At 39.0% G+C, this 57,671-nt stretch carries 50 protein-coding genes, 9 tRNA genes and 1 pseudogene (1 of these 60 running past the window's edge); 33 read left to right on the top strand and 27 right to left on the bottom strand.

Going from position 1 to position 57,671, the window contains the following annotated elements:
* Together I2F31_RS09920 and rimI are read left to right on the top strand one after the other, a co-directional pair.
* Positions 1-198 (top strand): EF-Tu C-terminal domain-related protein (locus tag I2F31_RS09920; protein ID WP_456050362.1); only part of this gene is annotated, 198 nt, incomplete at its 5' end.
* A gap of 82 nt (positions 199-280) precedes the next feature.
* The gene (gene rimI, locus I2F31_RS09925; RefSeq protein ID WP_195769190.1) at positions 281-739 is read left to right on the top strand and encodes a ribosomal protein S18-alanine N-acetyltransferase; all 459 of its coding nucleotides are present in this window, start codon (positions 281-283) and stop codon (positions 737-739) included.
* Here rimI and I2F31_RS09930 read toward each other — a convergent pair.
* From I2F31_RS09930 to trxB, 3 genes are all read right to left on the bottom strand, one after another.
* Positions 736-1,554 carry an arginyltransferase gene (locus I2F31_RS09930; RefSeq protein ID WP_195769191.1) on the bottom strand — a complete coding sequence of 273 codons (819 nt, stop codon included), beginning with the start codon at positions 1,552-1,554 and terminating at the stop codon, positions 736-738. The two genes, rimI and I2F31_RS09930, sit on opposite strands and share 4 nt — an antisense overlap.
* Positions 1,555-1,574: 20 nt before the next feature.
* On the bottom strand, positions 1,575-2,312 hold the full coding sequence (aat, locus tag I2F31_RS09935) for a leucyl/phenylalanyl-tRNA--protein transferase (RefSeq protein WP_195769192.1): 738 nt from the start codon (positions 2,310-2,312) through the stop codon (positions 1,575-1,577).
* Between the two features lie 74 nt (positions 2,313-2,386).
* Positions 2,387-3,334: a thioredoxin-disulfide reductase gene (trxB, locus tag I2F31_RS09940; RefSeq protein ID WP_195769193.1), complete on the bottom strand. Its 948-nt coding sequence runs from the start codon at positions 3,332-3,334 to the stop codon at positions 2,387-2,389.
* 407 nt (positions 3,335-3,741) lie between these two features.
* On the opposite strand from trxB, the gene I2F31_RS09945 reads away from it, so the two are divergent.
* The 3 genes from I2F31_RS09945 to I2F31_RS09955 all read left to right on the top strand — a co-directional run bounded on the left by I2F31_RS09945 (position 3,742) and on the right by I2F31_RS09955 (position 8,887).
* Positions 3,742-4,632, top strand: coding sequence for an amino acid ABC transporter substrate-binding protein (locus I2F31_RS09945; RefSeq protein WP_195769194.1), 891 nt, complete (start codon positions 3,742-3,744; stop codon positions 4,630-4,632).
* A 658-nt stretch (positions 4,633-5,290) separates the two neighbouring features.
* Positions 5,291-8,218, top strand: a complete 2,928-nt coding sequence (locus tag I2F31_RS09950) for a DNA translocase FtsK (RefSeq protein ID WP_195769195.1) — start codon at positions 5,291-5,293, stop codon at positions 8,216-8,218.
* A gap of 42 nt (positions 8,219-8,260) precedes the next feature.
* Positions 8,261-8,887 (top strand): LysE family transporter, encoded by a 627-nt coding sequence (locus tag I2F31_RS09955; protein ID WP_195769196.1) that lies wholly within the window; start codon positions 8,261-8,263, stop codon positions 8,885-8,887.
* Between the two features lie 36 nt (positions 8,888-8,923).
* Here the strand turns inward: I2F31_RS09955 and I2F31_RS09960 are convergent, their stop codons facing one another.
* From I2F31_RS09960 to I2F31_RS09985, 6 genes are all read right to left on the bottom strand, one after another.
* Entirely contained in the window at positions 8,924-9,211 is a 288-nt protein-coding gene (locus tag I2F31_RS09960) for a PA4642 family protein (protein ID WP_195769197.1), read from the bottom strand.
* Positions 9,212-9,297: 86 nt separating this feature from the next.
* Positions 9,298-9,570 (bottom strand): cell division topological specificity factor MinE, encoded by a 273-nt coding sequence (gene minE, locus I2F31_RS09965; RefSeq protein WP_195769198.1) that lies wholly within the window; start codon positions 9,568-9,570, stop codon positions 9,298-9,300.
* 2 nt (positions 9,571-9,572) lie between these two features.
* The gene (minD, locus tag I2F31_RS09970) at positions 9,573-10,385 is read right to left on the bottom strand and encodes a septum site-determining protein MinD (RefSeq protein ID WP_195769199.1); all 813 of its coding nucleotides are present in this window, start codon (positions 10,383-10,385) and stop codon (positions 9,573-9,575) included.
* A 64-nt stretch (positions 10,386-10,449) separates the two neighbouring features.
* Positions 10,450-11,163, bottom strand: a complete 714-nt coding sequence (gene minC, locus I2F31_RS09975) for a septum site-determining protein MinC (protein ID WP_195769200.1) — start codon at positions 11,161-11,163, stop codon at positions 10,450-10,452.
* An 89-nt stretch (positions 11,164-11,252) separates the two neighbouring features.
* On the bottom strand, positions 11,253-12,293 hold the full coding sequence (locus I2F31_RS09980; protein WP_195769201.1) for an ion transporter: 1,041 nt from the start codon (positions 12,291-12,293) through the stop codon (positions 11,253-11,255).
* Between the two features lie 13 nt (positions 12,294-12,306).
* Positions 12,307-13,236, bottom strand: coding sequence for an acyltransferase (locus tag I2F31_RS09985; protein ID WP_195773846.1), 930 nt, complete (start codon positions 13,234-13,236; stop codon positions 12,307-12,309).
* A gap of 236 nt (positions 13,237-13,472) precedes the next feature.
* Here I2F31_RS09985 and I2F31_RS09990 point away from each other — a divergent pair, with 236 nt between their 5' ends.
* The 4 genes from I2F31_RS09990 to I2F31_RS10005 all read left to right on the top strand — a co-directional run bounded on the left by I2F31_RS09990 (position 13,473) and on the right by I2F31_RS10005 (position 17,759).
* Entirely contained in the window at positions 13,473-14,132 is a 660-nt protein-coding gene (locus I2F31_RS09990) for an OmpA family protein (protein WP_195769203.1), read from the top strand.
* A gap of 296 nt (positions 14,133-14,428) precedes the next feature.
* Positions 14,429-16,651, top strand: a complete 2,223-nt coding sequence (locus tag I2F31_RS09995; RefSeq protein WP_195769204.1) for a TonB-dependent hemoglobin/transferrin/lactoferrin family receptor — start codon at positions 14,429-14,431, stop codon at positions 16,649-16,651.
* Positions 16,652-16,716: 65 nt separating this feature from the next.
* Positions 16,717-17,580, top strand: a complete 864-nt coding sequence (locus I2F31_RS10000) for a hypothetical protein (protein ID WP_195769205.1) — start codon at positions 16,717-16,719, stop codon at positions 17,578-17,580.
* 102 nt (positions 17,581-17,682) lie between these two features.
* A tRNA-Met gene (locus I2F31_RS10005) sits at positions 17,683-17,759 on the top strand.
* Between the two features lie 425 nt (positions 17,760-18,184).
* Here the strand turns inward: I2F31_RS10005 and I2F31_RS10010 are convergent.
* Together I2F31_RS10010 and I2F31_RS10015 are read right to left on the bottom strand one after the other, a co-directional pair.
* A complete protein-coding gene (locus tag I2F31_RS10010; protein WP_195769206.1) occupies positions 18,185-18,325 on the bottom strand; it encodes an entericidin A/B family lipoprotein in 141 nt (46 codons plus the stop codon).
* Positions 18,326-18,418: 93 nt separating this feature from the next.
* Positions 18,419-19,294, bottom strand: coding sequence for a DUF1853 family protein (locus I2F31_RS10015; RefSeq protein ID WP_195769207.1), 876 nt, complete (start codon positions 19,292-19,294; stop codon positions 18,419-18,421).
* Between the two features lie 75 nt (positions 19,295-19,369).
* Here I2F31_RS10015 and I2F31_RS13340 point away from each other — a divergent pair.
* The 13 genes and pseudogenes from I2F31_RS13340 to I2F31_RS10075 form a co-directional block, all read left to right on the top strand.
* Positions 19,370-19,726, top strand: a pseudogene (locus I2F31_RS13340) (YbaN family protein); the annotation flags it as partial.
* Positions 19,727-19,768: 42 nt separating this feature from the next.
* Complete coding sequence (locus I2F31_RS10020) at positions 19,769-20,257, top strand: L,D-transpeptidase family protein (protein WP_407647880.1); 489 nt, start codon at positions 19,769-19,771, stop codon at positions 20,255-20,257.
* 125 nt (positions 20,258-20,382) lie between these two features.
* A tRNA-Val gene (locus I2F31_RS10025) sits at positions 20,383-20,458 on the top strand.
* A 26-nt stretch (positions 20,459-20,484) separates the two neighbouring features.
* Positions 20,485-20,561 (top strand) — tRNA-Asp (locus I2F31_RS10030).
* Positions 20,562-20,595: 34 nt separating this feature from the next.
* Positions 20,596-20,672, top strand: a tRNA-Asp gene (locus tag I2F31_RS10035).
* A 36-nt stretch (positions 20,673-20,708) separates the two neighbouring features.
* Positions 20,709-20,784: transfer RNA gene (locus I2F31_RS10040), tRNA-Val, on the top strand.
* A gap of 39 nt (positions 20,785-20,823) precedes the next feature.
* Positions 20,824-20,900: transfer RNA gene (locus tag I2F31_RS10045), tRNA-Asp, on the top strand.
* A 36-nt stretch (positions 20,901-20,936) separates the two neighbouring features.
* A tRNA-Val gene (locus I2F31_RS10050) sits at positions 20,937-21,012 on the top strand.
* A 39-nt stretch (positions 21,013-21,051) separates the two neighbouring features.
* A tRNA-Asp gene (locus I2F31_RS10055) sits at positions 21,052-21,128 on the top strand.
* A 36-nt stretch (positions 21,129-21,164) separates the two neighbouring features.
* Positions 21,165-21,240, top strand: a tRNA-Val gene (locus I2F31_RS10060).
* Between the two features lie 320 nt (positions 21,241-21,560).
* On the top strand, positions 21,561-22,106 hold the full coding sequence (locus tag I2F31_RS10065) for an RNA polymerase sigma factor (protein ID WP_195773847.1): 546 nt from the start codon (positions 21,561-21,563) through the stop codon (positions 22,104-22,106).
* Positions 22,099-23,094 carry a FecR family protein gene (locus tag I2F31_RS10070; protein WP_195769209.1) on the top strand — a complete coding sequence of 332 codons (996 nt, stop codon included), beginning with the start codon at positions 22,099-22,101 and terminating at the stop codon, positions 23,092-23,094. Before I2F31_RS10065 ends, I2F31_RS10070 begins: the two co-directional genes overlap by 8 nt.
* Before the next feature lie 107 nt (positions 23,095-23,201).
* Entirely contained in the window at positions 23,202-25,802 is a 2,601-nt protein-coding gene (locus I2F31_RS10075) for a TonB-dependent receptor (protein WP_195769210.1), read from the top strand.
* 93 nt (positions 25,803-25,895) lie between these two features.
* Here I2F31_RS10075 and I2F31_RS10080 read toward each other — a convergent pair whose 3' ends face one another.
* From I2F31_RS10080 to I2F31_RS10120, 9 genes are all read right to left on the bottom strand, one after another.
* Positions 25,896-27,044 carry an MFS transporter gene (locus I2F31_RS10080; protein ID WP_195769211.1) on the bottom strand — a complete coding sequence of 383 codons (1,149 nt, stop codon included), beginning with the start codon at positions 27,042-27,044 and terminating at the stop codon, positions 25,896-25,898.
* A gap of 58 nt (positions 27,045-27,102) precedes the next feature.
* Positions 27,103-27,528 carry a MarR family winged helix-turn-helix transcriptional regulator gene (locus I2F31_RS10085; protein WP_195769212.1) on the bottom strand — a complete coding sequence of 142 codons (426 nt, stop codon included), beginning with the start codon at positions 27,526-27,528 and terminating at the stop codon, positions 27,103-27,105.
* A gap of 402 nt (positions 27,529-27,930) precedes the next feature.
* A complete protein-coding gene (locus I2F31_RS10090; protein ID WP_195773848.1) occupies positions 27,931-29,256 on the bottom strand; it encodes an LLM class flavin-dependent oxidoreductase in 1,326 nt (441 codons plus the stop codon).
* A 53-nt stretch (positions 29,257-29,309) separates the two neighbouring features.
* The gene (locus I2F31_RS10095; protein WP_213014863.1) at positions 29,310-29,813 is read right to left on the bottom strand and encodes a flavin reductase; all 504 of its coding nucleotides are present in this window, start codon (positions 29,811-29,813) and stop codon (positions 29,310-29,312) included.
* Positions 29,814-29,887: 74 nt separating this feature from the next.
* A complete protein-coding gene (locus I2F31_RS10100) occupies positions 29,888-31,210 on the bottom strand; it encodes an MFS transporter (protein ID WP_195769215.1) in 1,323 nt (440 codons plus the stop codon).
* 153 nt (positions 31,211-31,363) lie between these two features.
* Positions 31,364-31,996: an N-carbamoylsarcosine amidohydrolase gene (locus I2F31_RS10105; RefSeq protein WP_228285926.1), complete on the bottom strand. Its 633-nt coding sequence runs from the start codon at positions 31,994-31,996 to the stop codon at positions 31,364-31,366.
* Between the two features lie 35 nt (positions 31,997-32,031).
* The gene (locus tag I2F31_RS10110; protein WP_323127576.1) at positions 32,032-32,790 is read right to left on the bottom strand and encodes a maleate cis-trans isomerase family protein; all 759 of its coding nucleotides are present in this window, start codon (positions 32,788-32,790) and stop codon (positions 32,032-32,034) included.
* A gap of 8 nt (positions 32,791-32,798) precedes the next feature.
* Positions 32,799-33,605, bottom strand: a complete 807-nt coding sequence (locus tag I2F31_RS10115; protein WP_195769217.1) for an alpha/beta fold hydrolase — start codon at positions 33,603-33,605, stop codon at positions 32,799-32,801.
* On the bottom strand, positions 33,602-34,768 hold the full coding sequence (locus tag I2F31_RS10120; protein WP_195769218.1) for an FAD-dependent oxidoreductase: 1,167 nt from the start codon (positions 34,766-34,768) through the stop codon (positions 33,602-33,604). Before I2F31_RS10120 ends, I2F31_RS10115 begins: the two co-directional genes overlap by 4 nt.
* A gap of 276 nt (positions 34,769-35,044) precedes the next feature.
* Between I2F31_RS10120 and I2F31_RS10125 the strand changes: the two genes are divergently transcribed.
* The 3 genes from I2F31_RS10125 to I2F31_RS10135 all read left to right on the top strand — a co-directional run bounded on the left by I2F31_RS10125 (position 35,045) and on the right by I2F31_RS10135 (position 39,611).
* Entirely contained in the window at positions 35,045-36,079 is a 1,035-nt protein-coding gene (locus I2F31_RS10125) for a 2,5-dihydroxypyridine 5,6-dioxygenase (RefSeq protein WP_195769219.1), read from the top strand.
* Positions 36,080-36,813: 734 nt separating this feature from the next.
* Positions 36,814-38,184: a PTS transporter subunit EIIC gene (locus tag I2F31_RS10130; RefSeq protein ID WP_195769220.1), complete on the top strand. Its 1,371-nt coding sequence runs from the start codon at positions 36,814-36,816 to the stop codon at positions 38,182-38,184.
* 2 nt (positions 38,185-38,186) lie between these two features.
* Positions 38,187-39,611: a glycoside hydrolase family 32 protein gene (locus I2F31_RS10135; RefSeq protein WP_195769221.1), complete on the top strand. Its 1,425-nt coding sequence runs from the start codon at positions 38,187-38,189 to the stop codon at positions 39,609-39,611.
* 225 nt (positions 39,612-39,836) lie between these two features.
* On the opposite strand, the gene I2F31_RS10140 is transcribed toward I2F31_RS10135, so the two are convergent.
* The 5 genes from I2F31_RS10140 to I2F31_RS10160 all read right to left on the bottom strand — a co-directional run bounded on the left by I2F31_RS10140 (position 39,837) and on the right by I2F31_RS10160 (position 47,719).
* Complete coding sequence (locus I2F31_RS10140) at positions 39,837-40,982, bottom strand: TDT family transporter (RefSeq protein WP_195769222.1); 1,146 nt, start codon at positions 40,980-40,982, stop codon at positions 39,837-39,839.
* A 243-nt stretch (positions 40,983-41,225) separates the two neighbouring features.
* A complete protein-coding gene (locus tag I2F31_RS10145) occupies positions 41,226-43,967 on the bottom strand; it encodes a PepSY domain-containing protein (protein ID WP_195773849.1) in 2,742 nt (913 codons plus the stop codon).
* 151 nt (positions 43,968-44,118) lie between these two features.
* Positions 44,119-44,679 carry a YcxB family protein gene (locus tag I2F31_RS10150; protein WP_195769224.1) on the bottom strand — a complete coding sequence of 187 codons (561 nt, stop codon included), beginning with the start codon at positions 44,677-44,679 and terminating at the stop codon, positions 44,119-44,121.
* A gap of 86 nt (positions 44,680-44,765) precedes the next feature.
* Entirely contained in the window at positions 44,766-46,937 is a 2,172-nt protein-coding gene (gene yccS / locus I2F31_RS10155; protein ID WP_195769225.1) for a YccS family putative transporter, read from the bottom strand.
* Positions 46,938-46,987: 50 nt separating this feature from the next.
* A complete protein-coding gene (locus tag I2F31_RS10160; RefSeq protein ID WP_195769226.1) occupies positions 46,988-47,719 on the bottom strand; it encodes a nitroreductase in 732 nt (243 codons plus the stop codon).
* A 393-nt stretch (positions 47,720-48,112) separates the two neighbouring features.
* Between I2F31_RS10160 and I2F31_RS10165 the strand changes: the two genes are divergently transcribed.
* The 3 genes from I2F31_RS10165 to I2F31_RS10175 all read left to right on the top strand — a co-directional run bounded on the left by I2F31_RS10165 (position 48,113) and on the right by I2F31_RS10175 (position 51,188).
* Positions 48,113-49,579 carry an alanine/glycine:cation symporter family protein gene (locus I2F31_RS10165; protein ID WP_195769227.1) on the top strand — a complete coding sequence of 489 codons (1,467 nt, stop codon included), beginning with the start codon at positions 48,113-48,115 and terminating at the stop codon, positions 49,577-49,579.
* A 101-nt stretch (positions 49,580-49,680) separates the two neighbouring features.
* Positions 49,681-50,292, top strand: a complete 612-nt coding sequence (locus I2F31_RS10170; RefSeq protein ID WP_195773850.1) for a nucleotidyltransferase family protein — start codon at positions 49,681-49,683, stop codon at positions 50,290-50,292.
* 203 nt (positions 50,293-50,495) lie between these two features.
* Positions 50,496-51,188, top strand: a complete 693-nt coding sequence (locus I2F31_RS10175) for a DJ-1/PfpI family protein (RefSeq protein WP_213014864.1) — start codon at positions 50,496-50,498, stop codon at positions 51,186-51,188.
* 85 nt (positions 51,189-51,273) lie between these two features.
* Here I2F31_RS10175 and I2F31_RS10180 read toward each other — a convergent pair whose 3' ends face one another.
* Both I2F31_RS10180 and I2F31_RS10185 read right to left on the bottom strand, forming a co-directional pair.
* Positions 51,274-52,059, bottom strand: a complete 786-nt coding sequence (locus I2F31_RS10180; protein WP_195769230.1) for an SDR family oxidoreductase — start codon at positions 52,057-52,059, stop codon at positions 51,274-51,276.
* A 69-nt stretch (positions 52,060-52,128) separates the two neighbouring features.
* Positions 52,129-53,010 carry a GntR family transcriptional regulator gene (locus I2F31_RS10185; RefSeq protein WP_195773852.1) on the bottom strand — a complete coding sequence of 294 codons (882 nt, stop codon included), beginning with the start codon at positions 53,008-53,010 and terminating at the stop codon, positions 52,129-52,131.
* Between the two features lie 187 nt (positions 53,011-53,197).
* Here I2F31_RS10185 and I2F31_RS10190 point away from each other — a divergent pair, with 187 nt between their 5' ends.
* The 5 genes in view from I2F31_RS10190 to I2F31_RS13440 are tightly spaced (at most 20 nt apart) and all read left to right on the top strand, a layout consistent with a single transcriptional unit that may run on beyond the window.
* A complete protein-coding gene (locus I2F31_RS10190) occupies positions 53,198-54,013 on the top strand; it encodes an ABC transporter substrate-binding protein (protein ID WP_195769232.1) in 816 nt (271 codons plus the stop codon).
* A 20-nt stretch (positions 54,014-54,033) separates the two neighbouring features.
* Positions 54,034-54,756, top strand: a complete 723-nt coding sequence (locus I2F31_RS10195; RefSeq protein ID WP_195769233.1) for an amino acid ABC transporter permease — start codon at positions 54,034-54,036, stop codon at positions 54,754-54,756.
* 8 nt (positions 54,757-54,764) lie between these two features.
* Complete coding sequence (locus I2F31_RS10200; RefSeq protein ID WP_195769234.1) at positions 54,765-55,511, top strand: amino acid ABC transporter ATP-binding protein; 747 nt, start codon at positions 54,765-54,767, stop codon at positions 55,509-55,511.
* Positions 55,512-55,524: 13 nt separating this feature from the next.
* Positions 55,525-56,700 (top strand): M20 family metallopeptidase, encoded by a 1,176-nt coding sequence (locus tag I2F31_RS10205; protein WP_195773853.1) that lies wholly within the window; start codon positions 55,525-55,527, stop codon positions 56,698-56,700.
* Positions 56,697-57,671 carry the 5' portion of a mandelate racemase/muconate lactonizing enzyme family protein gene (locus tag I2F31_RS13440; RefSeq protein WP_195769237.1) on the top strand. 102 nt of this gene lie beyond the right edge of the window, so only the first 975 of its 1,077 coding nucleotides appear in the window; the start codon lies at positions 56,697-56,699; its stop codon lies off the right edge, out of view. The genes I2F31_RS10205 and I2F31_RS13440 overlap by 4 nt, the downstream gene beginning before the upstream one ends.

Consider the following 57,671-nt stretch of genomic DNA (forward strand, 5'->3'; position numbering starts at 1 on the left):
CAGTTCTATTTCCGTACAACTGACGTAACTGGTGCGATCCAGTTGAAAGAAGGCGTTGAAATGGTAATGCCAGGTGACAACGTTGAAATGTCAGTAGAATTGATCCACCCGATTGCGATGGATGCAGGTCTACGTTTTGCGATCCGTGAAGGCGGTCGTACTGTAGGTGCTGGTGTTGTTGCGAAAGTAACTGCATAATCACTGAAAAGTAAAAAAACGCTCCTTAACAGGGGCGTTTTTTTATGCCAATGGTTATTTATATGTATTGTGAGGTGGTTAAATGATTCGAAAAATGAGAAAAGAAGATGTCAATGCGGTATATGAAATTGAGTCAAAAGTACAGTCACACCCATGGTCTAAGCAACAATTCTTAGAAGCGACAGAAAGTTATGCTTCTACGGTCATTGAAATAAATCAAAAGGTTTGTGGCTTTTGCATTTTACAGCCTGTATTAGATGAAGCGAATTTATTGCTTATGGCGATTGATTTAAAAATGCAAGGCCAAGGTCTAGGTTATCAACTACTTGAGGCATCTATGAATCAGTTGGCTAATTCACCTGTGCAAATATTCTTAGAAGTACGCCAGAGTAATACACATGCGATTGCACTGTATGAAAAGTCAGGTTTTCATCAGATTGATATCAGAAAGAACTATTATCCACTTGAGAATGGTGGGAGAGAGCATGCTGTTATTATGGTAAAGTCATGTATAGATGATTTTAAGGCCTTATTTTCTTAGGCTTGTTCAATAATTTCTTGCCAGTTTGCAGGAAACTTATTCATGAGTGATTCACCAAGCTTTGCAATCTCTTCATGTGTGAGTGCTCGATTAAACGTTTGCCATTCACCATCAATCAAGAGATCAAAGGGTAAATACTGAGATTTATAATTCATTTTTTTTGAATGAGGAACCCAATAGCCTAAGTAAACAAAATCTAGGTTGAGTGAATGCACATATTCAATTTGCTTGAGTATGGTAAATACACCTAAAGATCTTTTACTTTCATCTGGGTCAAAGAAGGTATATACCGCAGATAGACCATCATCAAGTACATCACAAGTTGCAACGCTGAGTAATTGTTGTTCTTTCCAAAGTTCTAAGAAGAAACTTTCCGTACAACTATTGACTAAGAAGCTTTTAAATTGTTCAGGGCTTGGGGGGTACATGTCACCATCTTGGTGGCGTGCATTAATATATTTTTCATACAGTTGGTAGTGTTTCGCTGTTGCCTCAGAAACAGGGCGTATCTTCATTTCTAAGTCTTTATTTTTCTTTAAAGTTTTCTTTTGTTGGCTATTCATTTGAAAGGCGTCAACAACAATACGGCAAGACAAACATTGCCTGCATGAGTGGCATTCTGGTTTGTAAACGTAGTCACCACTACGGCGAAAGCCTGTTCTAGATAAATCAGATAACGTGAGTACATCAATTTTTTGTGTTGGATCTAAAAACACCATACGAGATGGTTTGTAGCTTAAATAGCTACAGTCGTGAGATGGGCTGAGAAAGTATTGAAGTTCAGCTAAGGAGAACTTTGAATTATATGTATTCACTTATTGGTCCTCTTAGTTATTTACTCAATGAGTAATTGTTGGTTTTTTGCAATGCTACCTGTTGAAAATACACTGTCTTGATATTTTTGCCAATCTATTTGCAGTTGTTTTGTTACATATTTTAACGATTTTAGATATTGCTCACGAGGGATAGTCGTTGCACCTAGGCTTATAAGGTGGTCATTTTCGAGTTGGCAATCAATCCATGAGAGTTTTTCTTGTTGCCCAATGAGCATGAGCGTGTAAAAAGCCATTTTCGAAACATCGGTTTTAGTACTGAACATTGACTCACCAAAGCAACCTTTGCCAATACTTACACCGTATAAGCCACCAATCAGTTCTTGCTCTTGCCAGACCTCTATACTGTAGCCAAAGCCTGCACGAAATAGGTCAGTGTATCCTTGAATAATATCTTCACTAATCCACGTATCTTCACTATAGCTTCTAGGCATCGCACATTGGCGTATGACCTGTTCAAATGCATGGTTCACCGTAATATGGTAGTTGTATTTTTTCATATTACGCAGTAATGATTTACTGGGTTTGTAATGTGTGGGTTCAATAATACAACGTGGTTCGGGACACCACCAACAGATGGGGTCATCTTCATTAAACCACGGAAATAACCCATTTTTGTATGCTTCAAAAAGCGTAGAAATGCTCAGATCAGCACCAATACAAATCAACCCTTGCCCATCTGGGTCTGTTGTGATTGGGTCGGGAAAACCATATTGTGATGGTGCGATAGTATTTTGCATAATAGATGCGAACGTCAGATGGTGTGGGAGGGAAGCGGTCGTATCAATATATATACAACCGCTTAAGTTGACTGTTATAGGTTGTCTAGATATTTTTCTGCATCTAAGGCAGCCATACAGCCTGATGCTGAAGATGTAATGGCTTGACGATATACACTGTCTGCAACGTCACCTGCTGCAAATACACCAGCTACAGAGGTCGCAGTTGCATTGCCAGATGTACCACTTGCAATTTGGATATAGCCATCACGAAGTTCAAGTTGATCTTTAAACATTTCTGTGTTTGCCTTATGTCCGATGGCAACAAATAGACCCTGTACATCTACTGTTTGAGCTGAGTCATCTTGAGTCGATTTTAAACGTACAGAGGTTACACCTGTTTGGTCACCAAGTACTTCATCCACTTGATGGTTCCAAATAATAGAAATTTTACCTTCTTTTTCTTTTTCAAAAAGATGGTCTTGTAAAATTTTCTCTGAACGTAAAGTATCACGACGGTGCACTAAAGTGACATGTGCGGTGATATTGGATAAATAAAGTGCTTCTTCTACAGCAGTATTACCACCACCAACAACCATCACATTTTGGTTTTTGTAAAAAAATCCATCACAAGTTGCACACGCACTGACACCTTGACCCATGAATTTTTGTTCTGATTCAAGACCTAAATATTGTGCAGTTGCACCTGTTGCAATAATTAAAGCATCACAGGTGTATTCACCCATATCGCCTTTAAGGGTAAATGGACGATTTTTGGTATCTACTTCATTGATATGGTCATATACCAATTCTGTACCAAAGCGTTCAGCATGTGCCTGCATACGCTCCATTAAGGCAGGACCAGTGAGGCCTTCAGGATCCCCAGGCCAGTTGTCTACTTCCGTTGTTGTGGTCAATTGACCACCAAGTTGTAAGCCTGCAATAAGTGTTGGTTTGAGGTTTGCACGTGCGGCATAAACTGCTGCGGTATAGCCTGCTGGGCCTGAACCTAAAATGATTAAGCGCGAGTGACGAGAGCTCATGATCTATTCCTTTATTGATATGTCAATATTTTTATAAATTATACGTGAAAGTTGCTTGAGTTTGTGTAGATGATTGTATGTATGCTTTATGGATTAAATCGTTTTGTATGATTTAGTCTATAAATCATACATTAGTGGGTCAGGTTGAAATAATGTAGGTGTTGTATCGATAGGACTTTGTAAATTGGATTGATTCTTGCAGTATGATTGCGAGGACTTATTCTCGGCATTTACATGGTGGGACGTGCCATGTTGTGGTTGGTTAAGTCATTGTTTATATGATTTGTAATATGTCTATATACATTAAAGGATTTTAATACATGGCTTATTATAAATGAGGTAGCCTTAGGTTCATCGTGTTACGTTATTAAATATTTAAACACACTTCAATCAGTAGGGGTTTTTTAATGGGTTTTTTATCTAAATTTACATTGGTTTCAACCTGTTTTTGTACCATTTTTATTGGTACGACACACGCAACAGATACCTTAGAAAAAATAAAAACAACAGGTACACTCGTTGTGGGGCATAGAGATTCATCTGATCCAATTTCATATACTGCTGACGGTAAAGTGATGGGCTATGCAATCGATATTTGTAAGAATGTTGCAGATGAGATCAAAAAAGAGCTCAATATGCCTAATTTAAATGTGGAATATAAGTCTGTCACTTCGGCAAATCGTATTCCTGAGCTATTGCAAGGAAATATTGATATTGAATGTGGTACTACAACGAATACCAAACAGCGTCAGCAACAAGTTGCTTTTTCAACGAATTACTATGTTACTGAAGTACGTATGGCAGTAAAAGCAAATTCAGGTGTGAAGAATATTGCAGATTTAGATGGAAGAACTGTTGTGACGACACAAGGAACAACTTCAGATAAATACATCAAGCTGAATGAACGAGGGCAACAGGTCAATGTTAGAAATGTTTATGGGAAAGACCATGCAGACTCATTTGCTATGCTAGCTTCGGGCAAAGCAGAGGCATTTGTCATGGACGATAATACACTTGCAGGTTTAATTGCTAAATCAGCAAATCCAAAAGAGTTTGCAATTGTCGGCCCAGTTTTATCTTATGAACCATACGGTATTATGTTGGCAAAAGGAGATACCAAGCTAAAAGCATTAGCAGACCGCGTTGTGACAGGTATGTGGAAATCAGGTCAAATGGATAAACTGTATAAAAAATGGTTCCAGTCTCCAATTCCACCTAAAAATATGAATCTAAATATGCCTCAAAGTGATTCATTTAAGCGTTTAAAAGAGCGTCCAACAGATGCAGGCATTGTGTAAGTATTATTATTTTTAATCGGGTAGAGGCGTTTTTATATGCCTCGTTGCCTGATTTTATAATATATTTATTGAATGAATCCTTCTCTTTAAAAGCTTCACATTATATTAACCCCTAGTTCATTTAAAGCGTATTTTTAGGGTCTATACTGTTTCTAACAAGAGCAATAATTATATCCAATAACGTCACTTCATTTATGCTTGTTAAATCGAATACCGTAAAATAACTTTAGAGTAGAGCTTGATTGACTACACCGTGTTTTATTATTTAGCCTGCTTAGCGTTTTAATAAAAAAGATTAAAAAAAGAAGAATAAGACCTATTGTAATTTTTATCATTATCACTCTTTTTACAAGTAAAGCGACTTTTCATCTGCTGAATTGACTGTAGCTTTATAGAATTTTAAAACATTTGATCTTTGAATATTTTGGGTATTGGTAAGTGATTAAGAGTCTGCTTAAGAAATATTTTTAGGTATTTATCGTACCAGACTTATTAATCAGAAAATGCACCACAGTATTACATAATAAGTACTGATCAGCCGTTTTTTTGAGATATATTTATGTGTTATTGACTTTCGAGTTTAGCTATACTGAGTCAACCTATAAAAAGTAATTTACTTTTACTCCATTTTATCAATTTATTAATAACAGGAAAGTGTATGACTGCGGTGTCGAGTGTATATGCACAGCGTTTTATTACTACATTATTCTTGGTTTCTTTTGGCATATATTTATTTTTAGCAACAGTAACGTATACGCCATTTGACCCAGGTTGGATGCATATTTCGAGTGACACGCAGCAAGTTTCAAATGCCAGCGGGGTTGCAGGTGCTTGGATTGCAGACTTACTATTTGGGTTTTTAGGGTGGGCGAGTTTACTCATTCCATTATTCTTTTTTATAGAAGCCATTCAATTGTGGTGGCCTCATAGTTTTTTAAGTAGACCGTTTCGCTATGCGGCACAGTTTTTTATTCTATTGGCTACATCAAGCCTGCTGTATTTATTTTGGCATATTCCAAATGATGCATTAGATAATGCATCAGGTGGTATTATTGGTTATGAAATTGGTGCGAATTTAGTTCAACTATTGACCATTTATGGTGCGGGTGTATTTTTGATTGTGTTGTGGAGCATGCTTTTTACACTGGCTTTTGGCATACAGTGGCATAAAACATGGGCAACATTGAAAGCGACACCAAGTTATTTACAAGAGTTGTTTTATCGTAATGTGCCTGATAGCGAAGCAGACTATGATCTGACGCTGAAGACAGTGAAAAAGAAACGCAGCGAACCTAAAGTTGACACAGAAGAAAAGCAAGAAACATCATCGGAGCATGTAGAAAATATTCCAAATACGGTATCTACGGTTGAAGTCAATGACCCAACTGCTGAAAAACTATTTGCCAATTTAGTGAAGCAAGAACAGCTTCAAAGCAACAAAGCCACATCGAAGACAGAAAGAATAGAGCCTGTACTTACAGCAATGCCTGCCTCTGAAAAAGTGGTAGAGTCGGGTGAGATTTGGCGTGCTTTAGATCCACAGCAGGATGAACAGCATCAACAAGATATAGATGCTTTATTAAAACTTGCAGAAGATCAAAAAGAAGCAGTCACGCATGAGCAAACTGCAGAAACGAAAAAGCCTGCTCTCGACTGGAATGATGAAAAGATTTTTAATGAGTTATTAGAGGCTGTACCACAACATCAGCAAGAAACTACGATTACTTATGCAGAATCTACACCTGAACATCAGCAAACGCATATAAATACACCGCTAAGTCTAGAGGTCAAAACAGACGATCAGCATTTACAAGACATTGAAAAGTTACTTGCTACAGATACAGTTGTACCTACACAGTCTGTAGAACAGCAAAGCATAACCAAAACGATGACGAGTTATGCACAATCTTCAGCATTTGTACAAGCAAATATTAATACTGATTTGAATCAGCCTTTATCGAAACAAGAGTTTGTTGAGGCATGGCAAGAAACTGCAGGTGTTCCTGAAACAGAAGAAGATGACCTTGATGCACCACTGACAGATGCATATGGTCGACCAATGTCGCGTGCCATGCAAGTGGTGAAAAAACGCAGTGGTTTGTCACCAATCCCAGAAAAAACGTTACTTGATAAAGTTGACCCAAACAAGAAAATCAATTTTACCGAAGAGCAGTTGGCTCGATTGTCTGAATTGTTAGAAATTAAATTACAAGAATTTAATGTCAAAGCAAAAGTAGTTGAAGCCCAACCAGGCCCTGTCGTAACGCGTTTTGAGTTAGACTTAGCACCCGGGGTAAAAGCCTCTAAAGTGACTAACATTTCGAGAGATTTAGCGCGTTCAATGTCTATGGCTTCTGTGCGTGTGGTAGAAGTCATTCCAGGTAAGCCATATATTGGTATTGAAGTACCAAACAGTAGTCGTGAAATGGTACGTTTAACAGAACTACTAGATACAGAAGACTACTTGAACCCCAATAACTTAATTAGCGTGGCCATGGGTAAAGACATTTCAGGTCGTCCTGTCTTGGCAGATTTGGCAAAAGCACCACACATGTTAGTAGCAGGTACGACAGGTTCGGGTAAATCTGTGGCAGTCAATGCCATGATTTTATCTATGTTATTAAAATATACCCCGAATGATTTACGTTTGATTTTAATTGACCCTAAACAGCTTGAACTTGCTAACTATAGTGATATTCCACATTTACTTACGCCTGTGGTCACAGACATGAAAGATGCTGTGAGTGCATTGAATTGGTGTGTAAATGAAATGGAACGCCGTTATAAACTGATGTCATTTTTAAAAGTACGTAAAATTGTAGACTATAACCGTAAGGTTAAAGAGGCGATCATGTCGGGTGAAGATCTGATCGATCCTACTTGGAAGCCAAGTGATTCTGCAACCCAAGAGCGTGCACCACGCTTACAAACGTTACCAATGATTGTCATTGTGGCAGATGAATTTGCAGACATGATTATGCAAGTGGGTAAAAAAGCCGAAGAGATGATTACGCGTTTGGCACAAAAGTCACGTGCGGCAGGTATTCACTTGCTCCTTGCTACGCAAAGACCTTCTGTAGATGTGATTACAGGTCTGATTAAAGCCAACATTCCAACGCGTGTGGCATTGCGTGTCAATAGTAAAATTGACTCTCGTACCATTTTAGATGCCGGTGGAGCAGAGGATTTACTTGGTCATGGTGATATGCTGTTTTTAGGGCCGGGTAAGATTGAACCTGAACGTGTGCATGGTGCATTTATTAGTGATGATGAAGTAAACCGTATTTGTGATGCATGGCGAGAGCGTGGTGACCCAGATTATGTAGATGAAATCTTAACGCCGTATGATGAAGAACCAACATCTAGAGGTAGTGGTGGCGAAGATGGTGAGTCTAACCCTGATACAGATGTACTATATGACCAAGCAGTCGCTTTTGTACTAGAGACACGTAAGGCAACAGCATCATCCATACAGCGTAAATTTAGTTTGGGCTACAATCGGGCTGCTCGTTTAATTGACAGTATGGAAGAAAATGGCATTGTGAGTGCAATGGGTGCAAATGGTAAACGTGATATTTTGGTATAATCACATTTTTATTGTTCTGATTTAAATAAGGTAAAATATTCGATGTTTGCTGCACTATTCACGCTAGCACTGATTAACTTATGTGCATTACTTACACCTGGGCCAGATTTCTTTTTAGTGACGCAAACCGCAATCAGTCGCTCTCGTAAGGCGGCTTTAGCGATTGTGTTGGGTGTAACGGCAGGCGTGGTGTTTTGGGTCACTTTAACACTACTTGGTTTAAATATTTTATTTGAGCAAGTGGCTTGGTTAAAGCAAGTGATGTTTATTGGTGGTGGTGCATATTTAACATGGCTCGGTATTCAATTATTGCGTACAGCTTTTAGTAAGAGTCAAACGACAGCAGAGCAAAAAGATATTTTAGGCACTGAAGCAAGTTTATGGCATTTCTTTTTTAAAGGGTTTTTGACCAATTTGTCTAATCCTAAAGCAATTATTTATTTTGGTAGTGTCTTTACTTTATTTTTAGCCAATCCAGCTTTAGAAGATGCACATTTTTTACTGTTTTTAATTGTGGTTGCAGAAACCTTTTTATGGTTTTTAATTGTTACCTTTGTATTTTCTTTGCCACGTTGTAAAGCATTTTACCAACGCTCTATCCGTTGGATTGATGGGCTTTCTGGTGGGTTGTTTACTATATTTGGCTTATTTTTAATGAATAGTCGCTAAGAAAAAAGCCTTGTTTCTATCACAAGGCTTTTTATTTTACATAAATTTTTCTAAGACGCTTAAAAACTCATCTCTTTGCTTTGGAAACTTAGCAATCACTTGGTAGATGTTTTGGCCTTCGGCATTTTGGGCTAAAACATCTCGCCCATCTTGCTTAAATTGGGTTAATAGTCGTTCAAAGTCGTGTGCACGCATGTGCTTAAATGCATTATAGAGTACATAAAAGTCTGCATTTACCCCTGCTGGCGGTATGTGATTTAAGTAGGCAAATACTCGTTCATCTGGCCATTCTTCGTTAAACGTTGCTGGCTGGGACACTGCCATGGCTGGCTCCTCAAATAATAAAAAGGCAAAATAAAGTATGCTTTATTTTGCCTTTAAATGTTGAATGATGCTAATCAGTATTCAGATTAACGGTCTTCAGGTAAATTGATATTCATTTCAAGCATTTCTAAGTTTGCTTCAGAGCGAACTTGCATTTGAATGTGCTGTTCGTCCACACCGCGAACATAACGATTGACTACTTGCATGATCTCTAATTTCATTTGGTCAATTTTGTCTTGACTTAAGCGACGTCCAAGCCCCTGCTCAGAAGCAACAATAACTTTTAAACGGTCTTTTGCAGTTTGAGCACTGGTTTGACGATCATCATTACCAAAAAGTTTACCCCAAAATCCTGCCATAATTATGCTCCAAATAAACGTGCCAACCAGCCCTTAGGTTTGACTGTGATATGGCGGTATGGTCTCTCTTCCCCAAGAAAACGTGCAATTAGATCATCGTATGCTTGGCCAGCTTGTGCTTCTTTATACAAGATCACAGGTTTTCCTTCATTAGATGCTTGTAAAACGCTACTACATTCAGGAATAACACCAAGTGTTGGAATACGTAAAATGTCTTTAGAAATGTCATCAATGGTGAGCATTTCTTGACGATCTGCACGTTCAGGGTTGAAACGAGTAATACATAAATGCTTACGTATACGACCTTCATTTTGTTCAATTTTTTTTGTTTTGCTGTCAAGCATACCAATAATTCTGTCCGAATCTCGAACGGATGAAATTTCTGGGTTGGTGACAATAATCGCTTCATCTGCATAGTACATGGCTAAAATAGCACCACGTTCAATCCCTGCAGGTGAGTCACACACAATATAGTCAAACTCTTGTGAAAGCTCTTCCATCACACGAGCAACCCCTTCGTCTGTGAGTGCATCTTTATCTCGTGTTTGTGATGCAGGTAACGTATATAAGTTCTCAATCTCTTTATCTCGAATGAGTGCTTGTTGTAAACGTGCTTCATTATGAATGACATTTACAAAGTCATAAACGACTCTACGCTCACAACCCATAATCAGGTCTAAGTTACGCAATCCTACATCAAAATCGACAACGACTGTTTTGTGGCCACGCAAGGCTAAACCTGTTGCAAAAGATGCACTTGTTGTAGTTTTACCCACGCCACCTTTGCCTGATGTTACGACAACAATTTTGGCCACCGAATCCACTCCTATTTTAGTCATTTGTGTGCAAATATTTTTTAGTTTAACCCATGTTTATACATTAGATTTCTAATGCTTCAAATACAAGCTTTTGCTGCTCATTTAAGTAAATATGTGTTGCTTTTTTTTGTACATGTGGCGGAATGTCTTCTGAAATGCAGTATGTTCCTGCAATGGAGATCAGCTCTGCATTTAACGCTTGGCAAAAAATGCGTGCTTTGGTATCACCACTTGCACCTGCAATGACTCGACCTCTCGCACCGCCATAGATATAGATATTACCACTAGAAATAACTTCAGAGCCACTATTCATGCTGGCGTTTAAAATGACATCGCCGTGGTCTTGTACCAAACATTGGCCTGTACGTAACATTTCATTGTGGTAACAGGTCGTATAGGCAACGGTTTTTGGGACTTGGGCAACTGGTTTTTCAGGGTCTATGTTGCTTGTATCTATTGTAATGTGTTGTTCTTCAGTGGGCTTGATACGTTGTAGTGGGCGGTCAGATGGTAAAACAGGAAACTGAATACTTCTTGCTTGAGCACCCAGTAGGCCATCAATCACCGCCATGGGTTGTAGGTTTAAACTGACTAAAAGTTGAATCAGGGAAATAAGTTCTTGCTCTACAGTACTATCAATAATGACCACAGCACCATGTGATGCTGTGTCATCGAGTATTTTTGTGAGTTGCTGGCGTATAATATTTTCGTCATTGGTGTCGAAGGTTAGCCTTGAGAAGTTAACCATTCTGCCAGTAACACGGATGTCGGCCATAATATTTCCTTAAATTGGCTTAAAGCGAGGGAAAACGAAGCCAAAAATACATATCATATGTTTAAATAAAATGTTTTTTATACAATGCATTATGTATTTTTATTTTCTGTTGCTTTTAAAACCTGTTGCCATTGTTTCACTTTCACTTGCTTCTGTATAGATTCTAAACTTTCATAGACAATAGATTCAACTAACTTTTCTAAGGATTGGTTATTTATGTTGATGTTGCTCACTTTATTTGCAATTTCTGTGTACAGCATATTTGGTTGTTCTACAGAACCAGTAGTGAGTGTTGTCAAAATGCTATCGGTGAGATTCTCAGCAAGGCGTTTACCAATATGTTGTACTTGATCTTCAATTTTTCCACCAATAATGGGGAATAAACGTAAGAGTTGATGTACCTCGGAAGTGTTTGAAATGGCTTGTTGCACCATTTTTCCCATCTGTTGACGAATGTCATATCTGTGTTTTTGTAGATTTGTAGCAAGGTTTTCTTGTAAAACTTCAGCAATGGTTTGTGCAAAGAGGTCTTTATGGTGCTCAACCAATTTGTGAATCGTTTTCTTATGTGTACTGCTATGATCTAATTCATTTTTTACACCATCAAGTACGTTAATGACTACACGGTCAGAAATTTCCTCAATCACGACATTGTAGTAAAATTGTATGCTGTCATACCATGAACTTGGAATAACTTTATAACCGAGCTGATATAGTCGGTAAATAATTAAACCCGCCCGTAGTAGGCGTAAAAAACGCAGTTGTGGGAAAATCGCAAGTACTTCGTACCAATGCACAAATGGAAAGAAAAACCATTTGGTATAATGCTTACGAGCAATTGCAATCCCCCAACGTATCAGTAGTTCTACGATTAAAAAACAGATAAACCAGCTTTCTGTGAGTTCTACCCAAGGGTGTAGGGTTTGTTGATAAGCATTAATGATTTCGCTATGCTGAATGAGACTAAAAAACCACTGAGAAAAATGACTCATTAAAATTGCATTGCCGATCAAACACAGCAAATTCACAAAAATAATGACCATCATAAATATGTCATAACCTAGATATACTTTCCAAACCCAAGAATCTTTATTGATGTGATGGAATTTATTGCGAGTAAGTTTTGACATATTTAAATCTATACTAAGGCGTAGTGTTACAGTGATATTGGGTTTTGATTTCATCAATTAAGGCATCTTTTTCATGCCAAATTTGACTGAGCCATTGATAAAACTGGGCACGAAATTGACGGTCTTCCTCATAGTTGCCATCGAAGATCCACTGCTGAATTTCAATTTTACGTAAATGCACCACAATACGAGGCACTTCACCCAACCAGAACCCGCTATAGTCAGGTACACCGTCGGGATAGACAATGGTCATATCCACCAAACTATCAACTTTTTCACCTAAAATATTAATCGCAAGGGCTAGTCCACCTGCCTTAGGTTTAAGTAAATGTTTATACGGAGACTTTTGTTTTGTATGTTTTTCTGAGGTAAAGCGTGTACCTTCAATATAATTGAGTAATGTAAATGGTTGACTCAGTAGCTGTTCACAAGACTTGCGTGCTTCCATGATGTCACGGTGTTTAAGCTCAGGTTTTTTGGCAATTTGTGATTTAGTATGACGTTTCATCATTGGAAAGCCTAAAATTTTAAAAGCTTGACCAACAAATGGAATAAAAATTAGCTCCCATTTAGTAAAGAAACGAGTCAGTGGCATGCGTGGACGGCCAAAGTACTGATTGACCGTGGTATCTACCCAACTTTGGTGATTACAGGTCATAATATAACGACCATCTAGCTTAAGGTCTAAGTCAGGGTCAATACGTATGTCCCACTGGGTTTCGGGTAGCACGTGGTCAATGAGCCAGTTGTTAATAGATAACCAATTATTAGCAATATTGACATTGGTTTCATCGGTTTTTGCTGAAGGTTTAATGAGTTTAGTTAAGCCTAAAGCTAAAATAGGACAACAATGAACCAAAGTATTTCCTGTGAAAACTGACCCAACGGTGAGGCCACGTGTCACTTTTTTTAATAAGCTGGGTTTTTTAGTGTGCGTTAGCATAGTTTGTCCTAAGAATAGCCTCTGTGTATCATAATCTGAATGACGTTTATTTCGTTAAAAAAAATCACAAAGTTGCTTAATATATGTGCTCTTATTGAAGTTTATTACCAAGTGATATAATGCTGTTACTGGTTTGTTAACAATACAGCCTGTTTTTAACAAAAAAGTTATGTTTCATTCCTGATAGCTGTCTCATAATCAAATTATATATTAATTAAAACTCAAGGAGACATGCAATGCGTGCATTAGTCGTTTCTACTGTTGTTGGGGCATTAGCACTTTCAGGTTGTCAGTCAATGAATACAGGTGCAACAGGTAGTGGTATTAGTCAATATGACAAAACAGCAATTGGTACACTCATTGGTGCAGCCGCAGGTTATGGTTTGTCACGAGGTAATGCCAATACATCAGCACAAAATAATCGTGCTGCAGCCATCGGTGCAATTTTAGGTGGTGCAGGTGGTTTGTATTTAGATAAAAAAGAACAGCGTTTGCGTGAGCAAATGGCAGGTACCGGTGTTGAAGTCAACCGTAACTCAGATGGCTCAGTTGGTCTTGTAATGCCTGGTAATATTACATTTGATACCAATCAATCAACCATTAAACCAAACTTTTATACTACTTTAAATAAAGTGGCTCAAACTTTAACAGAAGACAATAAAAGTGCGATTTTAGTGACAGGCTACACTGATAATACAGGTAACGATTCAATTAATATTCCATTGTCGCAAGCACGTGCTCAAGCCGTTGCAAGCTACTTAGCAGGCCAAGGCGTGTCACGTAGTAAAATTAATGCACAAGGTAATGGCTCTGCAAATCCAATTGCATCAAATGCAACACCTGCGGGTCGTGAACAAAACCGCCGTGTAGAAATTAGCATTTATGCAACTCAGTAAGTGCTGTATTCGCTACTAAATAAAGTAAATTGTTAAAAAAGCCCCGATCATGTATCGGGGCTTTTTCTTTAGGAAATGCTTATAGATAAAGATTAAATACAAAATGTTTTGAATGAAAATAAAACAAGTAATGTAAAAATGACTGATGGGTCACAGATTAAGATGTAAAATAAATGGTAAATACTATTGATTATGATTATCATTTATATAATTTGCATTCGATGATACATATAAAATATATGTAAACCGCCTTATTTCGTCATCGAAACTTCCATTGTTCGAGTTGAGTCGTATTTATGCGTGAATCTTTAAATCCCAATTCTTCTGTAAAACACATAAAACCAAGCCATTTGGCCATTTGTTTAGCAACCCTGATGGGGGCAAGCACATCTGTTTTTGCAACAACAAGTAATACAGAGTCTACGGCTTTGCCAGTGATTACAGTATATGCGGAACAAAATAATAAAGTACCTGAATCAGTAGTAACGATTGACCGTACTAACTTAGACCGTACTGGTGCAACAGACATGGCGAGCGTAGTGAAGTACCTACCACTCGTGAATGCACCAAAAGCAGTGAATGGTGGAGGAAATGCGTGGGATGGTTCAGGTACGACTGGATACAATATTCGTGGTGTTGATGCCAACCGTGTTGGCTTAGATGTTGATGGTGTTGAGCTTGCAAGTGCAACACCTGAACCAGATGGTGCAAAAGGCAATAGCTATAGCTCAGGCCGTGATTTTATCGACCCAGAAATGTTCAGTAGTATTTCTGTGGTGTCTGGTACAACCAATCCAAGTTCAGAAGGGATCGGTGGCCGCGTTACCTTTAAAACCAAATCACCAGAAGATTATTTGAAAAATGGTAAACAAGTTGCAGGTACGCTAAAGAGTGGTTTTAGTTCTGCAGACAGTGCATGGTTTACTTCTGCTACAGGAGCTGTGGGTAATGATGTTGTTCAAGGTCTTGTTGCATATTCACATCGTGATGGGCATGCAACTGAAAGTAATGGAACATTGTCTACCAACCCATCAGATTGGACTTCAGATGCAATCTTAGCAAAATTACTTTGGAATATTACGGAAAACCAAAAAATTGGTTTTACCTTTGACTATTACAAAAAGAATGCTAAGAACGTTATCAGTGCAGATTTACTGAGTAGTTTGTATCCACAAGGTGCGACCCAGACTATAAACGGTGAGCGTAATCGCTACGCTTTAGATTATCGTTTTACACCTGAAAGTTTTGTGTTGTTTGATCGTTTAGATGCCAATGCATATTATCAAGCAACAAAAAATAATAACCGTACGTATGCATATTATTCGACAGGAAAAGGCTACCGTACAATTTATAATAACTATACAGAAGACAATTACGGTCTGTCAGTAAATGCATTAAAGCAATTGAATAACCATAAAATTACTTATGGTTTAACTGCAAATCAAATGAATAGTGATCGCCCTTGGCAGCAGTACAACCCTGATGGTTCAGTAACTGTACAAAATCGTATGGTAAAATCTGAAACTAGTAAATATTCACTGTATGTATCTGATGCAATGACATGGGATATTGCAGGTCAACCATTTACAGTGACACCAGGATTACGTTACCAATTTGAACGTTTTAACCCCAAAAATGCTTCGCAAGTTTTAAGCTCGACTGCAAAACGTGATCAAGTGGAAAAATCGAGCAATGATTACTATGCACCAAGTCTTGCTTTGGATTACCAAATTGCTTCGGGTTACTACACCTATGCGAAATACAACCGTGGTGCACGTATTGCAACAGCGGCTGAAATGTCTGGAACATATGATCCAGGTCGTGGCTACTCAATTGTTGGTAATAGTGACTTAAAGAAAGAAACCAGTGATGCATTTGAGCTCGGTTTAAAAACCACACCTGTAGATGGTATTCACTTTGATGTGACTGGTTTCTACACCAAATATAAAAACTTTATTGACTATAAAACCTTAAGTACAGCTCTAACAGGTGATTCAACGACTTATCAGCTACAAAATGTCGCTAATGTAAATATTTGGGGTGGGGAAGTTTCATTCCGTGCAGATATTGGAAAATTTGTTGAACAGGCTGATGGTGTTAGCCTTGCACTTGTTGCAGGAACGACCAAAGGTGTGTCTAAAAATACCAGTGGCGTAAAAGGTGGCGTCAACTCGGTACAACCTGAAAAAGCAAGCTTAACTTTTGCGTATGACGATCCAGCGCAAAAATATGGTTTAGGCTTTACCACAACAGCAGTTGCTTCTAAAAAAGCAACTAAAGATAGTAGTGTTATAACTTCGACGGGGAGTTATAAGAATGTACCTGGCTATGTGGTACATGACTTGACTGCATATTGGAATGCAAACAAGTATATGACTTTTAACGTTGCATTAAACAATATCTTTGATGAAAAGTATTGGGATTATGCAACTGTTGCAACACTTACAAATGCCAGCGCAATTGATCGTGCAACATTACCAGGTCGTAATGTTGTAGCTAGCATTGAATTTAAATTTTAATTGAAACAAAAAAGAGGCTATACAGTATTTCGATGCTGTATTGTCTCTTTTTTTATAGGTGAATTATGAAAAAGAGCATACTTACTTTAGCTCTATTTACTACGGTATCTACAACTTTTGCAGCAACACAAGACACGACACCATCAGTATTTACTGCGGGTATTAATGAGTCAGCGACCGCAACACAAAGCCGTTGGGTAAAAGAGTTTTCGGGTGATAAAGAAGCCACTTCAATTGCTAAAAAGCAATTTGTTGAAAAATTCGTGGCTCAATATCAAGCACTTTTCCAACAGTATAAAAAAGTGAATCAAGCACAGTTTGTTGCTTTTGAAGAGCAACAACTGAATGACACAATCCAAGCTCATAGAGATGCATCAGTTAAGCAAGCTCATGTAAGATTTGGTGTATTGAATAAGAATAAAGACGATAAAATTTCACTCAAAGAGTTTCAAGATGTGGGTGTAAGATCATTTGAAAATTTTGACAAAAACCAAGATGGCATTGTAAATGCTGAAGATGCAAAACTTGAAACTAAAAAATCAACGATGCATGGCGGTGCAATGTTTAAAATGGCCGTATCTATTCCTGTTGCGACAGATGTAAATAGTTTTATTGAGCAACATGGCCAAGGTAAAGATTATGTTACGTTGGCACAATTTCTAACTGAGCGTGAAAAACAGTTTGTAGACACAGACACCAATCATGATTGGGGGCTTTCAGAAGACGAATATGTAACAGAGTTTACACAGCGTTATGATGAAAATGCATCACAGGCGAAAGCACGTTTAAACGTATTTTATAATGATCGCTTTACAGCAATTGCCCATGGCAAGTTGGAAATTAGCCAAAAAGACGTAAAGCACTTTGCAGAAAGCCTTTTTAAGTACTGGGACAAGAACAAGAATGGTAAAATTGAGCTAGGTGAATAAGCTTATATTTTTATTCTGAGTAGTTTGCTTGTTTGCTAACCATTTACAAGACTAAAGTGGTTGACGTTAGTGGTATTAGTATAGATAATGCATGCACAAAATGGCTATGTAGCTCAGTTGGTTAGAGCACAGCACTCATAATGCTGGGGTCACAGGTTCGAGTCCCGTCATAGCCACCATATTTGTATAACTATACTGCGTACTATAAACAAAACAGCTTGTTTAATGGTACCAATCAAAAAACCAACGCCATTTGCGTTGGTTTTTTATTTGCCTAAATTTTTATCTTGTATATAAATATAAAAGTAAAGTATTTGAGAGTGGCTATAAATTTATAGAATTGCTTTGTGGTTTCGATATTTTAATGTGCTATGAAAAATCACATGGTTTCGCTATAGATACTATGCAAGAGTATTTACTCTTTATATATGCATTCAGGCCAGATATAGCACAGGCTATGCGTTTTTAGGTGTTGTTTGTATATATTTAAAATTAATTCTTATGTGTGATTAAGGATACATAAAAAAAGCACTTTAAAACCAATATGGCTTTAAAATGCTGTATTTGCTTCTGGCTTAACTTAGACTGTTATTGCCGTCAAAGCTTACATTTTTGCTTGCGTTTTTGTTGCTGTGTTAGATACCGCTTTACCTGCTTTAGAAACATCTTGTCCAAAACCATGGAAAGTATTACAGCCTGCTAACATCACTGCTGCTGCAATTGATGCAAGAATTACTTTTTTCATTTTCTTCTCCAAACGGTTGATTTTTTATTGCTGTAATAAAATCATAATCAATCTTTCATGCATTGAATATTGTCTTTTATGGTTAAAATGTATTCAGTTTGTATGTAGTGTATGCAATATGTTTTCTATGCTTTGGCTTATTTTGTAAGGGGCTTGAATGCGTGGCAGTCGGTACATATAGAACAGGGTTTGTTCGACATTACAATATAGCCCATCATGCCACCACCCAGATGATAGTGCAGGAGAGACGTTTGCTGTAATCCATTCATGTCGTGTGAGGCGATATAAGCCATTTAATGGAGAATTACCCCAATAACCTATTCTGCGTGTGGTATTTATCCAGTCTGGCATGTGTGATATGGCTTGATCAATAGGGTAATACAGTTGTCCTTTTAACACGGCATACTTTTGCTGAATTGATTGTCCAGATGCTGTATTAAACTGAAATTGATTTTGAGTAAAGTGGTTTAGTTTCTTTGCCAAAGTATCATTTCTATTCAGCCCGTACCACTGCTCTAGCTTGGCATGAGACTCTGCCAAGTAGTACTTAATGGCAACTTCCCAATGCTCAATTTGCCCAGTGGAGTGATTAAAAATGACAAAGTCTAGCTCTCCGAGCGTATGTTTACCTTCTATTTGCTGAATACTATGTCCAATGAGCTGAAATGTATGGTATTTCTCATCACGTAGCCAAAAGAGTAAAAACATTTCAAAACGCAAACCTAAGCGAGTACTTTTGAGTTGTGCTATAAATGACAGTAAATCTGTTGGGTCGTGATCAAGTTCATTTAATCGTGCTTGATACTGAAAAAATTGTGTTTGCCAGAATACGTGGTCATGTAACTGAAAAGAATGTTTAATGCGTAATGTAGATGGAATACAACTAATAATATTAGGGCTGGAAATACAAAAAGCCAATTGCCTAACACAAGGGTTTTTATACTGTTGCCAAGGTTCAAAAAAAGACATAAATCAGTTAAACCTCAGCGACAATAAAAGAACTTACCTATAATATACCCTAGACACAGCTGATCAGGTTCTAATATGAAAACAGTATTTTGGCGGACGCTCGTTATTCTTTTTATTATACTTGCGATCATTGGTGCAATTTTACCAGGTATGCCAACCACTGTATTTTTAATTCTGGCGGCGTGGGCATCATCAAAAGGTTGGCCACAAATGGATGCATGGTTATTAAACCATCCTAAATATGGGCCTACCCTAAAAAATTGGCGAGAAAATGGAACGGTACCTCGCAAAGCCAAGTGGCTGGCTTCTATTATGATGCTAATCAGCGGTATTGCTATGTTGTTTACGAATGCACCCTTACTTGTAAAAATCTTTACTAATAGCATTATGTTGATCGTCGCAGTTTGGTTATGGCTACGCCCCGAAACAAAAAAACAAGTCAGTCTTGCTTCTAAAACACTAAACGATGCAGATATTTTAATTGATCTGACAAAGCAAATTCTTTACCTCAAAAAAAATAGGAAACAATACTTTATCTCTTCAGGTAAGAATGGGATTGGTGAAGCTGAAAATAGTGGTAAAACCCCAACGGGATGGCACTGTATTGCACAAAAAATTGGTGATGATGCGGTAGTAAATAGTGTATTTGTTGGAAGAGTTGCTACTGGTGAAGTATATAGCGAGCACTTAGATGCTAACCAGCCAAACCGAGATTGGATTTTGACACGCATCTTATGGCTCAAAGGACTAGAGCAGGGGGTAAACTTAGGTGAGGGCGTAGATACTTTTTCACGTTATATCTATATACATGGTACGCCTGAAAAAAACTTAATGGGCCAGCCTTTGTCGCATGGCTGTATACGCATGCATAATAGCGCTTTGATTGAAGTATTTGATGCAGTTGATGAAAATGCTTTGGTATATTTGTCTAAAGATGCTCTAGATTTAGCCAATTTAAGCTAAAAAAACAGAGAAGCACTTATTTTTTAATCATTTAAACTTAAAAATAGAGAAACATGCTGAAAAGCGTTTGACACTTGGTATAGATTCTCTATAATGCACCACACAAACGATAAAGACGTTTTAGAGGGTGCTTAGCTCAGTTGGTAGAGCGTCTGCCTTACAAGCAGAATGTCGGCGGTTCGATCCCGTCAGCACCCACCAAATATCTTCATTGTCTTAAGTGAAATGCAGCGGTAGTTCAGTTGGTTAGAATATCGGCCTGTCACGCCGAGGGTCGCGGGTTCGAGTCCCGTCCGCTGCGCCATTTCAAGGCACTCGTTTTAATAAGTTTTAAAGTTGCAGCGGTAGTTCAGTTGGTTAGAATATCGGCCTGTCACGCCGAGGGTCGCGGGTTCGAGTCCCGTCCGCTGCGCCATTTTAAGACTTACACTTTTAAATCTTACGATTTAAAGGGCGCTTAGCTCAGTTGGTAGAGCGTCTGCCTTACAAGCAGAATGTCGGCGGTTCGATCCCGTCAGCGCCCACCATATATTATACTGTCAGTAAGTCGACATTATAGTAGTAATGCAGCGGTAGTTCAGTTGGTTAGAATATCGGCCTGTCACGCCGAGGGTCGCGGGTTCGAGTCCCGTCCGCTGCGCCATTTTAAGACTTACACTTTTAAATCTTACGATTTAAAGGGCGCTTAGCTCAGTTGGTAGAGCGTCTGCCTTACAAGCAGAATGTCGGCGGTTCGATCCCGTCAGCGCCCACCACATATTATACTGTCAGTAAGTCGATATTATAATAGTAATGCAGCGGTAGTTCAGTTGGTTAGAATATCGGCCTGTCACGCCGAGGGTCGCGGGTTCGAGTCCCGTCCGCTGCGCCATTTTAAGACTTACACTTTTAAATCTTACGATTTAAAGGGCGCTTAGCTCAGTTGGTAGAGCGTCTGCCTTACAAGCAGAATGTCGGCGGTTCGATCCCGTCAGCGCCCACCAAACTTCTATAAGAATATTTATCCCGCTTTCCTATATAAACTTCATCATAACTCTGTTCTAGTTTGATTACATCTTGATCAGACCTAAGAATTTTTTATTTTCATAATATTTCTTTAAAACCCTCTGTACGTCATTAACCTCATTTAAATGTTCGAATATAATGTAGCGATCCTTTCTTATTATTGTATGTCGAGGGTATATGCGATAGCAAAATGCGTTTAAGTGACTTTTTTGTGAAATTTTTATGTATGGATTGTTTTAAAATAGATTAAAATAAATGATAATAATTCTTATTTAATTGTTGTGTTGATTTTAGCTATATGGATCAATCTTCCTCTCTCGCTTCAGAGCATCAAATGATTCATGATTGGTATTTAGAACATCATGATTGGTTACAACAATGGCTGAGTTTTCGTATTACCGATTCATTTAATGCACCAGATATTGTGCAAGATACGTTTGTAAAGCTTTTACAAACCCGCCAAAAGCTGTTTGGTATTCAAGAGCCTAAAGCATATTTGACGAATATTGCTAAAAATATTGTTATTGATAAGCACAGACGCTATGTGCTCGAAAAAACTTATCTGGAAGCACTTGCAATACAACAATTTGAGCAAGAATCTATACTTGCACACAATGATTTAGAAAAAGTAGTGGAAATTTTAGATTTTATTACCCTGTCTTTAAGCCATAGTACTGCAATTGCTCGTAAAGCTTTTTTAATGTATTACTTTGAAGGCTATAACCAATCTGAAGTTGCCGTAGCAATAGGTAAGTCTCTAAGAACAACACAAAGCTATTTAGCCGATTGTTTAAGTGCATGCTTTGAAGCAAAACAGCGCTTATGTGTATATGAATATGATTGATCCTAATTTGCAATCAATTCAAAAAGAAATTTCATTATGGATTATTCGCTTAAACCATGAAGACCCAATTGAACGTAAACAAGCAAAAGTTGAGTTTGAAACATGGTTGTTACAACATCCAGAATATTATGAGCAGTTAGAGAAAGTTGGTGATTTTTCCAATGAGCTTAGACAATTGCGAAAAACTCATCAAATGAATAGCCAAGTGATTCAAATGTCTTTTGAGAGTCGCCAGAAAAAACATCAGCAATTTCAAAAAATGCTTAGACGAAGCTTATTGGGTATAGGGTGTTTATGTATTGTAAGTGGATTATTATATGGTTATCTTCCTTACAATTACTATAGTGCAGACTATAAAACAACTACAGGTGAAGTTAAAAATATAACACTCTCGGATGGCTCTAAAGTTATATTAGCTGCAAAATCTGCAATTAAACTCAATTACACAGCAACGATTAGGCAGATTGAATTGATTCAAGGTGATATTTATGTGGATGTTGCAAGAGATAAAAATAGACCTCTAGTTATTGCAACCAAACAAGCACAGTATACTGCGCTAGGCACACGCTTTATTGTGGATCAATACCAAAAAACGAGTCAAATTAGTATGTTGCACTCTAGTGTTCATGTATGCTCTTTGCATACAGCTCAAAGCCAGACAGTACAAGCTGGTCAGAAAATGATAGTCAGTGATACAGGTTTGACAAATATACAAGATATACCTGTTCAAATGACAGACTTTGCATGGCAACACCAACAGATTTTAGCCGATAATTTGGCATTACCTGATTTATTAACGCGTTTAAATTATCAATTTGGTACACATTTTATTTATCAGACTTCATCACTTGAACCGATTAAGGTCAATGGAATCATCAACATTCAGCAAGATGTGAGCCAAATTTTGGCGTTGATTCACGTAAAAAATCCTCAACTTCAGATTCATCAAATTAGCCCCAATCTTTTTATACTGCGTTTAAACAAATAAATAAAAAAAACTGCGTCTTTTTTTGTTGCTGTACGTCAATAAAGATAAGAACCTCTTTTGTTTTTATTATCAAAGTTAATGATTATCATTTAAATGGCTATTATCTTATGCAAAACTCATCTCGACAGTATCCACTACAAAAAATAGCTTTTGCTGTGTCTTTAGCGATTTCGATCAGTTGTATTTCAACAGTTGTTCAAGCACAAACAACGTCGAATACGGCACTGTATTTTACTGTAGATACAGGTAGGCTAACCCAAGCACTCAATACAGTAGCAATGCAGGCGAATGTTTCTTTATTATTCGATGCAAATCAAACGAATGATTATCAAGTGGATGCTTTACATGGCAATTATACGGTTGAGCAAGCATTCTTGATACTGACGCGTAAAACACCTTTTCAGATTGTGAAAAAATCATCTGGATATGTTTTGGTGAATAATAGTGAATTTGATAAAAAGGTGGCTACACCATTACAAAAGCCTGATCCTAATGTAATGCAACAGAGTCTTGCATCATCGATCATATCTGACCAAAATCAAATGTACCAAATGCCAACCATTTATGTACAAGTAGGAAAGGTAGACGTCGCTCAGTTTGGTCAAAGTCGCTTAAATCAAACGATGATTAATCGCTATCAAGCCAATAATGTCGCTCAATTATTGGATACAATGCCTGGTGTTGCAACTGCTGGTTCACCTCGTCCAGGTGGACAGACGATTAATATTTTAGGTAAAGGTGGTGTGGCAGATGTACCAGTAACGGTCGATGGTGCATTAAAAACTTTTGATAAATATCGTCAAGGCTCGGTATTTATTGAGCCTGAAGTTTTAAAGATGGTCACGGTGGACAAGGGCCCACATAACGTTGAAGTGGGCAATGGCGGATTTGGTGGAAAGGTCACTTTGGAAACCAAAGATGCACAAGATTTATTAGAAAATGATCGTAATATAGGTGCATTCGTCAAATATTCTCGTTTCAGTAATAATCAGCAAAATACGTATACTGGGGCAGTATACGGTAAAAGTAGTCATAATTTAGTAGATGGTTTATTGTACTTTACACAGCGTGATAGTGGTAATGTTAAGCGTCCGGATGGTACAGCATTTCTATATTCAGCCCAAACACAAGATACCTATTTGGCAAAGTTTAATATACACCTGACAGATGAGCAGAAAATCTCATTAAATGCCATGCAAAGTAGTCATAGCGGTTGGGAGCCTTTTGCTGCTATGCGTGATCAAGATGCAACACCGACAGCTAAAGATATTGCATTGTATGGCTATGATGAGGCATGGAAGCGACGTTTGGTTTTTCGTGATCAAAAGGACAGTAGCTATTCTGTAGGGTATGAACTTAAGCCAATAGATAACCCCTATATTCATTTTAGTGCGAAAGCTACATATTCACAGACTCAGCAACATGATCAGCGCTTACCCAGTGTTTCATTTTCAGCATCAAATTTAGGTGATGAAAGTTGGGTGAAATACCAAAATTCATCAATAAAATTGATGAATACTGCAAAGATAGAAACAGACGATGGCATACATACTGTTAAAACGGGTATCCAATATCAAAATATGAAACAAAACGCATTGATGCTGGTTCGTTCATATTTAAATAATCCAGAGTTTAATTATGGTTTGTATCAACCTAATTATATGCCTGCTGGTGATCAGCAAATGTATAGTGCTTTTATTGAAGATCAGTACCAAATAGCTTCAATTACTCTTGCACCATCTTTACGTTATGATGATATTACCAATCAAGGGTATGGCAATATAGCACCACGTTATAGCAATATTTCTGTGGGTCAGAATTATACGCCAAAAACTTACACGGGCTGGACACCACGTTTGGCTTTGGCATGGAAACAGGCCGAGTATTTAACATGGTTTGCAAATGTGAGTAAAACATGGCGGGCACCACGTGTAGATGAGCAGTATTATACAGATGGGCCAAGTTCTACAGTACCTGCAACAAGCTTATATTTAAAACCTGAACGTATGTTGGCTTTACGTTTTGGTAATGAAGCGAATTTTGATGATGTATTTACCAAGAATGATCATCTACAACTGCGTTTAACCTATTATCACAACCGTGGTTCAGATGAGATTTTCCGTAATCGTTCTGTATTTTGTAAAGCACAAGCTGATTTGATTGCCAGTGGTAAAAGTACTAACTCCAGTGTGTGTAATGGTGATTATAATCGTGGATTTTATCGAAATATTACGGATTACACCATCAAGTCATATGAAGCAGAGTTGTTCTATAATCAGCCAAACTTCTTTGCAGGTTTAACTTATTCATACATACGAGGCCAACGAGATAATTCACCAGTTAACCCATGGTTTAATCAAAGAACATGGATCGAAGAAACACCACCGAGAAAAGCAACTGCAACAATGGGGTTAGTACTTCCTGAACATCAATTCACCATAGGTTGGAGAGGTGTATTTGTAGATGCACAGAAGCGTAGTATTTTAAATACAGATAACTCAATTGGTGCATCAGGCTTTTCTTTACCACGTACGAAAGGGTATGCTTTACATAGTATTTTTATGGACTGGCAGCTGTTTTCCAACAAAGGTCCGCAGCTCAATTTATCTATTGATAATTTATTTAACCGTGACTATAAAATATATTTAGGTGAATATATGACTGGTACGGGGCGAGATTTCAAATTGAGTATTTCTCAGAAATTTTAAATAAATAGGGTGAAAATAAGCGAACCTAAAGTTTAGTTAACTATATTAAATAGCTTGGGCATAGATCGCATCTATGTGTGGTTTTTGTCTTTGCTATTTAATAGTCATCAGACTCAGTTGTATGGTTGCATAAAGTAAAATGCAGGCAGAGAAGATAAAAATACTCATGAGCCCAAGGTGAGATAATACAAATGCACCCAATCCAGCACCAAAGGCAATGGCATAGTTTAATACGGCAGAGTTGAATGCAGCCATTGTTGTTGAGTGTTGTTTTGATGCAATAATCACCCATGTTTGTATGGTTGTGAATAATATTGATGCTGAAATTCCCCAAAAACATAGTAATAATGCACAACTATAAAATGAGATATGTGTACCTAAGGAGTATATAAAGAACATAGCGATTGAAAATATTGCCAAGAATATGAGTGTTAGTTGCTTTATATAGCGACTCATAAAATACATTGTAAGTATATTTCCTATAAGTCCTGATAAACCAAAAAGTAGTAAAAGCACTGTTAAATGGCGTTGAGAAAAAAAGTCAAGTGAACGGATATATGGCTCAATATAGGTGTAGGCACAAAATTGTGCTGTAGCAAGCATTGCTGTGATGCTGATAAGTAGCCATGTAAATTTTTGTGTATTGGGTGCTGATGATGGTGTTGAAAAATGAATTTCTTTATGATGTCTATGTGGTAAGAAAATAAAAATACAGACCATGCAACATATAATAAGTATGCTCACTAAGAAGAATGCAGATCCCCAACTGAACTGTTGACCGATGTAGTTGAGGATAGGGATACCTATGATGGTGGCTAAAGGAATACTGCTAAAGATGATGGAGGAGGTGAGTGTGCGATGTTTCTCACTCACAATTTTCATCGCATAGTCTGTAACAAGTGCCCAAAAGATACCATGACTCATGGCACATAATGCACGGTATATAAAAAAATCAATACTGTTTTTTGAGTATATGGTAAATGTGTTTGAAATCAGTAGCAGGGTAAATGTATAAAAAATTAATGGTTTACGCTCAAATGTTTTAAATAAAAATGGTGTTAATAGGCCGCATGTTGCCCCAATAATGGCATATACAGAAACGGTATGGCCTATGGTTGTTGTAGGTACATGCAATTGCTGTGCAATATTACTCAGTAAACTAATGGGTGAAAACTCAATGAGAATCATGGTAAATGCACATAAGCTTAGTGTGAGCACAGCACAGCGTTGTTGAAGGTGCATCGGTAATGGCCTTAGATTTTTATATAGGTAGGTGCGGTACTCAGGCTAGGGTATTAGACTATTCAGAGAGTTTTTTGAGTAAGTATAATAACGCGAGTTGTTCAGCAGGATTCAAAATCTCTAAAGTCTTGCTAGAAATCAGTTGAGCCTTTTCTGTAGCCTCAGCCAGCGTTATTTTCCCTAATTCGGTGATGTGGATTTTTACTTTGCGTTTGTCAATGGCATCTTGGCTTTGTAGAAGTAATTCACGTTTAATGAGTCGTTCGACAATACCTCGAATGGTAGCCTGATCAATTGCCGTACTTTCAACGAGTTCTTTTTGCGAGCAGTGCCCAAGCAAGTTGACGGTATATAATACAGTGAACTGTACAGAAGTTAATTGTGGTGAGCCAATGTTTTGCTGAAAAATTGCGAGGTGTCTTTGGTAGGCCTTACGAAGCAGATACCCTACTTGTTGATCGAGTACATATGTGTTTTGATTCAAAAGTTAAGTTTCCTAGTCATTGGGACGATTCTAAGTTTTGTAAATGCCCATTTAATCTGAGTTTTAAACAGAAGTAGAAAAAGTCCTAAAGTGGATTGTGTCTCGGTTGTATTTATGAGTACGATTCTATTATATCAGCCTAGAGGTGTATGCTGTATACAGCTTAAGTGGTGTTGATAGACATCTATGTCGTATGTTTAAGCGATGATCATTTTGTCAGAGATTGATGAATAAGGCTATAGATATTTTGGTGTGCGGTATGGCTGTATAGATTTGAAAAATGTGGAAATTTTGAAAAGATTTTTTGAGTGTTTTGATATTTAGAAGTGATGTTAATTTTGATGAGGAAGGCTATTCCAGTTTATATGATTCACGATATAAACTGGAATTTGGGTAGCTTAATTATTGGTAATTAGCAACACCTAAGTGATCGCGTAAATGTGAACCTATGTAGTCCTCACGGAACAAGCCACGGCGTTGTAGCTCTGGTATCACTAAACGGACAAACTTTTCAACACCTGTTGGAAAATAGGGCGGAGACACTAAGAAACCATCACATGCACCGCTCTCAAACCATTCTTGCATAATATCTGCAATCGTTGTTGGTGAGCCGACAATAACGGGTTGACCTGTAGACTCTGCAAAGTGGCGTGCAGTTTCTAAAATGGATTTATTTTCTTTACTGGCATATTCAGCCATGAGATTTTGCATGGTTGTACCAGCATTGGTTTTTGGCATTTCTGGCAATGGGCCATTTAAATCATAATCACGTACGTCGAGTCCACCAGAGTTTTGCATCATCCAGCCAATGGCTAAATCTTCAGGAATGAGTTCTTTCATACGAGCATGTAGTGCTTGAGCCTCTTCGTCGGTTTCTGCAACAATTGGCATAATTCCTGGTAATATTTTAATGTGATCTGGATTTCTACCAAATCCTTCTGTTCTATTACGTACGTCATCTCGAAAATTTTTGCATGCGGCTGGGGTGGGCTGATGTGTGAAGATGGCATCTGCTGTTCGAGCTGCTAAAGTTCGACCGATAATCGAAGAGCCTGCTTGGAAAATTGCAGGTCGAACTTGGGGGCTACGATCCATTGTGAGTGGGCCACGCACTTTAAAATATTTCCCTTCATGGTTTAAAAAGTTCATCTTACTAACATCGAAATAAACGCCTTTTTCTTTATCTCGAGTTAATGAGCCTTTTTCCCAACCTTCCCATAGCCCAGAGACAACATCAAAAAACTCTCCTGCGCGTTCATAGCGATCACCATGATCCATATGTACGTCCATACCAAAGTTTTGTGCTTCATTTTCATTAAATGAGGTGACTAAGTTCCAGCCTGCACGGCCATTACTAATAAAATCGAGTGAGGAAAAACGACGAGCAATATTGTATGGCTCATTGAATGTAGTTGTTGCGGTGGCAACGAGTCCGAGGTGTGTTGTTTCTCGTGCTAAAGCAGGTAGTAACATAGATGGGTCAAAGTGAATTGCACGTGGTGAAGCACCGCCATAGGTATCGCCTTTCATAATATTATTACTGCGAGGAACGGCAGCTTGATCTTCAAAGAAAATCGCATCCATTTTTCCTTCTTCTGCAAGTTTGGCCGCATTGACATAGTGTTCAATGCCTAAATCAATTTCAGGAATGGCGTCGGGTAAGCGCCAAGCACCGAAATGGAAACCTGGAAATAAAAACATTGCTAGATTCATTTGCTTTTTAGACATGATGTGTATTCCTATTTATCAATAAGTTAGATTTTAATCAGTCGGTGTTGAACTTAGCTTAGTTCACAGAATTTACGGTTGTAATAGACAAGGGCCGGTTGGCTGATATTTCCATATTGAATGTCTTCGACTTTACAAAGCAAAATGTCATGTGTTTCAACGTTTTTAAACTCAACAACAGTACAATCGAAGCAAACGACAGCTTCTTGGAGAACGGGAGAACCTGTGGTTGAGGTTTGCCATTGGATATCATCGAAACGATGTTGCATGGTTTTTTTACTGCTAAATGTTTTACACAGTTCTAGGTTGTTTATTCCTAAAGTATTAATACACACCACGCCATTTGTCTTAACTGCTTGGTAAGCTGATGATTTTTTCTGTAAGCACACCAATAGCATGGCAGGATTATCGGTGAGACTACAAACGGCTGAAGCAGTGAATCCTGCTAAGCCACCTGCTCCATCTGTTGTGACGACATTGACCGCCGCACTGAGGTGAGCAACAGCATTTCTAAAGTCATCTTGGGTGATTAGGTCTTGAGTGATTACATTTAACATGGCTGTAAATCCTTTCATATGGCATGAGTTGGACTAAAGCATTTTAAAAAAAATGCTTTAATTTTGATCACTATTTACTTGTTTACAAGTTTTTTAGGGAAAGATAGAACAAGGAAGCAACTTAAGAATAGGCAGATTGCAAATACCCACAATGCACCTTCAGGTTTACCTGTCACATCAATTGCCCAGCCAACCAGTGTGTTGCTGACTAAGCCTGCAATATTGGCGACAGAACAGGCAAGTGCAAAGGCAACCGCCGCCGCTGTACCTGATAAAAATGTTGCTGGAATGCTAAAGAAGACAGGAAGTGCACCGAGTGTTGCAATGGCTGCGATAGAAAATAGAGTAATGATCATCATGACATTGCTACTAAAGAATGGAATGAGAAATAGTGCAATTGAGCCGAAAATGAAAGGGACAATCATGTGCCAGCGACGTTCGCGATATTTGTCTGAGCTACGCCCAATCAGTATCATTGCAATTAAACCAACAATACTTGGAATAGCAGTTAAGAAGCCAATTTCAACGGTACTTTTGACCCCGGCATTTTTAAGAAAAGTGGGTAACCAGAAGCCCATAGAATATGTACATAACAACATTGAAAAGTCGATTAGTCCTAGAGTGAAAATTTTGAGGTTAAAGAATCCATCTTTAAAGCTGGTTTTTTCACGGGCACTATCGTTGCCTTTTAGGTCATCATCTAGGTTATTTTGAACATCTGTTTTTTCAGTATTGCTTAACCATTTGGCTTGGTTTGGAGTATTTGGTAATGCCCAAAAGGTGAGAATACCTAAAACAACACTTGGGATCGCTTCTAAGAAAAATAACCATTGCCAACCATGTAGGCCATACACCTCGTCAAAATATGTCATGATCCAACCAGATAATGGACTACCAATAATGACGGCCAAAGGAAGCCCCATCATAAATAATGCAATGATTTTTCCACGGTAGTATGTTGGGAACCATAAGGTGAGATAATATAGGACGCCTGGTAAGAAACCAGCTTCAGCAGCACCGAGTAAAAAGCGAATAATATAAAACTGTGTGGTATTGGTGACAAACATGGTTAACCCAGAGAGTATGCCCCATGTGATCATGATTCGAGCAATCCAGATTTTTGCTCCGATTTTCTGAAGTACCACATTGCTCGGGACCTCAAAAATAATGTAGCCTACAAAAAATATACCTGCACCTAGACCAAATGCAGCTTCACTAAATTGTAAATCACTGAGCATTTGTAATTTTGCAATACCCACATTAATACGGTCTAAATAGGCTGCCAAATAGCAAAAACCTAAGAAGGGAATAAGCCTCCACATGATTTTTGTGTATGTGGCTTTGGACTGTTCTGAGACAACAGCACCTTTATCTTTATCTAAAATTACCGCCCCCATAACTTACTCCTCTGACTTAAAGCATATATACGGTATTAACGTGTTTGCAAAAATGGCCTGAATATTAAAGATCTGTTTTAAATCCATATCATTTAATAGGCTGAAATGTATGTTTGAAACACTGAGTACATTGATATATCTGCTTTTAATATTTTAAAATTGATTAAGATATTCATAGAAACTATCTGCTGTAACGACATCACCATATTTGCTATCTATATCAAATAGGTTGGCTTCGTGTGGTGCTTGGTGTCGATCACCCACACATTCTTTAATGACAATGGTTCTAAAACCATGTTGTACGGCATCGACTGCTGTAGCACGTATGCAACCACTGGTTGAACAGCCCACAAGAATGACAGTGTCAATTTGTGCACTGTGTAAGGTGGAAGCTAAATTTGTGCCAAAAAAAGCACTTGCATAGTTTTTTGTAAGAACAATCTCACCCTCTCGTGGTTGAACTTCCTCACAAAACTTTGCAGCGGGATTACCTTCAGTCATTGCACGCATGACCGGAGATTTTTTTACCCATATTCCACCATCGAGCTGATCTGGATGCTGATAGAGAATATTGGTATGAATGACTAAGATATCTTTGTTGCGTACGGCTTCAAGTACGGGCTGCGTTTGTTTAACGGCATCAACCACGCCCTTTGCATAGAGTGGTTCACCTTGCGTGGTGTAACCTTGCATAAAATCAATGACGATAAATGCAGGTTTTTCCCCATAGCCAATACGGTTTCCCCATACGCCCTGATAGTTTTCTTGTGCGGATTGATTTGGCATCATGTTGCTCCCCTATACATTGCGTGATGGTTTTGCTATGCGTAAGCACCAGAGAGCAAAGCACCTGCACCAGGTACAATGGGTTCTAGGTCTAATGCTTTTAGCATGCTGTATGTGGTAGCCACGGCGGCTGAAATTACGGGTTTACCTGTGAGTGCTTCCACTTTTGCAATAGATGGTAGTGATCGCATTTGTACACATGCGGATAGAACAATAACATCAGCATCTTGGTAATTGAGTGTTTCAACAATCGCGGGCAGTTTTGCAGGGTCATGGGTGGCAACGTGGATATTGTCTGGAATTTCGAGTGCGATATAGTCAATAATTTCAAAACCTTCATGACGAATATAATCCACAACGAGTTCAGTTAACGGTTTCATGTATGGGGTAACAATGGTAATTTTTTTGGCATTCATCACTTTAAGTGCATCGACTAAAGCTCCTGCACTGGTAATTACGGGTGCTTTTGCATCATTGTCGATGGTGATCTGATGTAAACGCTGTTCAGATGTGTTGTGGTAGCTTAATCCCATAGACATAATGGCAACGAGGCATGCGTAGCCAAGCACATCAACGCGTGCATCGGAAAGTTCTAGAGCACATCGGCCAGACTGTGCATCCATGCTTGCCAACTCTTCTTTTTTGACGTGTTTCATACGCATACGGCTAGAGTGAAAGGTAAATTGCTCAGGGCGAATCAACTGCCGAGCTTGAAGCATTGCAGGGATTTCAGTTTCCATCGTTGTATTTGAGCTTGGTACAATTTGACCAATTTTATATGTCATTGAGGTCATGTTTTTTCCTATAACTGAGGGCCTAAAAAGTCACTAAATGCTTGAAAAAAGCCTTCATAGTTATCCCAAGGAATCATATGGCCTGCATTGGGTACTTTCACGACATCAATCTGTGAACTGAGCTGTTGCAGTTCTTTTTCATCTTCTGGCAAAATGACGCCCCCTTTTTCAGCAACCATAAGCAACGTCGGCACGGGGATCTGTGGTACAAATTGATGAATGTCATAGCTATGAAATTCTTCAAAAGTCTGAATAATGGCAGGTAAGTAGCAGGTATGTAGCCATTCAGCACGTAATTGTCGCTGTTCTAGTGTCCATGTTGGGCAGTATTTCAACATGTCTTCAGCCGTCATACCTGTAATAGATTGCTCAATAGAGTCGACATACCATGGCAGTTGGCTTGGGTAAGCTCGACGATTTGGCCCAGAGACAGGCGGGTCAATTAAGACCATCTTTTGAAGCCCTTGAGGGTTCATTACAGCACTTCGAATCGCGAAGCGTGCTCCCATAGAGTGTCCTACAAGGTGATAAGATGCTAGACCTAAAGTACTGGCAAATGCATGAATATCGGCAGAGCAGGCATCTGTGCTGTAATCATGTGTTGCACCTGAAGAGGATAAGCCACGCCCACGAACATCAAGTACATAGGTATCAAAATGTTGACCTAAACGCTCGGCAACAAAGTTCCATGTAATGGCAGGACTGGTGATCCCTGGTATAAGTATAAGGGGGTGCCCTTTACCACCAAAGCGTAGGTAGTGTAAGCGAATACCGTTGACGAACGCATTTGCACCATATTGAAAATTTGAACTCATGCATTTACTCCCTCAATATTTTTAGGTTCGTTTAGGGGATAGATTTCTTCGCTGTATAAGTCATAGCCATATACCCAAGCAGGATCTTCTGGTTGTTTCAAAAAAGTATTGGCATTGGATACGGTCTGGACTCGAGTTGCACGTTCTTTGCGGTTATGTTCATACAATTTAAATGCTGTTTTGTAGTCATCTAGACCTGTTTTTAGTAAGCATCGGGTGAGCATTGCACCATCTTCAATGGCCATACCTGCACCTTGTGCCATATGGGGCTTCATGGGATGGCATGCATCTCCCACGATGACGAGGCGTCCTGAGCTCCAGATGGGCAGAGGGTTTCTGCTATTGAGTGGCCAAATGGTAATGTCTTCACTGGCTTCAATCATGGCTTGAATACGTGGATGGCAACCTTCAAATGCTTTAAACATTTCCTCATGGCTACTTGGTAGAAATGATTGGCCTTGTGTATCTAAAGGTGGGTGAGGCACACCTGTGACATAATAATATTCATCTTTTTCACTGGTTGTGTAGTAAGCCATCATGTGGCGATCTTCATGCCACCATTTCACACAATCGTCTAGATCATGCTCTGCTTGTAGTTTTTTGAGATTTTCACCTTTAATTAAGGCACGATGAGCAACCCAGCCACTGTATGTTGGTGCTTCTTCACCCAGTAAAATATCGCGGATTTTAGAGTTAATTCCATCTGCACCAATAACGATGTCTGCTGTTGCTGTTGTGCCATCGCTAAAAGAGAGAATGACATGCTCTGCATTTTGTTCAACATGTTCTAGGCGTTTGCCATAGTGTAGTTTTTTGGGGTCTAGGCTTTCAAATTGCAGGGTGTGCATGTCGCCACGATGTACTGTGATGTATGTTGCACCGTAGCCTTGGAGGTCAGCTGCGGCCAAAATATCTGCATTTGCCCCATCTCTGCTGATCCATTGATTTGGTTTTGCCCCCAGTGCTGTGAGTTCTTTTTCTAAGCCCATTTCTCGAAAAATTTTCATGATATTTGGCCCAACATGAATGCCTGCACCAATGCGTGAAAATTCGTTAGCTTGTTCGTAGACATCGACATCAAATCCAGCACATTGTAATAATCTTGCAGTCGCTGCTCCACCAAGTCCTGCACCAATGACCGCAATTTTTTTTGCTTGAACCATAGTTTTTTCCTCTAAAGAAATTTTCTTTTTAAGCTTTATATTAGTAATACGCTAAAATAAAAATAAAGTCTATACGCTTTAAATAAAAATCAAATAAAAAAATTAAAACTTTTATTTTTTAAAAAATGCCTTATATTACAAATATATCTTTTTAATTTTTCTTTGTTTTCACTTGTTGTAAGTTGTTAATTTTTAATCAAATTGAAGTTTATGCACTATTAATTAGCAAAAAATTACTTTTGCACCAAAACGTAACTAAGCCGTGGAGTGATCAAAATGCCAATGAATGATTATGAGTTAAGTCAGGGGTTTCAAGAGGTTTTAAGACTGTCTAAGGTTAATGAAAATCAAACAGTTGCTATTTTAAAGAGCCATTATTCAAATGAGCGTACCATTAAGGCAGCAATGAATGCTGCGCTCTGTTTAGGCGCAAAAGTTTTTATTTTAGAGTTGCCTGCGTTTAATCACCCGATGGCGATGGGCAATGATATGACGGCATATTGTGGTGACACTGCATTGACAGGAAATATTGCTGCACAACGTGCATTGGAAACGGCTGATCTGATTGTTGATACGATGATGTTGTTGCATTCACCCGAACAAGAGCAAATATTAAAAACAGGCACACGTATCCTCCTTGCTGTTGAACCACCAGAAGTTTTGGTGCGTATGTTGCCAACGATAGAGGATAAAATACGTGTTAAAAAAGCAGAAGAGCAATTAAAAGTTGCCAAGAGCATGCATGTGACATCAAAAGCAGGGACAGATTTTTATGCACCACTGGGGCAGTACCCTGCGGTGACAGAATATGGTTTTTCTGACGAGCCTGGGAGATGGGATCATTGGCCGAGTGGCTTTTTGTTTACATGGCCGAATGAAAATCAGGCAGAGGGAATTTTAAACATAGATGTTGGTGATATTTTGTTGCCATTTAAAATGTATGTGCGTGAAAAAATCACCCTTGAAGTCAGCAAAGGCTTTATTACAAAAATTTATGGGGGCTTTGAAGCGGAATATTTAAGTGATTATATGCGCTATTTTGATGACCCAGAGGTATATGGTATTTCCCATATTGGCTGGGGTTTACAACCACGTGCTCAATGGACGGCTATGGGCTTATATGACAAAAATGATGGGATGTGTATGGATGCACGTGCATTTCATGGCAATTTCTTATTCTCTACAGGGCCAAATACAGAAGTCGGCGGGAGTAGAAAAACACCTTGTCATATGGATATTCCTCTGCGTAAGTGTACTGTTTTATTGGATGACACTATTGTTGTTGAAGATGGCGTACCTATTGAATCATAAATGAGCTGAAAGTGGTTGTAGCAGAGTGTATTAATGCATTTTGCTACTGCTCTGAAACAAGACATGGTTATGTCTCAGTGGTTTTCTGATTATGCTGTACGATAAATTGAGTGGTGAAAATATGTCAAATAGTCTGGACTGTGATGTGGATTTTTTAAAAGTGTATTAATTTTGTGTGAATAAATGGGCTTGGTTGAACTAAAAATAGAGCATCATAATATTGTGTTACATCTTTGTGTTAAAGTGATGGTGATTTATTGTTTTAGGTTTTTTGTTTTTTTGAAAAAAATTATAAAAAATAATGACTTAATTTTACTTTTTTGGTGTCTGATGTGTGTCTTTGATTGACGTGTTGAGTCGAAATTACCTTGTATTTTGTTGGGTTTTTGAGTGTTTGTCTTGTGGTTTTTGAGAGGCATGTTATTGTTGAATTCTCAGTTTTAATAGATTTACATGACAGTAAACCTATTGGAATTTCCAAAAACAAACATATGAGGAGTACTATATCAAAGGTGATTCATTTATTATAAAAATCATTTCAGAATGAGCGTGTAGTTTTAAAAATTTTATTGCTATTCAAGCATTTTTGTAAAAAAAGTGATTTTCATAGTGTAGTAAAGTTGCTGACGCTGACAATGGTAAATCAATGCTTAATCTGCTTTGAGTTTCTGTTCTGTATGAAGAATTAAACGGGTTTACTATATTAATAAATGAATGACCTTTGGTGAAAGATTATGGATGTCAAAACAGTTGTTCGGCAATTGGTCCCACTTATGGGTGGTAAGGATAATATTCACTCAGCAATTCACTGTGCAACGCGGTTAAGGGTTGTACTTGAAGATGATACACAGCTAGATTTAAATGCAATTGATGAAATTAAAGGCGTTAAAGCAAGTTTTCGTAAATCAGGGCAAGTGCAAGTTGCTTTTAGTAGTAGTGTAATTAATGATGTATATGATGAATTTATCAATTATACGCAAATTAATGAAGTTTCGAACAAAGAGTCTGCTTCACGACAGTCTAATAAAAATCTAGGCTATTTCAAGCGTATTGCAAATACGTTGTCTCAAATATTTATTCCACTTATTCCAGCCATTATTGCTTCTGGCCTACTCATGGGGCTACTTAGTTTAATTAAGACGTATGGTTGGCTTGATGTACATCATCCGATTTATATCTTATTAGGTATCTTTAGCTCAGCAGCATTTATTATTTTGCCAGTACTTATTGGTTTTAATGCTGCCAAAGTATTTGGAGGTAACCCGTATATTGGTGCAACCCTTGGCGGTGTGCTTGTTCATCCGAGCTTAGCTAATATTTGGGGAAGTTTAGGGCATTATCAAACATTAGATTTATATGGCTTCCAAGTGGCGATGATTGGCTATCAGGGAACGGTATTTCCAATCCTTTTGACCGTCTGGTTCATGAGTTATCTTGAAAAATTCTTAAAACGTATTGTGCCAGAAATGGTAGAAGTTATTTTCGTACCAGTGATTACTTTAATCATCTCTGGTTTTGTTTCTATACTTCTGATTGGACCAGCAGGGCGAATGCTTGGTGATGGTATTGCATTTTCACTGACGACTTTAATTGACCATACTGGTTGGTTTGCAGGCATGTTGTTTGGTGGTTTGTACTCAGTCATTGCAATGACGGGTATTCAAAACAGTTTCCATGCAATTGAGGCAGGACTGCTAAGTAATCCTAAAATTGGTGTGAATTATTTACTACCAATTTGGTCAATGGCCAATGTAGCGCAAGGTGGTGCATGCTTGGCGGTATGGTTTAGAACACGTAATCAAAAAGTACGAAAAATTGCAATTCCTGCAACATTCTCAGCAATGATCGGCTCGGTTGAAGCTGCTGTTTTTGGTGTGAATTTACGCTTTGTTAAACCATTTGTAGCAGGCATGATTGGTGGTGCAGCAGGGGGAGCATGGGTTGTATTTAATAAAGTATATGCAACAGGGGTGGGTCTGACGGGCTTACCAGGCTTAGCAATTATCCAAGCATCTTCTTTAATTCATCAAATTATTGGTCTGGTGATTTCTTTTGGAATTGCATTTTTTATTTCTTTACTATTTAAGTACGATAAAGAGAGTTAATCATGAAAGAAATACAGCTTCTTAAAAAGACACTGCATGCGGTAATGAATAACTATTCAGTGCAAGAAAATGATAAATATCGCCCAGTATGGCATTTATCTCCTGTTGCAGGGTTGCTGAATGACCCAAATGGTTTTATTCAGTTTAATGGTCAGTATCATTTATTTTATCAGTGGAATCCATTGGCTTGTGATCATAGTAATAAGTTTTGGGGACATTGGAGTTCAGCTGACTTAGTGCATTGGCAACATGAGCCAGTGGCACTGCTACCTACTGAAAAATTTGATATAGATGGTTGCTTCTCTGGGTCTGCGGTTAATGATGATGGTCAGTTAGTATTGGTTTATACAGGTAACGTCATGCTTGGTGAAACCGAAGCGGACAGAACAGCTTGGCAATGTATTGCTCGACAAGGTGAGGATGGTGAGTTTAAAAAACAACCTGTGATTGGGCAGTTAGAAGGCTATACAGGACATATTCGTGACCCTAAAGTGTGGAAAGAAAATGGCTTGTGGTATATGGTTCTTGCAGCTCAAGATCTAAAAAAACAGGGTAAGGTACTGTTATTGGAGTCTCCAGACCTTGAAAATTGGACTTTAAAAAGTGAAATTGCAGGTAGTGAGCTTAAAGATACAGGGCCATTTGGTTACATGTGGGAATGTCCTGACCTATTTAGATTAGATGGTCAGGATGTGTTAATTAGTTGCCCTCAAGGTGTGACTGCTGAAGAACGACGTTATTTAAATATGTATCAGTGTGGATACGTGTTGGGGCAATTGGACTACAGTACTGGTGATTACCCTCATCGTCCTTTTTTAGAGCTTGATCATGGGCATGAGTTTTATGCACCACAAACAACATTGGCAGCAGATGGCCGTAGATTGTTGATTGGTTGGATGGGGGTTCCAGATCAGGATGAATTTTCACAGCCGACTTTAGCGTATGGGTGGATTCATATGATGAGTTGTCCACGTGAGCTACGTATTAAAGAGGGCGTGTTGTATCAACTGCCTGTGAAAGAGCTAGAAGACCTGCGATCTGAGCATCAACATCTGATAGGTAGTGCAGAAACACTGCCTACTTTTGAAGTATCAAGCGCAGAACTGATCATCTCTAATACGGGTGATTTCGAAATAAATATATCAAATACACTTAGACTTACTTGTGATTCAACAGGTATTACACTAACGCGTAAGTCATTAAGCAGTGATGTCAATGAAGTACGTTATTGGGATCAAACAGTCGAAAAGTTACAAATTTTAATCGATCATTCTAGTGTTGAAATATTTGTAAATGATGGCTTGGGTACATTGACGTCTCGTTACTTTCCACAAGATGAAAAACCAGTATTAAGCTTTAGTGGCCCTGCAACATTAGAGGTTGATTATTGGGTGCTCAAAGCTGCGCCATTGGTAAAAGCTTGTTAAAATAAATAAGGCCCAATACAACAGTAGATTGTATTGGGCTGATTGTATGGTCATACAAATAGGATTGATTTAGCGGGTTTACTTTGTTGTTAGATGGATGTTTATCAAGCATAGAAAATGACTAGTAATAAGAGCCTGATCGTTAACTAAGATGAGGCTCTTTCTTTTTTAATATGAGGTTTAATCAGCCAAGTGGTGTGGTCTATGTTGAAAATAGCATAATGTTTAACTCACACTACTGTTTTGTTGACTTAACTCTGAGATTAAACATGGAGATAAAAATAATGTACCTTTGTACGCACCTACGATGGTTTTAAAGAAGACTAAAACCCATAAAGCAATGAGTATGTAGGCAAAACCATATCCTATATACACCATCATATTGAAATGAAGTTGGGTACCAAGCTCTAAAATAGCCAATGTGTATACACCAAATGGAAATGTAAGCCCCCACCACCCTAAGTTAAATTTAAATTGACGACCAAGATGTTTGTATATGGTGAAGACAGCAATTGCTAGCCACCAAAAACCAAAACCAATGAGTATAAGCCCTCCCAAAATACTCACTGCTGCAATGGTATCTGACAGTGTGTTTAAATGGTTTAACACAAAAATATGACTCGATTGCTTCCCTAGCAGCAGTAAAGCCAATGCACCTGTGCCAATAGGGCCTAAAGCTAAACAGCTTGAAATGGCCATTTGTTGTTCTGGTAGTTTGTGTAAGGCCATTCTTAAAAACAAAATAGTCAAAATAGAAAAAGCGGGTAGAACAGAAATACCCCATAACATATAACTTGTGGCCAAAATGCTGAGTTCTGTTTGAGGGTCTTGAATAAAACCAAGTAAAATTCCCCCTGAACTTGCACTGACTTCTGCTGTTACAACCGGTAATAGCCAAATGGCTGTCATGGTATTTAGGGCATGTTTTTGTTTGGTAAACATCATTGCAGGCACAAAAATAGCGACAAATACAGCAATCACTACATCTACACACCATAATTGGTGTGCAAGTGTAATGGCTTGTTCACCCAATAAAGCAATGCCATATTTTAAAGTGCCATTAATAATGGTTGCGAGCCCCATAGGTATCGCACCTAGAAAAAACAGCATACTTGAATGTTTTAAAATCAGTTTGGCTTCATGGTAAAAAAAGATCCATCTGAGCATATAAAGCACTGAAAATATAATAAATAAGATAATATTAAACAGCCATAGTATTGTGCCTAAAGTGAACATCTGAGGGTGTAATAATGGTAGCTCAGAAATAATTAATGAAATTACGCCTGTACCCATAGTTGCAGTAAACCAGTTGGGTGTGAAGTGTCGAATGATGTTAACTTTATGGTCTAGCGTATAAAATGGCTTTTTCATTTTTACGTCACTGTTGAACAATTTCTTATATTATAATTTGATTTTTATATAATAAAAAATGATAAGTGTTTATTTTAATCATCAGTAATTCTTATATATTGAGATTTTCTTGGTCCAAAATGTTTTATGAAAAACTTGAATCGGTTGATTCAGATGCATTTATGATGAGTGAGCTCATTTTTTAATGTGTTTCACTTGAAAGGAATAAAGCCGAGTATGTACTCGGCTTTATTTACTGTAAGATTAATAAACATCTCTACGGTATCTGTCGTGTTCTCTGAGTTCATCTAATAAAGTTTCACCTAAGATGTCTTTGAGTGCTTGGTCTACACCACTGGCCATACCTTGTACGCTACCACACACATAAATGACAGCACCACGTTCAACCCATGCTTTAACATCTGTTGCTGCATGCATGAGTTGATCTTGTACATATTTACATGATTCTTGGTCTCGTGAAAATACCAAGTCTAGTCGTGATAATAAGCCTGAATGTTGCCAAGCTTCTAACTGTTGTTGATAGAAGTGGTCTTTAGCACGCTGACGCTCTCCCCAAACTAACCAGTTTTCGGTATAGCCTAAGTCTTCACGTTGTTGTAAAAGACTCATAAGACCTGCAATCCCTGTACCGTTTCCGATCAGTAGAATAGGGCGGTTATCATCAATTAAATGGAAAGCTTCATTGGTGCGGATACGTAACTCAATATTTTCATTTAATGGGGCATGTTGACATAACCAACCTGAACCTAAGCCGTATTCACCCTCTTTATCTTGGGCAAGTCGGACCACAAGTTGCAGTTGTTGTTGCTTTGGAATGCTTGCAATAGAGTATTCTCTTGCTGGCAATGGTTTTAGTGTTTCCAGCATGCTTTCAAAATCAGTGTTATCACCTGTTGTATGTGTGAGGTCTTTATTTTTTAAACTGGCAATTTGAGCAGAGTTTAAATTCACAAAGCTGTGCTGCTCTATAAACTGGCTAATACGATCTGGGCTATTCATTGGTTGAATCACAGCAATATCACCAGCTTGCCATGTAATGTCTGCCTGTGGTATCAGCTCAATGTGGTAAGCAGGTTGGCCAAGGCTATCTGCATTGAGAAGTTTTCTTTGTTGTAGTGTCCAAGTATCAAAGGTTTTTTCAGCAACATCAATATCATGTAAGTCTAGATGAGTCACATTTGCCAGTTGTTGATTCCATTTTTGTATATCTTCAATATTGGCATCATCAACTTCAATGGTGTTGAATAGGCGCGTTGCTCCAGCATTATTTAACCAAGCATCAACCTCATGACCAAAGCTACAGTAGGTTTCAAAGTATTCTTTTGAACCTAATGCGAGGACAGCATATTGAACATGAGATAAATCTAATGTTTGCTTCATGATTTTTTTGCTAAATGATACAGCAACATCAGGTGCATCCCCTGTGCCATAGGTACTTACAACCCATAAAACCTGTGCATGGCTTTTTAAGTCGTCGGTGGTGACATGTTGTATAGATTTGACATTCGTCGTTTGTTTGGCTTCTTGTAGGCTTGATGCGGTACGCCAAGCCAGTTGCTCAGAAATTCCAGTTTGTGATGCATAGACCACAAGCCATGTTGGTGCATTGTTGTCGGTCACTACGGGTACGATTTGTGTTTTTGCAAGTTTGGTCAGCTTTTTTTGCTTTCTGCGTTTAAGGTAGAGCATGATACCTGTAATGAAGAATAATGGCATTGCCAACGATGCAAGCATTGCTACAAATTGCCAAACAGGGCCAAAAAAACTGCCTCTGTGCACGGGGAGCATGCTAGACATAATTTTGTCATTTAGCTTTTTATCACTATAGAGCTTTAAGTTATCTATATTTTGTGTTGTGTAGTTATAACTTGCACTGTTGCGAGCTCTTTCATGCTGGATCTCGGCATCAACAAAACTGAGTTCAACTTTTCCATTACTTGTTTTAGGTATGTTGAGCGTGATGCTTGAGTACCCATTTTTGTACTGCTGGTTAAAGCCTTGCCATGTTTGAGAAAGTATAGATTCAATTTGTTCAGTTGATAAGGGGGCTTTATTTGCACCTTTTTCAAACCCATTGCCTTGCATGCCTTCAGACTTTTCGCCATTTTGAGGGCGACCTTGAGCTTGCATGCCTTCAGATTTTTCACCATTTTGCGGACGCCCTTGGCCTTGCATGCCTTCAGATTTTTCACCATTTTGCGGACGCCCTTGGCCTTGCATGCCTTCAGACTTTTCGCCATTTTGCGGACGCCCTTGACCTTGCATACCTTCAGGTTTTTGTCCACCTGCAGGTGCTTGCATTTGTTGAGGTTTTTCTACACCAAGTACTTTAAACATGCCATCACGCCACCAGTCATAAGACCAGTACAGACCTGTCATTGCAAAAAGTAGGTAAAATACAATGACCCATGTTCCAACAACGGCGTGTAAGTCCCAAATGAAATTTCTTCCTTTGAGTTTTGGTTTAACTGCAAGCCATTGTTTAATAGAGTGCTTTTTAGGCCATCTGAGGTATAAGCCACTGAGTACAAAGTAAATTAACATGAGGCTACATGCTGCTGTAATTTGTTTACCTACAGGGCCAAATGTTAAGTTGCGGTGTAATTGTTGGATAAACTGGAAAAATTCTCTGCCTTTCACGTCGGGCAATATTGAGGCGTCGTAAGGGTTCACCATAAGGTTAAAACCACGACGTTCACCTTCTTTTTTGACATTTACAATAGATGATGCATCTGCTTCATTGACCACAGTAATGCTATTAATTTCAAGCTTATTATCTTTGCTGATTAATTTTTGATAAAGCTCGCTAGGGGTAAGTTTTGCTTGCTGTGTAGGAACTTGAACCGTGTAGCTGTCTTCGTTGATCCATTTTAAAATTTGTTGATCATACGAGTAGATGGCACCAGTAACACCCATTAACGATAAAATGAGCCCAGCTGTGATTCCAAGAAACCAGTGGAGTTGAAATAAGGTCTTTTTAAGCATAGTGAGATGACTGACAAAGTGGCCAAAAAAAGTTATCCTGATTATAGCTAATTATTGTTTTTAAATGCTATTGTTTTACAGATAATATTTATTATCATTTACATGTAGGGTTGAAATGAACCCCTGTTTACCAAGGGGCTCATTGAGGCGATTATATTTTTTTTGCATCGCCTACAGACTGTTTTAAGTGTTTGCGAATGGTTGTGAAAGGAAAGTTTCTGCTGTCCATACGTTTTGGTAAAATGTATGCACCTTGTTGCCCTTTGACTTTAAAGCTAAGTAATAAAAACTCAGTGGTGTCATACCATTCATAAATATCTTTCCATGCAATAGACGCAACACCTTCTTGTGCCCCCATTTTTTGACGCATAACAAGACCTGTAGGTTGTACGCCTAAACGAATCCCTTGAATATCTTCTGCAGGAGTTTCATTCATTTTACGTTTGACATACCACTCTAGAGCAAATTTACGAATAAGTATGTAAATTGCTACACAGGCAATGGCAACCCAACAAAATACTGTTGAGTAGTTTTTAATTAAAACAATGCCTAAAATGGCTAACAGAACCACGGCACCCATAATTGCCCATGCTTTAGTACCAATTTTATTGGTACTACGCCAAATGGTGAGTTGAGCTTGGCGCTGTTCTGCTTCAGAGACTTCATAACTTACAGGTTGTAAGGTATAGGCATATACGTTTTTTGTGTTCATAGTGAAATGGTTGTAAAGAGTTAATCTGTAAAAAGTGTATCATTAAACGATGTGGTGGTGCGTATATTACAGCAATTTATTGGCTTTTAAACAGGTGCAAAATGGTTGCTCTCATCTTGCTCATAGCTCAAGTTTTGTTTTAATGTCCGTAGTTGGTCTAAAACGCCAAACATCAGTGACAGTTGTTGTAAAATAATAATAGATAAGTCATCTTCATTTTGAAGTGTGAGTAGGCGATCACGAATGTTCTGTAGCATATTATTGGCGTTTAAATCGGGGACTTCATCGCGTATAAGAGCACCTTGTACATCATCAAGTGCTTGATTGAGCATATGTAACATATCGGGGTCTGTAATTTGAGCCCGATGTGCGCCAAGTGCTGCAATATAGCTTAAAAAAGTATGGTTTAAGCATAATAAATCAAAAGCAAGTTCTTTTTTTTGTGGGTCGTAGTCAGGTTCAGTGGCTAATGTGGAAATCACAGATGCCAATTCAGCATCACTGTTGTGTGCGGCACGGCGAATGACTCTATAGTCTAAGTTGTCATTTTTACCATGATGGTATTGTTCAATCACTTCTGCTAAATATTGGCATTGTGTGTTAAATGCTTTTTGAATGTTTGTGGCAAGAGATCTAAATTTCCAATCTGGAAAAATAAATGACACGCCAAGCCATGCAAAAAAACAGCCAATCAAAGTATCTAATATACGAGGCCAAGCGGCGGTATAGCCTAAACCACCATCAAGGTTAAAGTTGATGAGGGCTAAAATGGTCACAAATGCAGTAGCTTGAGCATATTGTTGGCTACGTAATTCAAAAAACAAAATACCACTGATGACTAAGAGCAGTAGTTGTCCTTCAGTACTTGGTACAAAGTATAAAATGGCTGATCCAACAATCACACCAAAAATAGTGCCAATAATACGAAGTCGGAGCCGTCTTTTGGTGGCATTAAAGTTAGGTTGGCTAACAAATACTGCCGTAAGTAGTACCCAAAAGCCATAGTGAATATTGGTGGCTTGAATGAATAAATAAGAACAAAAAAGGACTAAAGAAACCCGTATAGCATGGCGAAATAAAACCGATTCAGGTGTGAAATTTTGTTGAACTCTAGATAATATGTCTGCCCAACCTTTGAGGTCATCGTCTTTTAATAGGCTTTCTTTGAGCATCTCTTGTGTGGTAATGGCTTGCTCTGTTTCTAAGTTAGACAGTTGGCTATCAATAGATTTTAAGTTTTTATACAAAGACTTGAGTGCATTAATCCAAATGGGGTCATTGGGGTAGTCTTGATGCAAACGATTGAGTGATGTATATAAATTCTCAAAAATAACTTTAAAACGGCTGTCGTGAGTATAGCGGGTATTTTTGTGCAGGTTTTGGCTTAAATTACGGCAAGCAGTTGCTTGTAAAGACAGTAAGCGTTGGAAACGAAAGACAATATCGCTGTGTTTAAAGTGTGTGGCTAGACGTTGGTAGTCGATGTGTGCGGAATCGGCTCGTTCATGAATGTCTTGTGCTACAAAGTAGTATTGTAGACTACGCCGTGTGCTTTTACGTCCACGGTCACCTTTGAGGCGTGTGAGTAATGCCACTTTCATTTCATTAAATAGCTGAATGAGTTTACCATTTTCTTTTGACAGGGTAATCCAACTTTGTTTGTAACTTTGTGGGGTCATGTCTACATCAAATACATTGGCTTTTGCAGACAAAAAATCACCCAATGCGATATAACATGCAGCTAAGGTGTCTTGTACAGGGCGAATAGGAAATAATAAGTAAATAATGGTTGAAATCAGGCCATACCATGCCGCCCCTGTAACCAATAAAAGTGGCTGTATATACCATGACTCGAATAAATGTACCCCTAACATGCTGTATACAGACACCACCAAACAACCATATGAAATGGTGGCGTATCTACGGCCCAGCGAGCCAAGTAAAATCCAACCAATACAGGCAAAGAGTAAACTAATGGCAAAAACAATAGGGTAAGGGAACAGTATTTGTATGGCACTGGCCGCAACAAAAAAACCAAGGTAGGTGTAGATTTGATTCATGAGCCGCACGGTAAAGCGGTCATCTATGTCGCTTAAACCTGCTGCAACCACACCCAAAGTCAGAGGAATGGTTGCCAATTGAAAGTTTAGAAAATATGGAATAAATGCTGTACCTAAAAATGCAATTGCCATTCGAAAATTATAAATTAATGACGAATTGTAAGTGATTTGATGAATACGGCGTAATCCAAAGTTCAATGCATTATTCCTATGACTTAATGAAAATACAAAAGTGCTTTTTGCCTAGTTTAGTCTAAAAATTGGCTAAATGTTGCGACACTTTCACGTGGGGTTTGTAGTTGGTTCACAACGGCATCAGGGTCTGCATATCCCAAAGCCATGCCACACACCAAAGTTTCATTGGCAGGTGCATTGAGTTCTTCTAATACAATATGATGAAAGTGGTTCCACGCGGCCTGTGGGCACGTGTCTAAGCCACGTGCTTTACTGGCAAGCATGACATTTTGCATCATCATTGCGATGTCCATTTTTGCACCGATGCCCATGACGTGATCTACAGTAAAAAACAAGCCAACGGGTGCATCAAAAAACTGAAAGTTTCTCATGTGTTGTGCCGCCATTTTTTCTTTTTCACCACGCTGAATATTGAGTAGTCCATAGAGTGCCCAACCGTTTTGTCTACGGCGGTCAATGTAAGGAGAAACCCACTGTTCAGGGTAGTATTTAAAACTTTCTTGGTACTCTGAAGCATCTGCTTTACTGTTATTGATGTTGGCTTGTGCTTCGCACACACGTTTGACAATACGCTCACGGGTTTTACCTGAGACCACATACACTTTCCATGGTTGGGTGTTTGTACCTGAGGGTGCATAAGAGGCCACCGTCAAAATATTTTCAATAGTGGTGCGTGAAACTTCACGGTCTTTTAAGAATGCACGAATAGCATGTCTAGAGGTTATCGTTTGGTCTATGGCTTGGGTTAACATATCTGTGCTGATATGGTCGGGTGAGGTCGTCATATATCGCTCATGGCAGTTAATCAAGAGTAGTTAGCATACTGAGTTTTTGTGAGGTGTGTGAACAAAATTGTGGTCATCTAACAAAAATAAAATACCTTTAGTGAGGACCTGAAGTAATGCAAAAAATAAATAAAACTTGGTTTAAAGGTGTGAATGCGTATAATTGCCGTTTTAAAATTAAGCTATTTTTTAGTGCATTGTGTAAAATGGTTTGGTTTTAAAGTGGGGCGTATTGGACTTTGAACGATATACTGTAGTGCAATTGTCTATATGTTAACTTGCATTATGTTTCATTATGACGCAGTAAGAGGTTGTTTTTTAAAGACCATATAGATGTTGTTAGCATGGCCTTTGCGTTTTTAGTATCACTTTTATACAAGGATAAATGTCTGAATGAATCAGGAACTTAATAACTTGCTCATGGGGTGGGTCAATCATTTAAATGAGCCTTTATGGGACTTCTTAGTCATTTTCTTGTTGGCTGTAGGTATTATTTATACGCTAGTAACAGGCGGTGTGCAGCTACGAATGTTCTTTGAAAGCATACGTGTGATGAAAAGCTCACGTGAACCACAGCAAGAGCATGGTTTAACCGCATTTCAAGCATTTGTTACAGGTCTTGCAAGCCGTGTAGGTGTGGGTAACATTGGTGGTGTTGCTATTGCCATTGCTATTGGTGGGCCAGGCGCAGTGTTTTGGATGTGGGTAACAGCGATTCTAGGTATGAGCTCAGCATTCGTTGAGTCTTCTTTAGCACAATTGTTTAAAATTCGTGATGCCAATAATCAGCGTTTTCGTGGTGGCCCTGCTTACTACATTACTCTTGGTTTAAGAAGCAAGACTTTTGGTATTGTATTTGCGCTATCACTTATTTTAGCGTATGGCTTTGTATTTAACTCGGTGCAAGCCAATGCAATGGCAAGCGCATCATCACATGCATGGGGTTGGGACCAATACCAGCTGCACTTGCCATTTTTAGGTATGAGTTTATCTTGGGTTGGTTTAGCTTTAGTTGTGTTAACTGGTGTTGCAATTTTTGGTGGTATTCATCGTATTGCAAAATTAGCAGAGTTTTTTGTGCCTGTAAAAGCAGGGCTATACTTAGCGGTTACTTTATATATTATTGCAATTAATTATGATCAAGTGCCACATATCTTTGGACTGATTTTCACTAAAGCATTTCAGTTTGATGCGGCAGCTGGTGGTTTCTTTGGTTCAATGGTGTCTATGGCGTTAATGCAAGGCGTGAAACGTGGTCTGTTTTCAAATGAAGCAGGTATGGGGTCTGCACCGAATGCTGCAGCGGCTTCAGATGTAAGTCACCCTGTAAACCAAGGTTTAGTGCAAATGTTGGGTGTATTTGTAGATACCTTTGTTATTTGTACTTGTACTGCCATGATTATTTTAATTTCAGGTGCATACCTAGAAACAGGTTATGTGGGTGTAGAGCTTACACAACGTGCTTTAGAACGCCAGCTTGGCCCTTGGGGTGGTGACTTACTGGCAGTCTTACTTTTCTTATTCTGTTACTCTTCTATTTTAGGTAACTATGCTTATGCTGAAAGTAATGTACAGTTTATTAAAAATAGCCCTAAAGTCATGTTTGTTTTTAGACTATTCGTTTTGTTTATGGTGTATTTTGGTGCCGTAACGAGTGTACCTTTAGTGTGGAACATGGCTGATTTATCTATGGGTATTATGGCGACATTAAACCTTGCTGCAATTTTACTGCTGATGCCATTTTTACTACTTATCTTAAAAGATTATCGTAAACAGCAAAAAGCAGGGATTAAAGATCCAACGTTTAAGTTAGACGACCATCCTGAGTTAAAGAAAAAAATTAAAACAGATATTTGGTAATCGATTTCAAATACATTTCTGTGTAATGATGAAGGCAACGGCATTTATGTCGTTGCCTTCATTTTTTTATTGAAGATCACAAGGTGGAATGATTGAGTAATATGCCAGAAGCTTTTTATCGGGAACAGTTGAAGCATTTTTTGCTAGAAAATAAAAATATATACAATATCTTGCTGTCACTTTCCAAGCTGAGTGAGGACTGTTATATCAGTGCAGGTATATTGCGAAATGCGATTTGGTCTGACTTACATGGTTATGAGGAAAGCATCGCTGAAATTGACGTGATTTATTATGACAAAAATGAGCAAAATCAACAAAAAAAGCAATTTATAGGAAATGAGCTGTCTAAACAATTTCCAAACTATGAATGGGACATTACCAATCAAGCTGAAGTACATACATGGTATAAAACAGACCAAAATCAATCTATTTTGCCTTTGCATTCTGTTTGGTATGCATTGTCTTTATGGCCTGAAACGGCAACAGCGATTGCGGTGAGGCTTGCAAAACATGGCCAATTTGAACTGATTGCTCCTTTTGGTTTAAGTGACTTATTTGAGCTAAAATTACGTTGGAATAAAAATCTCGTCAGTGAAGCTGTGTTTAATCAAAGAATCACTAAGAAAAGATTTATGCACAGATGGCCTCAGCTGAGCTTAGAGCCACCTTTAGAGCGGGGGATATATTTAGCGAGAGACGTTATTTATTTGTAGATATAGCCAATAAATACTAACATCAACACAAGATTGTTTTAAGTTACAGATGCTCTGCTACCTGACATATCACTTTGAATACGCATTTATGCCACATTCCCTCTTGATGTCTGATCTGATAAAGCAATAATTTTATCAAATCGACTTTCTATTTTGAGTTGCACGCTTTATTCTAAAAATGATTATATAAAAAAGAGATGCATATGCAAAAAATATCAATAGGATTTCTACTTTTCCCCGGAGTCACACAACTTGATCTTACCGGGCCATATGAAGTGTTTTCTAGGTCTCCAAATACAGCAATATATTTAATTTGGAAGGATAAAAGACCTGTGATGTCTGAAAAGGGGCTGGAAATTAACCCAAATACGACATTTGATGCATGTCCTGATTTAGATATTATTTGTATTCCTGGTGGGTCAGGCCAAATTGAGCTGATGGACGATGAAGACACGTTAAACTTTATTAAAACAAAATCTTTAACAGCAAAGTTAATTACATCTGTTTGTACGGGCTCACTTTTACTTGGAGCTGCCGGATTATTAGTCGGTTATAAGGCCACCAGCCATTGGGCCTCAATTGATCAGTTAAAGCTGTTCGGTGCGATACCCATCACTGAAAGAATCGTCACAGATCGAAATAGAATTACTGGAGCAGGCGTTACATCAGGTATCGATTTTGCTTTAAAAGTCGTGTCTGATACCTTTGGTGAAGAAGTCGCCAGACGCATTCAATTACACATGGAATATGATCCCCATCCTCCATTTGATTCAGGGTCGCCTTGCTTAGCATCAAGTACAACGATTACTCATGTCAGGGAGTATATTGCGCCATTGATAGAAAAAAGATTAGAAGTAACCAAGAGAGCAGCATCTAAATTAAATCTTGGAATTTAGATGTATTAACACAGCCTTTAATACATCTAAAAAACATGCTTTCATACGCTATGTATTAAAATGTTTTGCCTTGTCATAATTGTGCTTACAAAGTATTGATCATGCCGCCATCAACTCGGATGACGCTACCAGTGATGTAGCTGGCTTGCTGACTGGCAAGGAATGCAGCCGTGGCCCCGTATTCTTGCGGATGACCATAACGTCCTAAAGGAATCTCTTGGCGACTTTTTTCTGCAACAGCATCAACAGTGCTGTTTTCACGTTTGGCTTTCATGGTGTCGAGTTGGTTCACACGCTCGGTTGCAATACGTCCTGGTACAAGAATATTGACTGTTACGCCGTGTGCTGCAACCTCATTTGCGAGTGTTTTCGACCAACCAAGGAGACTCATACGAAGAGCATTTGATAAAGCTAGGTTGGCAATAGGTGCAATCACTCCCGAAGAGGTTGAGGTGATAATACGCCCCCAGCCACGTTGTTTCATACCCGGTAACACTTTATCTGTCAGTTGGATGAGCGAGGTCACCATCAATGAAAACTGTTGTTGCCATATGGTATTATCTGTGCCTGCTGCAGTTGCAGGTGGTGGGCCACCTGAGTTATTGACTAAAATATCTATATCTCCCCAATGTTGGGTGATATCAGACAGCACGGTATCAAAAAGTTCTGGCTGTGCTAGGTCAAGTTGCCAAGCGTGTGCTTGACCACCGTTGGCATGAATCATGGCGACAGTAGCATCTAACTTTTCCTGATTTCTTCCAGTCACGGCGACTTTTACACCTTCTTGTGCCAATGACAGGGCCATGGCTTGCCCTAAGCCACTTCCTGCCCCACAAACCAATGCAACTCGACCACAAATGTGTAGATCCATGATTTTTCCTTTATTGTATTTTTCGTTGCTAAATATGCAAAAAAAAGTGCCGATAGTGGTCTTTGCATGTTAAATTTTTACGAGATCATAGGCATATTGTAAGTGTATACGCATCAGTTCAGCCGCTTGTTCAGGTTTGTTCTCTTTGATCATATCTATAATGGCGACATGTTCTTCACACCATGCTTTGACCCGACGTTTATTGTGATAGCTGTTAAACTCTAACAAACGACGTAGGCGGTTTTGTTGTTGTATGGCTTGTAATATAAAAAAGTTTCCACTGGACTCTGCCAGTAGTTCATGAAATGAAGCATCCGTTTCAAAAATTTCACGAGCAGGTACTTTGGTGATATCTGGATGAGTGATTAAACGTAGGTGCTGAGCCCGAATCTGTTTGAGTCGTGTATGATCTATACGAAATTGTGGACTGAGCAGTGCTGTAGGTTCAATCATTAGTCTGAAACTATAACTATTACGTAAAGCGACATCACTATTTAGCGTCTGTTGGAAACGCCAACCGTGTCCTGCATTTCGTGAAATTAAACCATCTTCTGATAATTTGACCAGTGCACGGGTAAGTACGCCACGATCGACCTCATAACGAGCGCTCACTTCCGTTTGGGTGAAAGATGAAGGGAGGACACCTGCGATATGGTCACGTACTAAAAGTTCATAGAGCGTTTGGTCGCTACTTGGTGAGGGTTCAATGTTTAGGTGTTGTAACTCTTCGGCACTTTTTATGAGATAGAAACCATGATTTGGTCGTGACTTTACTGCCCCGAGCCGAGTTAATTCTTTGAGGCCAGCACGTATAGGAGTTCGAGATACGCCTAAGGCATCTGCTAAATATTTTTCACGTAAATGGTGACCTGGTTCAAATCTTGCTTCATATATTAAGTCAAGCAATTGCCGAGCAATACGGCGACTACTGGCAGAAGAGGTTGGTTGCATATAAGTGGGCTCCTAATATGTATTATTATCACCAGATTATACAATAATACATGTCAATCAAATGACTTGGGTATAGATAATTTGCACAAAAACTATGCGTATTGCACCGATAGGGGACATTTTTTGTAATTAAGATTGTATTTTATGATGTATAAAGATCAATTAAATAATTGGCTGGGAGAAATTTATGTTCAGTACTGCTGTGAAAAAAACGCTGTGTGTATTTGGGGTGGTATCTGCATTGGGTTGGATACCTATGACGAGCCAAGCAGGCATTGGAGAGGTGGCATCAGGAAAACTGACTTATGGTACTGCTGCGACATTTATGCCGTTTGAGTTTGTCAAAGATGGCAAGCTTACGGGATTTGATATTGATTTGATTAATGCACTGAGTCAGTCAATTCAGTTGCAACCAGTACCTTTACCGATGGAGTTTAAAGGGTTGATTCCAGCATTACAGGGTAAGCGCATAGATATGATTAACTCGGCAATGTATGTCAACTCAACGCGTGCAGAGCAAGTCGACTTCGTACCTTATTTAAAAATTGGTAATCGTGTTGTTGTCAAAAAAGGCAATCCAGCAGGTATTACTGGGCGTGACTTATCATTGTGCGGTAAGAATATTGCCGTGACATTGGGCGGCATTGAGGAAAGTCAGGCACGTGTAGACAATAAAAACTGTCTACAGGCTAAAAAGGCTGCAATTAATGTGATGACGTTTCCAGCAGCAACAGATTCAGCTGTTGCTGTTGCACAAGGTCGAGCCGATGCTGAGTTTTTACCAACACCAGGGTCTGTGGCACTTTTTAGAGAAAAACCAGGTGTGTTTGAAGCGGTTGGTGCAGAGTTTGAAGCCGATACGCATATTGCCTTTGCAGTACGTAAGGGGGATGCAGATGCAAAAAAACTTTTGGAAACAGGACTACAAAATTTAGTGAAGGACGGCACATATAAACAACTGATTAAAAAGTGGGATTTTCCAGACTCCGTAGCCATTTTTTAAACTATTGAACGGAGAGAATCATGTCGATTGATTTAATGTGGCAGTACTTTTTATCACCCGAGTTCTTACAGGGTGCTTGGATGACCCTGCTGATTACATTGTGTTCGTTGTTATGTGGTGTTGTGTTGGGGTTGTTATTGGCATTATTACAAGAAGCACCCTCTAAGGCAGGGAAGACACTAGCATTTTTCTATGTTTGGCTGTTTCGAGGCACGCCTGTGCTGTTCCAAATCATATTTATTTATAACGTATTGCCATCTTTCGGTTTGAGTTTCTCTGCATTTACTTGTGCTGTGCTGGCACTGTCATTGAATGAGGGAGCTTATATGGCAGAAATTCTACGCTCAGGACTTCAAGCGGTGAAGAGTGGCCAGCGTACAGCAGGTATGGCACTGGGAATGACCAATATGCAGATTATGCGAAAGGTTGTACTGCCACAGGCAGCCCGTATTGTATTACCACCGATGGGAAATCAAATGATTAGCATGTTGAAATCCAGTGCATTGGTTTCGGTCATTGCTGTGCAAGAGTTGCTATTGGTGGCAAATCAAACGGCCAGTGCCAGTTTTCGTTATTTCGAAGCATTGTGTGCAGCTGGGGTCTATTACTTACTTCTCACCAGCTTATTTATGGCTTTTCAGTCGTGGTTAGAACGTGTGCTTGATCCTAAACAGCGCCGCCTTAAGCAGCAAAAAGCACAGGCACGAGATATTCATACTGCTGAAACCAGTAAAACAATGTGAGGTATGTCATGAATTATAAGCCTAAACCTTTACTGGAAATGATCGGTATTGATAAATGTTTTGGTAAACAAATGGTACTCAAAAATTGTTCTCTTCAGGTACATCGTGGGGAAACTGTGGTGTTGATTGGTCCTTCTGGTTCAGGTAAGTCGACATTGTTGCGATGTGTGAACATGCTCTCGCCATCAGACAGTGGTGATGTGTTTTTCACCGAGCAAAATATTACTCGTGGAGATGTACCTATACCTCAGTTACGTCAGCGTATTGGGATGGTGTTCCAAAATTATGAGCTATTTTCACACCTTACTGCGGCGGAAAATATTATGTTGGCACCCATGACGGTATTGGGCGTGAGTCGTGCTGAAGCACGTCAACAAGCTGAAGCACTGTTAAAAAAAGTACGTATTCATGACCGAGCAGATCATTTCCCTGATGAACTATCTGGTGGGCAACAACAACGTGTTGCGATTGCCAGAGCATTGGCGATGAAACCTGAACTGATGTTGTATGACGAACCGACTTCGGCACTTGATCCTGAGATGATTCGTGAAGTCCTTGATGTGATGGCTGAACTCAGTGCCGAAGGTATGACGAGCATTGTGGTCACACACGAGATGGGTTTTGCACGCCGTGCCGCCAACCAAATTTTGTTTATGGAAGATGGTGAGATTTTAGAATCTGCCAGCACTGAAGATTTTTTTACTGGAAAGGTCAATGCACGTGCAAGGCATTTTCTTGACCAAATCCTTCATTGATTGTGGAGTAGCGATGAGTGTTTATGATGTAGACAGCATGCGTATGAAGCAAAATTTAGCCACGCTTGTTGGAATTAATACAGAAAATCCCCCAGGTCGAGAGCATGAAGCTGCCGAATGTGTTGCTGCTTGGCTTAACTCAGTGGGTTTTGATGTGTCGTTGAGTGGATATGCCGAGGGACGTAGCAATGTTATTGCAGTACTGAAAAATGGTGCGGGCCCCTGTTTTGCTTTCAATACCCATCTTGACACTGTGCCTGCAGGTACTGGCTGGCATACAGATGCATTTACGCTCACCGAACGTGATGGGCGGCTTTACGGACGAGGTGCTTGTGATGCCAAAGGGCCATTGGTTGCGATGGTGGAAGCATTACGTATATTGGCGATACATCAAGAAAGCTGGTCTGGCACGCTCATGGGGGTGTTTACTGCTGATGAAGAGGTGGCGAGTGAAGGTGCGAAGTTTTATGTTAAAGAGGCAGCACCAGAGATTGACTTTGTGGTCATTGGTGAACCCACTTCAAATGCAACATTTTCAGCACATAAAGGTAGCTTGCGTCCACGTGTCAGGGTTCAGGGGGTCGCAGCACATTCCGGTACGCCAGAGTTGGGGGTAAATGCCATTTATCAGTCGGCAAAACTGTTGGGGTTAATTGAGCAGACACATCAGCAGCAGGTGCATTGCCGTTGCCATGCTCTTGTGGGGCATGCCAGTTTGACAGTGACACGTATTCATGGTGGCCATGCCGATAACATCGTGCCAGACAGTTGTGAGCTGTTGTTAGATCGCCGTATGGTTCCTGGTGAAAGTGAGGCAGATGTTAAAGATGAGTTACAACAGTTGCTTGACCATGCTAGAGATTGTACTGGTGTAAAGGCTGAAATTATCGCTTGGCAGGCAACGACGGGTGGTGCAACTGAAACAGATCGTAATGAAACCATTGTGAAACAGAGTTTGGCTGCTTGTCGCCATCATGGCCAAGCCAATGCTGGACCATTCGGCTTTCAAGGCGGGTGTGATTTAGTGCATTTTCGTGCTTTGGGGGCAAAGGGGGTAGTCATTGGCCCTGGTGATTTGGCTGTGGCACATAAATCAGATGAGTTTGTGCCTATAGATGAGTTTATTGCTGCAACTTCTATTTATCTTGATATTGCTTTAGCAATGTTACCGTCGGAATCCAAAGTGTGAAAATACGGCTATGGTATGGGAAATTACACTATGCGGGCATTACCTTGCATACGGCAGCTTCTGGTGCAGTCAATGCATTAGAAATATTGTGGTTACAACTTGATGATGCCATTGGTGAGGTGCGACTGAATATTGATTATCTACATGGTTATAGTGCTACGCAAGTATTACAAAATGTTCAGCGTGCCTTGGCACAGTGGAATAGCCATGCGTGCCCGAAATCCTTGCTAGAAAAAGTACATACTGAAGGTGCGGGTTTACTCGCCCCAACACGGATGTTGTTGGATATGGCATTGCATAATTTATTGGCCAAACGAGCACAACAGTCACTTGCACAGTATTTAGGAGCCACTACACCTTGTGCTTTGTCTTTTATGACCAATCAGACTTTATTTTGGGGCAGTGAAGCACAGATGCTACACCAAGCCGAGCATTACGTTGATCGTGGTTTTACACAACTGAAACTACGTACAGGTGTGGCAGATTTTGCGACGGATTTAGCTCGCTTACAACGACTGCGTAGTGAGTTTGGTACCAGTATTTCATTGGCTATTGACGTAAATGGTCAGTGGTCACTTACACAGGCACAGCAGGCATTTCCTGTGTTGTGTGATTTGGGGTTAAGTTATGTTGAACAGCCATTAGCACCTACAGAGGATGACAAGCTGAACATGCTGTACTCATTTGGCATGCCAATTATGTTAGATGAAAGCTTGATCAATGATGTTGCAATTGATCGCTTGATTATGGCAAACGGAGCATTGTGGGGACATTTGAAATTGGTCAAATTTGGTGGAATTACACCGACATTGGCCGTAGCACGTCGCTTACAGCGTGGAGGTATACCTTTTATGGTTGGACAAATGAATGAAGGTCATGCGGCAACGTCAGCAGCATTACAACTGTGTCGCTTACTACAGCCTCAATTTGCAGAACTTTATGGTGCGGATGGTCTTATAGATGATGCGGTC

It is taken from the genome of Acinetobacter rathckeae (assembly GCF_015627125.1).
GTDB classification, from domain to species: Bacteria; Pseudomonadota; Gammaproteobacteria; order Pseudomonadales; family Moraxellaceae; genus Acinetobacter; species Acinetobacter rathckeae.

Coding starts and splice junctions, on each gene's coding strand:
- rimI (WP_195769190.1), top strand. CDS start 281: ATGATTCGAAAAATGAGAAAAGAAGATGTCAATGCGGTATATGAAATT.
- aat (WP_195769192.1), bottom strand. CDS start 2,312: ATGCAAAATACTATCGCACCATCACAATATGGTTTTCCCGACCCAATC.
- trxB (WP_195769193.1), bottom strand. CDS start 3,334: ATGAGCTCTCGTCACTCGCGCTTAATCATTTTAGGTTCAGGCCCAGCA.
- I2F31_RS09945 (WP_195769194.1), top strand. CDS start 3,742: ATGGGTTTTTTATCTAAATTTACATTGGTTTCAACCTGTTTTTGTACC.
- I2F31_RS09950 (WP_195769195.1), top strand. CDS start 5,291: ATGACTGCGGTGTCGAGTGTATATGCACAGCGTTTTATTACTACATTA.
- I2F31_RS09955 (WP_195769196.1), top strand. CDS start 8,261: ATGTTTGCTGCACTATTCACGCTAGCACTGATTAACTTATGTGCATTA.
- I2F31_RS09960 (WP_195769197.1), bottom strand. CDS start 9,211: ATGGCAGTGTCCCAGCCAGCAACGTTTAACGAAGAATGGCCAGATGAA.
- minE (WP_195769198.1), bottom strand. CDS start 9,570: ATGGCAGGATTTTGGGGTAAACTTTTTGGTAATGATGATCGTCAAACC.
- minC (WP_195769200.1), bottom strand. CDS start 11,163: ATGGCCGACATCCGTGTTACTGGCAGAATGGTTAACTTCTCAAGGCTA.
- I2F31_RS09980 (WP_195769201.1), bottom strand. CDS start 12,293: ATGTCAAAACTTACTCGCAATAAATTCCATCACATCAATAAAGATTCT.
- I2F31_RS09985 (WP_195773846.1), bottom strand. CDS start 13,236: ATGCTAACGCACACTAAAAAACCCAGCTTATTAAAAAAAGTGACACGT.
- I2F31_RS09990 (WP_195769203.1), top strand. CDS start 13,473: ATGCGTGCATTAGTCGTTTCTACTGTTGTTGGGGCATTAGCACTTTCA.
- I2F31_RS09995 (WP_195769204.1), top strand. CDS start 14,429: ATGCGTGAATCTTTAAATCCCAATTCTTCTGTAAAACACATAAAACCA.
- I2F31_RS10000 (WP_195769205.1), top strand. CDS start 16,717: ATGAAAAAGAGCATACTTACTTTAGCTCTATTTACTACGGTATCTACA.
- I2F31_RS10010 (WP_195769206.1), bottom strand. CDS start 18,325: ATGAAAAAAGTAATTCTTGCATCAATTGCAGCAGCAGTGATGTTAGCA.
- I2F31_RS10015 (WP_195769207.1), bottom strand. CDS start 19,294: ATGTCTTTTTTTGAACCTTGGCAACAGTATAAAAACCCTTGTGTTAGG.
- I2F31_RS10065 (WP_195773847.1), top strand. CDS start 21,561: ATGGATCAATCTTCCTCTCTCGCTTCAGAGCATCAAATGATTCATGAT.
- I2F31_RS10070 (WP_195769209.1), top strand. CDS start 22,099: ATGATTGATCCTAATTTGCAATCAATTCAAAAAGAAATTTCATTATGG.
- I2F31_RS10075 (WP_195769210.1), top strand. CDS start 23,202: ATGCAAAACTCATCTCGACAGTATCCACTACAAAAAATAGCTTTTGCT.
- I2F31_RS10080 (WP_195769211.1), bottom strand. CDS start 27,044: ATGCACCTTCAACAACGCTGTGCTGTGCTCACACTAAGCTTATGTGCA.
- I2F31_RS10090 (WP_195773848.1), bottom strand. CDS start 29,256: ATGTCTAAAAAGCAAATGAATCTAGCAATGTTTTTATTTCCAGGTTTC.
- I2F31_RS10095 (WP_213014863.1), bottom strand. CDS start 29,813: ATGTTAAATGTAATCACTCAAGACCTAATCACCCAAGATGACTTTAGA.
- I2F31_RS10100 (WP_195769215.1), bottom strand. CDS start 31,210: ATGGGGGCGGTAATTTTAGATAAAGATAAAGGTGCTGTTGTCTCAGAA.
- I2F31_RS10105 (WP_228285926.1), bottom strand. CDS start 31,996: ATGCCAAATCAATCCGCACAAGAAAACTATCAGGGCGTATGGGGAAAC.
- I2F31_RS10110 (WP_323127576.1), bottom strand. CDS start 32,790: ATGACCTCAATGACATATAAAATTGGTCAAATTGTACCAAGCTCAAAT.
- I2F31_RS10115 (WP_195769217.1), bottom strand. CDS start 33,605: ATGAGTTCAAATTTTCAATATGGTGCAAATGCGTTCGTCAACGGTATT.
- I2F31_RS10120 (WP_195769218.1), bottom strand. CDS start 34,768: ATGGTTCAAGCAAAAAAAATTGCGGTCATTGGTGCAGGACTTGGTGGA.
- I2F31_RS10125 (WP_195769219.1), top strand. CDS start 35,045: ATGCCAATGAATGATTATGAGTTAAGTCAGGGGTTTCAAGAGGTTTTA.
- I2F31_RS10130 (WP_195769220.1), top strand. CDS start 36,814: ATGGATGTCAAAACAGTTGTTCGGCAATTGGTCCCACTTATGGGTGGT.
- I2F31_RS10135 (WP_195769221.1), top strand. CDS start 38,187: ATGAAAGAAATACAGCTTCTTAAAAAGACACTGCATGCGGTAATGAAT.
- I2F31_RS10140 (WP_195769222.1), bottom strand. CDS start 40,982: ATGAAAAAGCCATTTTATACGCTAGACCATAAAGTTAACATCATTCGA.
- I2F31_RS10145 (WP_195773849.1), bottom strand. CDS start 43,967: ATGCTTAAAAAGACCTTATTTCAACTCCACTGGTTTCTTGGAATCACA.
- I2F31_RS10150 (WP_195769224.1), bottom strand. CDS start 44,679: ATGAACACAAAAAACGTATATGCCTATACCTTACAACCTGTAAGTTAT.
- I2F31_RS10160 (WP_195769226.1), bottom strand. CDS start 47,719: ATGACGACCTCACCCGACCATATCAGCACAGATATGTTAACCCAAGCC.
- I2F31_RS10165 (WP_195769227.1), top strand. CDS start 48,113: ATGAATCAGGAACTTAATAACTTGCTCATGGGGTGGGTCAATCATTTA.
- I2F31_RS10170 (WP_195773850.1), top strand. CDS start 49,681: ATGCCAGAAGCTTTTTATCGGGAACAGTTGAAGCATTTTTTGCTAGAA.
- I2F31_RS10175 (WP_213014864.1), top strand. CDS start 50,496: ATGCAAAAAATATCAATAGGATTTCTACTTTTCCCCGGAGTCACACAA.
- I2F31_RS10180 (WP_195769230.1), bottom strand. CDS start 52,059: ATGGATCTACACATTTGTGGTCGAGTTGCATTGGTTTGTGGGGCAGGA.
- I2F31_RS10185 (WP_195773852.1), bottom strand. CDS start 53,010: ATGCAACCAACCTCTTCTGCCAGTAGTCGCCGTATTGCTCGGCAATTG.
- I2F31_RS10190 (WP_195769232.1), top strand. CDS start 53,198: ATGTTCAGTACTGCTGTGAAAAAAACGCTGTGTGTATTTGGGGTGGTA.
- I2F31_RS10195 (WP_195769233.1), top strand. CDS start 54,034: ATGTCGATTGATTTAATGTGGCAGTACTTTTTATCACCCGAGTTCTTA.
- I2F31_RS10200 (WP_195769234.1), top strand. CDS start 54,765: ATGAATTATAAGCCTAAACCTTTACTGGAAATGATCGGTATTGATAAA.
- I2F31_RS10205 (WP_195773853.1), top strand. CDS start 55,525: ATGAGTGTTTATGATGTAGACAGCATGCGTATGAAGCAAAATTTAGCC.